The sequence below is a fragment of the Natronobeatus ordinarius genome, from assembly GCF_024362485.1.
Taxonomy (GTDB): Archaea; Halobacteriota; Halobacteria; order Halobacteriales; family Natrialbaceae; genus Natronobeatus; species Natronobeatus ordinarius.
The window spans coordinates 999,198-1,051,821 of the sequence record NZ_CP101456.1 but is presented as its reverse complement, the minus strand read 5'-3'; the positions used below and the strand labels follow the sequence as shown (position 1 = coordinate 1,051,821).

63 protein-coding genes and 1 tRNA gene (2 of these 64 only partly in view) are annotated in these 52,624 nt (G+C 66.5%); 29 read left to right on the top strand and 35 right to left on the bottom strand.

Annotation, left to right across the window (positions count from 1 at the left end; all coding sequences use genetic code 11):
- Positions 1-701, top strand: partial view of a diphthine--ammonia ligase gene (locus tag NMQ09_RS05425; protein WP_255193427.1) — the 3' portion only. The gene continues 25 nt to the left of window position 1, outside the view; only the last 701 of its 726 coding nucleotides appear in the window; the start codon falls outside the window, past its left edge; it ends in the stop codon at positions 699-701.
- Positions 702-730: 29 nt separating this feature from the next.
- Here the strand turns inward: NMQ09_RS05425 and NMQ09_RS05420 are convergent, their stop codons facing one another.
- Positions 731-1,384: a hypothetical protein gene (locus NMQ09_RS05420; protein WP_255194557.1), complete on the bottom strand. Its 654-nt coding sequence runs from the start codon at positions 1,382-1,384 to the stop codon at positions 731-733.
- Positions 1,385-1,659: 275 nt separating this feature from the next.
- On the opposite strand from NMQ09_RS05420, the gene NMQ09_RS05415 reads away from it, so the two are divergent.
- A complete protein-coding gene (locus NMQ09_RS05415) occupies positions 1,660-2,454 on the top strand; it encodes a class I SAM-dependent methyltransferase (protein ID WP_255193426.1) in 795 nt (264 codons plus the stop codon).
- Positions 2,455-2,564: 110 nt separating this feature from the next.
- On the top strand, positions 2,565-3,395 hold the full coding sequence (locus NMQ09_RS05410; protein WP_255193425.1) for a phosphatase PAP2 family protein: 831 nt from the start codon (positions 2,565-2,567) through the stop codon (positions 3,393-3,395).
- 35 nt (positions 3,396-3,430) lie between these two features.
- Here the strand turns inward: NMQ09_RS05410 and NMQ09_RS05405 are convergent, their stop codons facing one another.
- The 3 genes from NMQ09_RS05405 to NMQ09_RS05395 form a co-directional block, all read right to left on the bottom strand.
- Positions 3,431-3,871 (bottom strand): SHOCT domain-containing protein, encoded by a 441-nt coding sequence (locus tag NMQ09_RS05405; protein WP_255193424.1) that lies wholly within the window; start codon positions 3,869-3,871, stop codon positions 3,431-3,433.
- Positions 3,872-4,078: 207 nt separating this feature from the next.
- Complete coding sequence (locus NMQ09_RS05400) at positions 4,079-4,537, bottom strand: SHOCT domain-containing protein (RefSeq protein ID WP_255193423.1); 459 nt, start codon at positions 4,535-4,537, stop codon at positions 4,079-4,081.
- Positions 4,538-4,599: 62 nt separating this feature from the next.
- Positions 4,600-5,145: a CDP-2,3-bis-(O-geranylgeranyl)-sn-glycerol synthase gene (locus NMQ09_RS05395; protein ID WP_255193422.1), complete on the bottom strand. Its 546-nt coding sequence runs from the start codon at positions 5,143-5,145 to the stop codon at positions 4,600-4,602.
- A 109-nt stretch (positions 5,146-5,254) separates the two neighbouring features.
- Between NMQ09_RS05395 and NMQ09_RS05390 the strand changes: the two genes are divergently transcribed.
- The 4 genes from NMQ09_RS05390 (at position 5,255) to NMQ09_RS05375 (ending at position 7,643) form a co-directional block, all read left to right on the top strand.
- A complete protein-coding gene (locus NMQ09_RS05390) occupies positions 5,255-6,091 on the top strand; it encodes a proline dehydrogenase family protein (protein WP_255193421.1) in 837 nt (278 codons plus the stop codon).
- 39 nt (positions 6,092-6,130) lie between these two features.
- Positions 6,131-6,826, top strand: coding sequence for a DUF502 domain-containing protein (locus tag NMQ09_RS05385; RefSeq protein ID WP_255193420.1), 696 nt, complete (start codon positions 6,131-6,133; stop codon positions 6,824-6,826).
- Between the two features lie 67 nt (positions 6,827-6,893).
- Positions 6,894-7,409, top strand: a complete 516-nt coding sequence (locus NMQ09_RS05380; RefSeq protein ID WP_255193419.1) for a DUF367 family protein — start codon at positions 6,894-6,896, stop codon at positions 7,407-7,409.
- A gap of 84 nt (positions 7,410-7,493) precedes the next feature.
- Positions 7,494-7,643: a 50S ribosomal protein L40e gene (locus NMQ09_RS05375; RefSeq protein ID WP_255193418.1), complete on the top strand. Its 150-nt coding sequence runs from the start codon at positions 7,494-7,496 to the stop codon at positions 7,641-7,643.
- A 120-nt stretch (positions 7,644-7,763) separates the two neighbouring features.
- On the opposite strand, the gene NMQ09_RS05370 is transcribed toward NMQ09_RS05375, so the two are convergent.
- From NMQ09_RS05370 to NMQ09_RS05355, 4 genes are all read right to left on the bottom strand, one after another.
- The gene (locus NMQ09_RS05370) at positions 7,764-8,375 is read right to left on the bottom strand and encodes an MBL fold metallo-hydrolase (protein WP_255193417.1); all 612 of its coding nucleotides are present in this window, start codon (positions 8,373-8,375) and stop codon (positions 7,764-7,766) included.
- A gap of 113 nt (positions 8,376-8,488) precedes the next feature.
- The gene (locus tag NMQ09_RS05365) at positions 8,489-9,727 is read right to left on the bottom strand and encodes a mandelate racemase/muconate lactonizing enzyme family protein (RefSeq protein ID WP_255193416.1); all 1,239 of its coding nucleotides are present in this window, start codon (positions 9,725-9,727) and stop codon (positions 8,489-8,491) included.
- A 59-nt stretch (positions 9,728-9,786) separates the two neighbouring features.
- The gene (locus NMQ09_RS05360) at positions 9,787-11,007 is read right to left on the bottom strand and encodes an alanyl-tRNA editing protein (protein ID WP_255193415.1); all 1,221 of its coding nucleotides are present in this window, start codon (positions 11,005-11,007) and stop codon (positions 9,787-9,789) included.
- A gap of 40 nt (positions 11,008-11,047) precedes the next feature.
- Positions 11,048-11,563 (bottom strand): helix-turn-helix domain-containing protein, encoded by a 516-nt coding sequence (locus tag NMQ09_RS05355; protein WP_255193414.1) that lies wholly within the window; start codon positions 11,561-11,563, stop codon positions 11,048-11,050.
- Positions 11,564-11,699: 136 nt separating this feature from the next.
- Between NMQ09_RS05355 and NMQ09_RS05350 the strand changes: the two genes are divergently transcribed.
- The 3 genes from NMQ09_RS05350 to NMQ09_RS05340 all read left to right on the top strand — a co-directional run bounded on the left by NMQ09_RS05350 (position 11,700) and on the right by NMQ09_RS05340 (position 13,191).
- A tRNA-Leu gene (locus tag NMQ09_RS05350) sits at positions 11,700-11,784 on the top strand.
- A gap of 415 nt (positions 11,785-12,199) precedes the next feature.
- Positions 12,200-12,334, top strand: coding sequence for a hypothetical protein (locus tag NMQ09_RS05345; RefSeq protein ID WP_255193413.1), 135 nt, complete (start codon positions 12,200-12,202; stop codon positions 12,332-12,334).
- An 86-nt stretch (positions 12,335-12,420) separates the two neighbouring features.
- Positions 12,421-13,191, top strand: a complete 771-nt coding sequence (locus NMQ09_RS05340; RefSeq protein WP_255193412.1) for an SDR family NAD(P)-dependent oxidoreductase — start codon at positions 12,421-12,423, stop codon at positions 13,189-13,191.
- Between the two features lie 6 nt (positions 13,192-13,197).
- Here the strand turns inward: NMQ09_RS05340 and NMQ09_RS05335 are convergent, their stop codons facing one another.
- Together NMQ09_RS05335 and NMQ09_RS05330 are read right to left on the bottom strand one after the other, a co-directional pair.
- A complete protein-coding gene (locus NMQ09_RS05335; protein ID WP_255193411.1) occupies positions 13,198-13,497 on the bottom strand; it encodes an ArsR family transcriptional regulator in 300 nt (99 codons plus the stop codon).
- Positions 13,498-13,500: 3 nt separating this feature from the next.
- Positions 13,501-13,926, bottom strand: coding sequence for a histidinol dehydrogenase (locus NMQ09_RS05330; RefSeq protein WP_255193410.1), 426 nt, complete (start codon positions 13,924-13,926; stop codon positions 13,501-13,503).
- A 110-nt stretch (positions 13,927-14,036) separates the two neighbouring features.
- Between NMQ09_RS05330 and NMQ09_RS05325 the strand changes: the two genes are divergently transcribed.
- Complete coding sequence (locus NMQ09_RS05325) at positions 14,037-14,600, top strand: DUF420 domain-containing protein (RefSeq protein ID WP_255193409.1); 564 nt, start codon at positions 14,037-14,039, stop codon at positions 14,598-14,600.
- 13 nt (positions 14,601-14,613) lie between these two features.
- On the opposite strand, the gene NMQ09_RS05320 is transcribed toward NMQ09_RS05325, so the two are convergent.
- The 6 genes from NMQ09_RS05320 to NMQ09_RS05295 form a co-directional block, all read right to left on the bottom strand.
- Positions 14,614-15,195: a DUF6498-containing protein gene (locus tag NMQ09_RS05320; RefSeq protein WP_255193408.1), complete on the bottom strand. Its 582-nt coding sequence runs from the start codon at positions 15,193-15,195 to the stop codon at positions 14,614-14,616.
- Positions 15,196-15,780: 585 nt separating this feature from the next.
- The gene (purF, locus tag NMQ09_RS05315) at positions 15,781-17,253 is read right to left on the bottom strand and encodes an amidophosphoribosyltransferase (protein WP_255194556.1); all 1,473 of its coding nucleotides are present in this window, start codon (positions 17,251-17,253) and stop codon (positions 15,781-15,783) included.
- A 212-nt stretch (positions 17,254-17,465) separates the two neighbouring features.
- Entirely contained in the window at positions 17,466-17,693 is a 228-nt protein-coding gene (locus tag NMQ09_RS05310) for a DUF8149 family protein (RefSeq protein WP_255193407.1), read from the bottom strand.
- 115 nt (positions 17,694-17,808) lie between these two features.
- A complete protein-coding gene (locus tag NMQ09_RS05305; protein WP_255193406.1) occupies positions 17,809-17,985 on the bottom strand; it encodes a 50S ribosomal protein L37e in 177 nt (58 codons plus the stop codon).
- Positions 17,982-18,203: an LSM domain-containing protein gene (locus NMQ09_RS05300; RefSeq protein WP_255193405.1), complete on the bottom strand. Its 222-nt coding sequence runs from the start codon at positions 18,201-18,203 to the stop codon at positions 17,982-17,984. Before NMQ09_RS05300 ends, NMQ09_RS05305 begins: the two co-directional genes overlap by 4 nt.
- Positions 18,204-18,451: 248 nt before the next feature.
- On the bottom strand, positions 18,452-19,510 hold the full coding sequence (locus NMQ09_RS05295; RefSeq protein WP_255193404.1) for a zinc-binding metallopeptidase family protein: 1,059 nt from the start codon (positions 19,508-19,510) through the stop codon (positions 18,452-18,454).
- A gap of 117 nt (positions 19,511-19,627) precedes the next feature.
- Here NMQ09_RS05295 and NMQ09_RS05290 point away from each other — a divergent pair, with 117 nt between their 5' ends.
- Positions 19,628-19,927 carry a hypothetical protein gene (locus NMQ09_RS05290; protein ID WP_255193403.1) on the top strand — a complete coding sequence of 100 codons (300 nt, stop codon included), beginning with the start codon at positions 19,628-19,630 and terminating at the stop codon, positions 19,925-19,927.
- A gap of 117 nt (positions 19,928-20,044) precedes the next feature.
- A complete protein-coding gene (locus tag NMQ09_RS05285; protein ID WP_255193402.1) occupies positions 20,045-21,001 on the top strand; it encodes a zinc-dependent metalloprotease in 957 nt (318 codons plus the stop codon).
- Here the strand turns inward: NMQ09_RS05285 and NMQ09_RS05280 are convergent, their stop codons facing one another.
- Genes NMQ09_RS05280 through NMQ09_RS05260 form a run of 5 tightly spaced genes read right to left on the bottom strand, consistent with a single transcriptional unit; the run spans position 21,002 to position 23,338 of the window.
- Positions 21,002-21,571, bottom strand: a complete 570-nt coding sequence (locus NMQ09_RS05280; RefSeq protein ID WP_255193401.1) for a MaoC family dehydratase — start codon at positions 21,569-21,571, stop codon at positions 21,002-21,004.
- A gap of 54 nt (positions 21,572-21,625) precedes the next feature.
- Positions 21,626-21,817, bottom strand: coding sequence for a hypothetical protein (locus NMQ09_RS05275; protein ID WP_255193400.1), 192 nt, complete (start codon positions 21,815-21,817; stop codon positions 21,626-21,628).
- Complete coding sequence (locus NMQ09_RS05270; protein ID WP_255193399.1) at positions 21,814-22,191, bottom strand: nuclear transport factor 2 family protein; 378 nt, start codon at positions 22,189-22,191, stop codon at positions 21,814-21,816. The genes NMQ09_RS05275 and NMQ09_RS05270 overlap by 4 nt, the downstream gene beginning before the upstream one ends.
- Positions 22,192-22,237: 46 nt before the next feature.
- Positions 22,238-22,741 (bottom strand): methyltransferase family protein, encoded by a 504-nt coding sequence (locus NMQ09_RS05265; RefSeq protein ID WP_255193398.1) that lies wholly within the window; start codon positions 22,739-22,741, stop codon positions 22,238-22,240.
- A 45-nt stretch (positions 22,742-22,786) separates the two neighbouring features.
- Positions 22,787-23,338 carry a hypothetical protein gene (locus NMQ09_RS05260; RefSeq protein ID WP_255193397.1) on the bottom strand — a complete coding sequence of 184 codons (552 nt, stop codon included), beginning with the start codon at positions 23,336-23,338 and terminating at the stop codon, positions 22,787-22,789.
- A gap of 112 nt (positions 23,339-23,450) precedes the next feature.
- Between NMQ09_RS05260 and NMQ09_RS05255 the strand changes: the two genes are divergently transcribed.
- Positions 23,451-23,702, top strand: a complete 252-nt coding sequence (locus tag NMQ09_RS05255; RefSeq protein ID WP_255193396.1) for a hypothetical protein — start codon at positions 23,451-23,453, stop codon at positions 23,700-23,702.
- Positions 23,703-23,711: 9 nt separating this feature from the next.
- Here NMQ09_RS05255 and NMQ09_RS05250 read toward each other — a convergent pair whose 3' ends face one another.
- The gene (locus tag NMQ09_RS05250; protein WP_255193395.1) at positions 23,712-24,218 is read right to left on the bottom strand and encodes an SPW repeat domain-containing protein; all 507 of its coding nucleotides are present in this window, start codon (positions 24,216-24,218) and stop codon (positions 23,712-23,714) included.
- A gap of 188 nt (positions 24,219-24,406) precedes the next feature.
- Here NMQ09_RS05250 and NMQ09_RS05245 point away from each other — a divergent pair, with 188 nt between their 5' ends.
- The 3 genes from NMQ09_RS05245 to NMQ09_RS05235 all read left to right on the top strand — a co-directional run bounded on the left by NMQ09_RS05245 (position 24,407) and on the right by NMQ09_RS05235 (position 28,935).
- Positions 24,407-27,097 (top strand): AAA domain-containing protein, encoded by a 2,691-nt coding sequence (locus NMQ09_RS05245; RefSeq protein WP_255193394.1) that lies wholly within the window; start codon positions 24,407-24,409, stop codon positions 27,095-27,097.
- Between the two features lie 102 nt (positions 27,098-27,199).
- On the top strand, positions 27,200-28,336 hold the full coding sequence (locus NMQ09_RS05240) for a DUF3179 domain-containing protein (RefSeq protein ID WP_255193393.1): 1,137 nt from the start codon (positions 27,200-27,202) through the stop codon (positions 28,334-28,336).
- On the top strand, positions 28,333-28,935 hold the full coding sequence (locus NMQ09_RS05235; protein WP_255193392.1) for a hypothetical protein: 603 nt from the start codon (positions 28,333-28,335) through the stop codon (positions 28,933-28,935). Before NMQ09_RS05240 ends, NMQ09_RS05235 begins: the two co-directional genes overlap by 4 nt.
- Before the next feature lies 1 nt (position 28,936).
- On the opposite strand, the gene NMQ09_RS05230 is transcribed toward NMQ09_RS05235, so the two are convergent.
- Positions 28,937-29,425 (bottom strand): hypothetical protein, encoded by a 489-nt coding sequence (locus NMQ09_RS05230; protein ID WP_255193391.1) that lies wholly within the window; start codon positions 29,423-29,425, stop codon positions 28,937-28,939.
- 87 nt (positions 29,426-29,512) lie between these two features.
- On the bottom strand, positions 29,513-30,022 hold the full coding sequence (locus NMQ09_RS05225; RefSeq protein WP_255193390.1) for a YkgJ family cysteine cluster protein: 510 nt from the start codon (positions 30,020-30,022) through the stop codon (positions 29,513-29,515).
- A gap of 226 nt (positions 30,023-30,248) precedes the next feature.
- Here NMQ09_RS05225 and NMQ09_RS05220 point away from each other — a divergent pair, with 226 nt between their 5' ends.
- Complete coding sequence (locus tag NMQ09_RS05220) at positions 30,249-30,914, top strand: hypothetical protein (RefSeq protein ID WP_255193389.1); 666 nt, start codon at positions 30,249-30,251, stop codon at positions 30,912-30,914.
- A 42-nt stretch (positions 30,915-30,956) separates the two neighbouring features.
- Here the strand turns inward: NMQ09_RS05220 and NMQ09_RS05215 are convergent, their stop codons facing one another.
- Positions 30,957-31,676, bottom strand: coding sequence for a fumarylacetoacetate hydrolase family protein (locus tag NMQ09_RS05215; protein ID WP_255193388.1), 720 nt, complete (start codon positions 31,674-31,676; stop codon positions 30,957-30,959).
- Between the two features lie 264 nt (positions 31,677-31,940).
- Between NMQ09_RS05215 and NMQ09_RS05210 the strand changes: the two genes are divergently transcribed.
- Positions 31,941-32,825 (top strand): sulfurtransferase, encoded by an 885-nt coding sequence (locus NMQ09_RS05210; protein ID WP_255193387.1) that lies wholly within the window; start codon positions 31,941-31,943, stop codon positions 32,823-32,825.
- 21 nt (positions 32,826-32,846) lie between these two features.
- On the opposite strand, the gene NMQ09_RS05205 is transcribed toward NMQ09_RS05210, so the two are convergent.
- Positions 32,847-33,188, bottom strand: a complete 342-nt coding sequence (locus NMQ09_RS05205) for a cupin domain-containing protein (RefSeq protein WP_255193386.1) — start codon at positions 33,186-33,188, stop codon at positions 32,847-32,849.
- 89 nt (positions 33,189-33,277) lie between these two features.
- Positions 33,278-35,203, bottom strand: a complete 1,926-nt coding sequence (locus NMQ09_RS05200; protein WP_255193385.1) for a S9 family peptidase — start codon at positions 35,201-35,203, stop codon at positions 33,278-33,280.
- Between the two features lie 155 nt (positions 35,204-35,358).
- Between NMQ09_RS05200 and NMQ09_RS05195 the strand changes: the two genes are divergently transcribed.
- The 3 genes from NMQ09_RS05195 (at position 35,359) to NMQ09_RS05185 (ending at position 36,814) form a co-directional block, all read left to right on the top strand.
- On the top strand, positions 35,359-35,811 hold the full coding sequence (locus NMQ09_RS05195; protein ID WP_255193384.1) for a VOC family protein: 453 nt from the start codon (positions 35,359-35,361) through the stop codon (positions 35,809-35,811).
- Between the two features lie 53 nt (positions 35,812-35,864).
- Positions 35,865-36,389: a DUF5817 domain-containing protein gene (locus tag NMQ09_RS05190; RefSeq protein WP_255193383.1), complete on the top strand. Its 525-nt coding sequence runs from the start codon at positions 35,865-35,867 to the stop codon at positions 36,387-36,389.
- Between the two features lie 74 nt (positions 36,390-36,463).
- Complete coding sequence (locus NMQ09_RS05185) at positions 36,464-36,814, top strand: hypothetical protein (RefSeq protein WP_255193382.1); 351 nt, start codon at positions 36,464-36,466, stop codon at positions 36,812-36,814.
- Positions 36,815-36,833: 19 nt separating this feature from the next.
- Here the strand turns inward: NMQ09_RS05185 and NMQ09_RS05180 are convergent, their stop codons facing one another.
- Complete coding sequence (locus tag NMQ09_RS05180) at positions 36,834-36,959, bottom strand: hypothetical protein (protein WP_255193381.1); 126 nt, start codon at positions 36,957-36,959, stop codon at positions 36,834-36,836.
- Between the two features lie 436 nt (positions 36,960-37,395).
- On the opposite strand from NMQ09_RS05180, the gene NMQ09_RS05175 reads away from it, so the two are divergent.
- Together NMQ09_RS05175 and thsB are read left to right on the top strand one after the other, a co-directional pair.
- Complete coding sequence (locus tag NMQ09_RS05175; RefSeq protein WP_255193380.1) at positions 37,396-38,130, top strand: SOS response-associated peptidase; 735 nt, start codon at positions 37,396-37,398, stop codon at positions 38,128-38,130.
- Between the two features lie 180 nt (positions 38,131-38,310).
- Complete coding sequence (gene thsB / locus NMQ09_RS05170) at positions 38,311-39,978, top strand: thermosome subunit beta (protein WP_255193379.1); 1,668 nt, start codon at positions 38,311-38,313, stop codon at positions 39,976-39,978.
- A gap of 512 nt (positions 39,979-40,490) precedes the next feature.
- Here thsB and lrp read toward each other — a convergent pair.
- Positions 40,491-40,952, bottom strand: coding sequence for an HTH-type transcriptional regulator Lrp (gene lrp / locus NMQ09_RS05165; RefSeq protein ID WP_255193378.1), 462 nt, complete (start codon positions 40,950-40,952; stop codon positions 40,491-40,493).
- Positions 40,953-41,077: 125 nt separating this feature from the next.
- On the opposite strand from lrp, the gene glnA reads away from it, so the two are divergent.
- Positions 41,078-42,433 carry a type I glutamate--ammonia ligase gene (gene glnA / locus NMQ09_RS05160; protein ID WP_255193377.1) on the top strand — a complete coding sequence of 452 codons (1,356 nt, stop codon included), beginning with the start codon at positions 41,078-41,080 and terminating at the stop codon, positions 42,431-42,433.
- Here the strand turns inward: glnA and NMQ09_RS05155 are convergent.
- The 3 genes from NMQ09_RS05155 to NMQ09_RS05145 form a co-directional block, all read right to left on the bottom strand.
- Positions 42,430-43,344 carry a phosphatase PAP2 family protein gene (locus NMQ09_RS05155; RefSeq protein WP_255193376.1) on the bottom strand — a complete coding sequence of 305 codons (915 nt, stop codon included), beginning with the start codon at positions 43,342-43,344 and terminating at the stop codon, positions 42,430-42,432. The two genes, glnA and NMQ09_RS05155, sit on opposite strands and share 4 nt — an antisense overlap.
- A gap of 68 nt (positions 43,345-43,412) precedes the next feature.
- Complete coding sequence (locus NMQ09_RS05150; protein ID WP_255193375.1) at positions 43,413-44,717, bottom strand: YihY/virulence factor BrkB family protein; 1,305 nt, start codon at positions 44,715-44,717, stop codon at positions 43,413-43,415.
- A 104-nt stretch (positions 44,718-44,821) separates the two neighbouring features.
- Positions 44,822-45,940, bottom strand: a complete 1,119-nt coding sequence (locus NMQ09_RS05145; RefSeq protein ID WP_255193374.1) for a tRNA (guanine(26)-N(2))-dimethyltransferase — start codon at positions 45,938-45,940, stop codon at positions 44,822-44,824.
- A 142-nt stretch (positions 45,941-46,082) separates the two neighbouring features.
- On the opposite strand from NMQ09_RS05145, the gene NMQ09_RS05140 reads away from it, so the two are divergent.
- Together NMQ09_RS05140 and NMQ09_RS05135 are read left to right on the top strand one after the other, a co-directional pair.
- Positions 46,083-46,463, top strand: coding sequence for a MarR family transcriptional regulator (locus tag NMQ09_RS05140; RefSeq protein WP_255193373.1), 381 nt, complete (start codon positions 46,083-46,085; stop codon positions 46,461-46,463).
- A complete protein-coding gene (locus NMQ09_RS05135) occupies positions 46,463-46,777 on the top strand; it encodes a hypothetical protein (RefSeq protein ID WP_255193372.1) in 315 nt (104 codons plus the stop codon). Before NMQ09_RS05140 ends, NMQ09_RS05135 begins: the two co-directional genes overlap by 1 nt.
- Positions 46,778-46,789: 12 nt before the next feature.
- Here the strand turns inward: NMQ09_RS05135 and prf1 are convergent, their stop codons facing one another.
- From prf1 to NMQ09_RS05120, 3 genes are all read right to left on the bottom strand, one after another.
- Positions 46,790-48,049, bottom strand: a complete 1,260-nt coding sequence (gene prf1, locus NMQ09_RS05130; RefSeq protein WP_255193371.1) for a peptide chain release factor aRF-1 — start codon at positions 48,047-48,049, stop codon at positions 46,790-46,792.
- Positions 48,050-48,120: 71 nt separating this feature from the next.
- Complete coding sequence (locus NMQ09_RS05125) at positions 48,121-50,313, bottom strand: LUD domain-containing protein (RefSeq protein ID WP_255193370.1); 2,193 nt, start codon at positions 50,311-50,313, stop codon at positions 48,121-48,123.
- Positions 50,310-50,819 (bottom strand): LutC/YkgG family protein, encoded by a 510-nt coding sequence (locus NMQ09_RS05120; protein ID WP_255193369.1) that lies wholly within the window; start codon positions 50,817-50,819, stop codon positions 50,310-50,312. Before NMQ09_RS05120 ends, NMQ09_RS05125 begins: the two co-directional genes overlap by 4 nt.
- Positions 50,820-51,158: 339 nt before the next feature.
- On the opposite strand from NMQ09_RS05120, the gene NMQ09_RS05115 reads away from it, so the two are divergent.
- Both NMQ09_RS05115 and minD read left to right on the top strand, forming a co-directional pair.
- Positions 51,159-52,499, top strand: coding sequence for an Nramp family divalent metal transporter (locus tag NMQ09_RS05115; RefSeq protein WP_255193368.1), 1,341 nt, complete (start codon positions 51,159-51,161; stop codon positions 52,497-52,499).
- 93 nt (positions 52,500-52,592) lie between these two features.
- Positions 52,593-52,624, top strand: the 5' end (the start) of a protein-coding gene (gene minD, locus NMQ09_RS05110) for a cell division ATPase MinD (protein ID WP_255193367.1). The gene runs 796 nt beyond the window's last position; only the first 32 of its 828 coding nucleotides appear in the window; the start codon lies at positions 52,593-52,595; its stop codon lies off the right edge, out of view.

Sequence of the window (52,624 nt, the reverse complement as noted above, 5' to 3'; positions counted from 1 at the left end):
TGAGCCTCTTTTCGGGCGGCAAGGACTCTTCCTGGGCGCTCTACCGGGCGCTCGAGCGCGGCCTCGACGTGCGACGGCTCGTCACCGTCCACCCGGCGGGTGACTCCTACATGTACCACGTACCGGCGACCGATCTGGCGACGCTGGCCGCCGAGAGCGTCGGCATCCCACTCGTCGACGTCGAACCCGACGACTTCGAGGCCGAGGCGGCTGCCGATTCCGGAACCCAGGGCGACGCCGAGCTCGAGCCGCTCGAGGCCGCACTGCGCGACCTCGATGCCGAACTCGAGGGCGGCCTCGCGGGCGTCACCGCGGGCGCCGTCGAGAGTGAGTACCAGACGAGTCGCATCGAAGCGATGTGCGACCGGCTCGACTGTGACCTCTTCGCGCCGCTGTGGCGGGAGGACCCACGGACGCTGGCCGACCAGATGCTCGACGCGGGTTTCGAGATCGTGATCGTCCAGGTGGCGGCGGGCGGCCTCGACGAGTCCTGGCTCGGTCGGACGATCGACGAAGCGGCGCTCGAAGAGCTCGAGGCGCTCAACGAGCGCTACGGCGTCCACATCCTGGGCGAGGGCGGCGAGTTCGAGACGCTGGTGGTCGACGGCCCGCACATGGACCGACGGATCGCCCTCGAGTACGAGCCCAAGTGGGAGGGGACGCGCGGACGGATTCAGATCACGGACGCACGGCTCGAGTGACTGGCGCCGACGTGTCGCCCCTGCTTAGCTCACAGAATTCCCGCGGCGGCGGCCGCCTCGAGTTCGCGCTCGTCGGCGAACGTCACCCAGGCCAGCTGGTCGAGTTCGATCCGTCGGTAGCTCGTCTCGATCGCCAGCCACTCACAGGAGGCGACCGTCCGCAGCGGCTCCGAGGCGTCGAGCGGCGAGGACTCGAGCTCGTCGGCGACGGCCTCGACGAGGGCGATTGCTTGCGGATCGGGCTTCACGGTGTCGACGCCGGCGAGCAGCCGAAGATACTGGAACGTCGCCGGGCCGACGCCCGAGATCGCGCCGATCGGGTCCTCGTCGTACCGGTAGACGTCCGCCGCGGCCGCCCACGAGCGAAGCGCCTCGAGGTCGTCCCCCGCCGATCGATCGGCCAGGACCGTCGCGGCCGCACACAGCACGTGACGCTTTCGCTGCGCGCCGACGGCCTCGACGAGGGTGTCGTCCTGAGGATCGAGCGCGGCGAGGGCTGCGAAGGTCCGCACCCGACCGGGATCGACGAACGCGTCGCGAAATCGCTCGACGGTCGCTCGGACGCCCGTGAAGTAGCCCTGGCCGGTCGTCGACGCAGCCGCCTCGACGAGCAACAGCACGGGGTCGTCGCCAGCGACGCGATCGAACTCGAGGAACGCTCTCGCGAGTCGTTCGTACGGCATCCCGTCCGCGTAGCCGTCGAGGACGGCCTGGGCGGCGCTCGTGTGCACGTCGAGACCAGTCACGCGGCAAACCTATAGGTGTACCGACCGGTTGGGGAGCGACGCCGGCGAGGGTTGCTCGAGGGCCGGCGATCCGATCTGTTTCGTGCGAGCCGTGTCTGCCTGTTTGTCGTCCGGATCGAGCCGTCGGACCTCGTCACCGCTACACCATGTGCTCGTCGTGTTCGCTCGAGCGAATCGACCCGCTTTTACCCACACCGGCCAAAGCGGCCCCCGTGCGCCGGTTTTCCGCCGACTACCTGCGTCGGACCCGCGAGGGCATGTGGGCTGACTCCCGCGACGCGCTCGTCCCGCTCGAGCTCGACGACCGCGAGCGAATCCTCGACGTCGGCTGTGGCACGGGCGAGCTGAGCCGCGTGCTCGCCGCCGAGTCACCGGGCAAGGTAATCGGCTGTGACGCCGACCCCGGCTTGCTCGAGGTTGCCCGCGAACACGTGCCAGTCGTCGCAGGCGACGCCACGCGACTGCCGTTCCCCGACGACGCGGTCGACCTCGTCGTCTGCCAGGCGCTGCTGATCAACCTCCCCGACCCCGTCGCGGCCGTCTCGGAGTTCGCCCGCGTCTCGAGCGACCTCGTCGCGGCGATCGAACCCGACAACGCCGCGGTGGCGATCGACTCGAGCGTGGCGAGCGAAGCCCGGCTCGCCCGCCGCGCCCGACGGGCCTACCTCGAGGGGATCGAGACGGACGTTTCCCTCGGGGCGGACGCGAGCGAGACGTTCGAGGCGGCCGACCTCGAGGTACTCGAGACCAGGCGGTACGACCACACGCGGACGATCGAACCGCCGTACGACGACCCGGCGCTGGCCGCCGCCCGGCGGAAGGCGACGGGATCGGGGCTGGCCGACGACCGGGAGACGATGCTCGCGGGCGACCTCTCGCCGGCGGGCTACGACGACCTCCGCAGTGAGTGGCGCGCGATGGGTCGGGACGTCGTCGAGCAGATGCGCGACGGGGAGTACTGCCGACGCGAGACCGTTCCGTTCTACGTGACCGTCGGCCGGGCGTGACGTCCGCGGTGGACTGTCACCTCGCCCATCCGTCTCCCATCGCCTCTCTTTCACCCACCGAACCGGAACCGTTTATTGGCGAGGCCCACGCTCGAGTACGTGAAGACGAGATGCGACTCGAGGGAGAGAGCGAAGTGATCAGGGAGGCGTTTCCCGAGGCGTACGTCGACGTCGCGGTGTTCGTGACCGAACTCGGCGCGTCGACGACGCTGATGTTCGTGCTCGCGATGAACTACTGGCTCACGCGCCGACACGAGACGGCGCTCGTCGTGAGCTACACGCTCGCCGGGGCGGCGTTCCTGATCGGCCTGAAGGCGATTCTCGGGATGCCACGACCACCCGAGGAACTCTTCTTGATCCCGCTCGACGGCGACGAGTACGGCTTCCCGAGCGGACACGCCTTCGCCGCCGCCCTCGTCTACGGTGGGCTCGTCTCGGCGTTCGACCGCACGCGCGATTTCAGGGTGGTCGCCGGGGCCGCGACGCTGATCGGGCTCATCGCCCTCTCGCGCGTCGTTCTCGGCGTCCACTACCTCGGAGACGTGCTCGTCGGTGGCGCCCTCGGCGTCGCCTTTCTGCTCGTCCTGGAACGACTCGTCGCTGGCGACCCACGCCGTGGCTTCGCCATCGCTGCCGTCCTCGCGATTCCGTCGATCGTCGTCACCGGGGGCGCCGACCAGGCGCTGATCGCCCTCGGCGGCGGCCTCGGCGGACTGGCCGTCTCGAGTCGACTCGAGGAGCTCCCCGCGCTTCGGTCGCGACTCGAGGGTGCGATACTCGCCCTCGGCGGCCTGGCGTTCGTCGCCGTCGCCGTCGTCGTCGAGTCGATCGTCGGCTGGTTCGAGCCGGCGTTCGTCGTCGTCTACGCGGCCATCGTCGTGGGCATCTTACTCGCCCCCGCAGCCGTCGGTCGGCTCGAGTGGTCGCGACTCGAGTCGTAGCCGGCGGCCGACCAGTCGTCCGCGACAGCCGTGAGTCAGCTCTCGTACTCGAGGTTCCGATCCCGCTCGTCACGGGCGTCCTGCGCCCACTTCTCGACGTCCTCGAGCGTCTCGGTCTCGAGTAAGCGCTCGAGTTTGTGTTCGAACTGCTCGTCGGTGAGTTCGCCACGGGCGTAGCGATCGCGCAGCGTCTCGAGGGAGTTCTCGTCGGCCGTCTCGTTGCCGTTGCGTCCTCGTTCCTTCGCCCGTTCGGCGACGTCCATCCATCGCTCGACCTCATCGGGGTCCGTGCCGACGGCCATCGTCTCACCCGAGAGGATCGCGAAGGTCGGCACCAGCAGGAGCCACCCCACGACGAAGACGGCGAGGGCGGCGGTGAGACCGACGAACAGCCCCGCGAGGATTCCCAGCGGGAGCGTCGCGACCGCGGCAATCGCCGTCAGCGACTGGAAGAACCAGTTCGTCCGTCGTGCCATGGCGGGTAATCACAACCCACCGACAAAAACGGTGTCCATTTCGATCCTCGCCGGACACCGTTCCGGACGACTCGTCGGTCGAGTTACCTGCTTCTGACTCATCGTCGTCCAGCCACTCCCTTCGGTCCTCTTCGTCGCCAAACAGCAGGGCAACGAGTGGGGTGATCACGAACGCACCAACAACGAACGATCCGCGACAGCCGCGAGTCAGCTCTCGTACTCGAGGTTCCGATCCCGCTCGTCACGGGCGTCCTGCGCCCACTTCTCGACGTCCTCGAGCGTCTCGGTCTCGAGTAAGCGCCCGAGTTTGTGTTCGAACTGCTCGTCGGTGAGTTCGCCGCGGGCGTAGCGATCGCGCAGGGTCTCGAGGGCATTCCGGTTGTTCGACTGGCTCGGCGACGAAGGGACAGTGGTGGACGCCTCGTCGCTCGAGTCGACGGCTTCTGACTCCTCGTCTTCCCACTCCCACCACTCGCGTCGATCCGCCTCGTCGCCGAACAGCAGGGCAACGATCGGGACGACGACGATGTAGCCGACGAGCAAGACGGGGAGCCACAGCTGTCCGGTTCCCGGCGTGAACAGCAACAGGAGCCAGAGTCCCGTGACGAGCGTCGCCGTGATCTCCGTGAGGTTCTCACGGACGCGGGTCGCCGGGTCGTCGTCCATGTTTGGTACTGCAGGCGCCGATGGCAAAGAGCTTTCTACAGGACGACACGAGCGAGCGCCCCTCACCAGGGTTCGTTCTTCAGCCCGAGTTTGTAGGCGATGACGTTGGTCGTCACGTGGAGAACCGGCGTGATGATCACGATGACTGCGAGCACGGGAAGGGTGAACGTCTCGAGGAACCAGCCGGGTTCGACGAGGAACGCGAGTGCGAGCGAGACGACGACGAAGTCTAGCTGGTCGACGCCCGGGAACGCCGCACCCCGTTCGCGTCCGGTCCGTCGTTTGAGAAACGATGCGAGGATGTCGCCGAGCATCGCCCCGAACGGAAGCGCGATGACGACCGCGGGCGGGAACGTCGGTAACGAAACGCCGAGCGCCGAGCCGACGTCACTCCCGATGGCGTTGAGCAAGAGCGCCAGCGCGGCGCCGACGGCCGTTCCGACGGCCGTGCCACGCCAGGTCTTTCCGTCGCCGAGAATCCGTCTCCCACCCCAGGTCCGACCGCCGTCGATCGGTCGGCCGCCGCCGGCGAGCACCGCGGCGTTGTTCGGCACGTAGGCGGGCAACATCGCCCAGAACGCGACGACGATCGTCTCGAGTACTGCCATGTCGGGTCCGACGGGCTGTCCTGTCTTAACGGCCGGTGGTTCGTCCCGGCGCGGTTCTTCCGGGAACTCGTCACGAACAAACTAGTATTTGGCGCGCGAACTGTTCCGTATGATCCCGCCCATCGCGAACCGCTTCGTCGCGGGAGAGTCTCCGGCGGTCGCGCTCGAGCGCGTTCGACGCGTGAACGACCGCGACGTGAAGGCGATCGTCAACCTGCTCGGCGAGCACTACGACGACCGCGAGACCGCCGAGGCGGACGCGGCGGCGTACCGCCAGCTGATCGACGACGTCGCCGACGCGGGGCTCGAGGCCTGCGTCTCGGTCAAGCCGTCTCAGCTCGGCCTCGACCTCGGCGAGGACGTCTTTCGCGACCTGCTGTCGGGAATCGTCGAGCGCGGGGCCGAACGCGACGTCTTCGTCTGGATCGATATGGAAGATCACACGACGACGGACGCGACCCTCGACGCCTACGAGGCGCTGGCGCGCGAACACGGCGGCGGGGTCGGCGTCTGCGTACAGGCGAACCTGCGACGCACCCGGGAAGACGTCGAGCGTCTCGCAGCCGTCCCCGGGAAGGTGCGGTTCACGAAGGGAGCCTACGACGAGCCGGCCGAGGTCGCCTACACGGACAAGGCGGTCGTCGATCGGGAGTACCGGGCGCTGCTCGCGTACGCCTTCGAACGGTACGACGACGGGATCGCAGTCGCGAGCCACGATCCCGAGATGATCGACCACGCGATCGGGTTGTACGAGACCCACGGAACGCCGTTCGAGATCCAGATGCTCATGGGCGTTCGCGAAGACGCACAGTACGAGCTCGCAGAGGAGTACGAGGTCTGGCAGTACCTCCCATACGGGAGCCGGTGGAAGTCGTACTTTTACCGACGGGTGATGGAACGAAAGGAGAATGTACGGTTCGCACTGCGAGCAGTGCTCGGCCGGTAAAAGGAAGGGCTCATAATCCTATGGTGTGAGTTTGGGTACATGACCTCGTGGAAGCGGGACTTCGCGAGCGGGCTCGTCGTCCTCGGCCCGATCCTCGTCACCCTCTACATCATCTACTGGCTTTACGGGCTCATCGCCGGCATTACGCCCGGGCTCATCCTCGATGCGGACGCGCTCATACCGCTTATCCCGGGTGATTCGGACCAGGCCGAACAGAGCCGCGAACAGATCGCACAGTTTCTTCGCGTCATCGTTGCGCTGACCGTCTTCGCGATCCTCACACTCTCGATGGGCTATCTCATGCGCACGACGGTTGGCGGCCTCGTCGAACGGATGGTCGACGACGTCGCCAACAGCGTTCCGGGGCTGCGCGTCGTCTACAACGCCTCGAAGATGGCCGCCGAGACCGCCTTCGGCGAACAGGAGTCCCTGCAGTCGCCCGTCAAACTCGAGACCTGGAACGGGCTTCGGATGACGGCGTTCAAGACGGGCAAGAAGACCAGCGACGGCCGTGAGGTACTGTTCATGCCGACCTCGCCGAACATCACGACGGGGTTCGTCATCGAGGTCGAACCCGACCGCATCACCGAACTCGACGAGGACGTCGAGGACGCGCTGACCCGCGTACTGAGCGCTGGCTTCGGCGACGCCGAAGGGAGCCGGGGAATGGACGCCGGGGTTCCGATCGACGTCGTCGACGATCGGGTCGCGAAAAAGAGCGACGACGACGACTGAGTACCGCTCCGAGAACGGTTCCACGCCGACCGCGGCGCTTTATACCACCGCACCCGACAGTCCACACGTGGAGTGTCACGTCTACTACGAGGGCGACGACGACCCGAAGAAGTGTACTGCACGTCGCCTCGAGCGATTCGATCGGGCGATCCTCCACCGGTCGATGCGCGCGGTGCCCTACGGCGTCGTGCTCAACCCGCACGCCGAGCGGGCGCTGTCGCCCGCCGACGCCGAGGAGGCGCTCGACACGATCGTCGCACTCGACTGCTCCTGGGAGTCGGCCGAGGAGGCGGCCTTTACCATGCGCGGTGTCCATCGCGCGCTCCCCTTCCTCGTCGCCGCGAACCCCGTCAACTACGGCCGGCCGTTCCGGCTCACTACCGCCGAAGCGCTCGCCGCCGCCCTCGCTATCTTCGGCGACCGCGAGCAGGCGGCCCACCTGCTCGAGCCGTTTCGCTGGGGTGAGACGTTCCTGACGCTCAACGAGGAGCCGCTTCGCCGATACGCCGACTGCACGGACTCGAGTGAGGTCGTCGCCGTCCAGGACGACTACCTCGCCGACGAGTCGGCCGACACCGACTGACCGTCGTGTGAGTGGTCGTCGACGGATCGACTCCGCTCGAACGAGATCAGTGCCATTAAATGCACGACCGGCCAATCCACCCGCATGGCCAGTTTCGACGCCGCCGAGCGACGGACTCTCGACAAACTGATCTGTATGCGCTGTAACGCCCGCAACCACCAGCGAGCCGAACGCTGCCGGAAGTGCGGCTACGACAAACTCCGCCCCAAGGCGAAAGAAGCGCGCAGCACCTGATCGGCCACTCGATCGGTGCTGCCGTCCGTTTCCTTGTCGACGGCGACCGTCGACATCGACTCACCGACCGCTCGAGCGACGCCGACGCACGCGGTGTGACGGAACGCGCTCGGAGGCCAGCTATCCGTCGGGATACTTCGGTTCGCGTTTTTCGGCCCGTTCGAGCGCTGTCTCGACGACGTCGCGGACGTCGCCGTGGAAGACACCGCCGTGGCCGGCGTACAGCTGCTCGACCGAGTCGGGCAGCCGCTCGAGCAGTCGGTCGATGCTCTCGATGAGTTCCTCGCGTGACTGGCCGGGCATGTCGGTGCGGCCGAAGCTGCCGTAGTCGAACGCGCCGTCGTCGTGGACGACCACGTCGCCCGAAAAGAGCGTCGTCTCGGAGACGAACGAGACGTGGTCGTCGGCGTGACCCGGCGTGAAGACGACCTCGAACTCCTCGTCGCCGATCGGCACGACGTCGCCGTCGGCGAGCTCGTAAGTTCGGTCGGGATGGTCGGCGTAGGCGTACACCTCGGGGTCGAACGCTTCGCAGACGGCCTCGAGCTGTTCGACGTGGTCGCCGTGCTGGTGGGTGAGAACGACGGCGTCGAGCTCGTCGGTGTGCTCGCGAATCGCCTCGACGATGCCGTCCATCGCGCCCGCATCGACGAGCGTCGTCCGCTCGCCGAGCACGAGAAAGACGTTACACGTGAACGTCTCTGCGTCCTCGGTGACGTGGTGAACTGCCATACGCGGGGGGTCGACTGCCGGCGACAAAATACTGGCGTTCGGGCGGGTCGGCCCGCGAACTCGCCGACACGGCGGATTCCCGGGCACGGTTTCGCCGTTCGGTCCGACCCGTGTCACTCCTCGTCGAAGACGTCCTCGCCCTCGATCGCGTGCTCCGCGACGACGTCCAGGTCGAGGGTCACGCCGAGTCCCGGCTCCTCGGGAATCTCGATGTAACCGTCTTCGATCACGTCCTCCTCGACGAGGGCTTCCCACCAGTCGAGCTGGTAGGAGTGGTACTCGACCGCGAGCGCGTTCGGGATCGCTGCACCGACGTGGGCGCTCGCGACCGTCGCCACCGGCGAGGAGACGTTGTGCATCGCCACGGGGACGTAGTAGAGGTCCGCGAGGTCGGCGATCTTCCGCGTCTCGCGCATGCCGCCGACTTTTGGCATGTCCGGCGCGATGATGTCCACGGCCTGCCCCTCGAGCAACCGCCGCTGACCGTGTTTCCGATACACGTTCTCCCCGACCGTGATCGGCGTCGTCGTCGACTGGGTGACCTCGCGCTGGACGTCGTGGTTCTCCGGGGGGACGGGATCTTCGAGCCACCAGACGTCGTACTCCTCGAGGCGCTTTGCAAGTCGTTTCGCGCTGTCGGCCGAAAAGCTCCAGTGGCAGTCGAAGGCGACGTCCGCGCGGGAGCCGACGCGTTCGGTAACGGCCTCGACGATGCTCGCTTTGTGTTCGATCTCGACGTTTCGCAGGTGGCGGTTCGCCCGATCCCGCTCGTGGCCCGAGGGGACGTCGAGGTCGAACTTCAGGGCGTCGAATCCGAGTTCCTCGACGACGCGCTCGGCCTCGTCGGCGCAGGCGATCGGGTCCGCCTCCTCTGCGGTGTGACAGTCGCAGTAGACGCGCACCTCGTCGCGGTACTTCCCGCCGAGGAGCTGGTAGGCCGGCACCTCGAGGATCTTTCCGGCCAGATCGTGCAGCGCCACCTCGATCCCCGAGATGGCGGTGACGGTGACGCCGCCGATCGAGCCCTCGCCGGACATCTTCTGGACGAGGTGCTCGGTGAGCCGGTCGATATCGAGGGGATTCTCGCCGACGACGAACGGCTTCATTCGCTCGATCAGCTCGGGTGCGCCCGCGCCCCAGTAGGCCTCGCCGGTGCCGACGATCCCGGCGTCGGTGTAGACGCGCACGAGCGTCCAGGGGAAGTTGCCATCGACCATCGTCGTCTGGACGTCCGTGATCTCGACGTCGCGGCCGCCGCCGCGCTCGCGCGTGACGTTCATCGTCTCCGCGGAGAGCTCCCGCATCGTGTACTCGAGATTTGGATCACGGAGCGTCGAGTAATCGATTCCCATACCCGCCCGTCGACGCCGACGGCCGTAAAACGGTGCGGTGGTGTGACCCCGTCGGGTGGCTACTCGAGTGCGTCGACGAGCTCCTCGGGCTCGGCGTCGAAGCCACCGGCCTGGGCGACCCGGTCGGAGCCGCCGCCCCCGCCGCCGAACGCGTCGGTGAGGTCGTCGACGACCGCCGCGGCCGATCGGTCCCCGGCCGAGCCGACGACGACGAACGGCGGGGAGTCTCGCCCGACGACGGCGACGACGTCGGCACGGTCGCCAGCGCGCTCCTGGGCGATCTCGCTCAGCTCGTTCGCCGACGCTCCTTCGACCGTCGTCACGAGCCAGCGCTCGCCGTCGCGCTCGGTCGGCTCGACGGCCTCGAGCTGGCTCTCGATCAGTTGCCCGTTCAGCGTCCTGACCTCTTCCTCGAGTTCCTCGCGTGTTGTGACGACTCGCTCGAGTTCCTCTGGCACGGCGTCGATGCTGGCGCCGAGGGCCTCTTTGGCGGCCAGCGTCGCGCGCTTCTCGGCCGTCCGGCGCTCGATGGCTCGCGGGCCGACCGCGAACTCGACGCGCGTCATTCCTTCGCCGGGATTCGACCGTTCCAGGACGGTCACGGGGCCGACTTCGCGGGTGTTCCGGACGTGGGTGCCGCCGCAGGCGGCGACGTCCCACGGATCGGTAGCATTGGTGGCGTCGTTGTCGCCGGACTCTCCGACCGTAACGATTCGAACCTGTCCCTTCGTGAACGCCCCCTCCTCGGTTGCCTCGTTGAACGCGATCTCCTCGCGCTCGCGTGCCTCTGCGACCGGGATCGCTTCCCAGGAGACCGGCCGGGACTCCCAGACCGCCCGGTTGACCAGCCGGTCGAGTTCGACCAGGACCTCGTCGTCGATCGGCGTGCTCGTCTCTAAGTCGACGCGGACTTTCTCTTCGCCGATGTCGAACCCGCCGTAGCCGAGCTCCTCGAGGAGCCTGCGACCTGCACCGTAGAGCAGGTGGCTCGCCGTGTGTGCTCGCATACAGTACAGCCGGAACGACCGATCGAGCGATCCGATGACGCGCTGTCCCGGCCGGAACGACGGCTCCTCGGCGAGGACGTGCATCGGCTCACCGTCGACGAGCCTGACGTCCTCGACGGGAACGTCGCCGATCGTGCCCCGATCGGCCGGCTGGCCCCCGCTCTCGGCGTAAAAGTAGCTCTCCTCGAGCCAGACCTTCCGCCCGTCGACTGACTGCACCTCGCTCTCGAACCGCGTGGTGTACGGCTCGGCTGCCGCCCGTTGCCCACTCATCGGTCTCACTCCGTGGCCCTCCGGTAAAAGTGTGCCCGCCTCACTCGGCGAGGTCGACGTCGAGTCGCTCCTCTAGGGCGTCGATCAGTCCACCGCCGACGCCCGCCTGGGTCGCCCGACCCTGCTCGATCGCCAGCAGGTCGGCCTCGCGCGCGCCGAGTTCCTCGGCCAGTTCCTCGCGCGTCAGGCCCGCCGTCTGGCGCGTCTCCTCGAGCAGCTCGCCGTAGCCCGAGACGAGGTACGGGAGCGGGTCGTCGTCGTAGTTCGTCCCCTCTCGCTCCCAGTGTTCGGAGTCGCCGTCCCAGATCGGGTTCGCTTTCGCGACGTTCTGGGCGGCGCGTTGCTTCCGGTTCGGTTCGTCGTCTCTGCCGCCGCTCGAACCGCTCGAGCCGCGACGCTTCGACCGCGTTTCGTCCCCGTGGGGTGCACAGTCGGGACAGACCTCGAGCGTGGCGCCAGCGATCGTCGCCGTTCGCAGCGAGTCGCTCTCGGCGCCACAGAGCTCACAGGCCGTCCCGCCGCCACCCGACGACGTGCCCGTCGAGTACTTTGCCATGGGGGTGTTTCGCACTTGCAACATTTGAATACACCGCTCGTCCGGCAGGAATGGGACCACGGAACAGCCTCGGGGACAAAGGAAAGGGCTTTTATAATCACACTGGATACGAGTGAGTGCGGAGAAAGACACGCGAGCGTGGGTAGCCAAGCCAGGCCAACGGCGCAGCGTTGAGGGCGCTGTCCCGTAGGGGTCCGCCGGTTCAAATCCGGTCCCACGCATCGCACGACGGATAATCCGTCTAAGATGCAGGTGATCTCCCTTCGTGGACATCACCCACGCATAATCCTTCGAAGAACTACACCGAACAGCCACGGCGCTATCCGTGGGGGTCCGCCGGTGAGCAGTCGGCGACGCCGACTGCGAACGTCGTCGTGGAGCGGAGCGGAACGACGGAAGTTCAAATCCGGTCCCACGCATCGCACGACGGATAATCCGTCTAAGATGCAGGTGATCTCCCTTCGTGGACATCACCCACGCATAATCCTTCGAAGAACTACACCGAACAGCCACGGCGCTGTCCGTGGCAGGAGTTCGTCGATTTGGACGTTCCAGCTACCGGACTGCGTCGGTCGTCTGAACGCTCGGGAAAGAGTTGTGTCCATCGACACCATAGTACACGACGGGGTGACGAGGATGGCCGATACGTACTACATCTGTACGGAACCGGACTGCACCTTCTCGACCAGGTACCGAAGCCACCGGCGGGCGCACGAGTATCAGACCGGTCACGTCGTCGGCGTGAGACGGCTGGACCGGGATCCCGTCTGATCCCCCGGTCGCGACCCCACGGACGCCGTGGTCACTGATCGACGATCGAGCGTACGTTTTTGTGACCGCCCTCGAGAGTGAGTGGCATGGACGGCACGACCGCCTTCGTCACCGGCGCCAGCCAGGGCATCGGCCGCGAGATCGTCCTCGAGTTCGCCAACCGCGGGGCGAACGTCGCGCTCGCGGCCCGGGGCGACGGGATCGAGGAGACCGCGGAACTGATCAGCGCACCCGAGCGGACACTTTCCGTTCGAACGGACGTGACCGACGAGGACTCGGTCCGCGAGGCCATCGAGCGGACCGTCGAGACGTTCGGCGGCCTCGACGTCCTCGTCAACAACGCGGGGATCGCCGGCCCGACGGCGCCGATCGAGGATGTCGACCGCGAGGCGTGGGATCGAACGATGGGGGTCAACGTGACGGGGATGTTTTTGACCACGAAACACGCTGTCTCCCACCTCAGAGAGAGCGACCGCGCGAGCGTGATCAACGTCTCCTCGATCAGCGGCAAGCGGCCACTCGAGAACCGGACTCCCTACACGGCCTCGAAGATGGCGGTGATCGGTCTCACCCGGACGCTGGCGTTCGAGCTCGGCGACGACGAGATTACGGTGAACGCGATCTGTCCGGGGGCGACCAGCGGCCCACGGATCGACGCGGTGATCGAGGCCCAGGCCGAGGCGCTGAGGGTCGATTACGAGGAAGCCAAACGGCGGGTGTTCACCGACGACGCGGCGCTCGGTTCGCTCGTCGAACCGGAGGACGTGGCGAAGGCGGCGGCGTTTCTCGCGAGCGAGGACGCTCGACACGTCACGGCCCAGGACGTCAACGTCGACGGCGGGACGGTCTGGTACTGATCCGAGTCACAACCAGCCATCGGGGAGGTCAGCTCGATGGTCGTGCAGCAGTCGAAGCAGCGGCTCGACCGCCTCGAATTCGGGGCCTCGCTCCACGCACCCGTTTCCCGGCACCCAATCGATGAACCCGCCGTCCGCCAACTTCGGAAGGTGGGCGTGTTTCACTTCGACGAGGAGCATCTCCTTCTGTTCTTCGCTCATGTTCAGATCATCGAGCTGTATTTGCGGCTCACGGAGCAAGGTGAGTAGCAGGCGACGGCGTTGAACGTGACCGATCGCCCAGAGATGCCGATCAAATTCGGCCATAATTCATCCAACGGTGGGGCGGTCAAAAGGATGTGCCAGGCAGTAGCAGGCGATCCGATCGTTCGCGTTCTCCGCCCTGCTCGGCCCGCAGCTGGGCGCACGCACGAACTTCACCCCGGAGCGGTGAGTCTCCATCCCCTCGAGGTGCTCGAGCTGTTCCTCGTGAAACGCCCGGACGTTCGCGATCGTCTCGTCGATCGCCTTGCGGTCTTCTTCCTCGAGGACGCTGTGGGCCGCCGCGATCTCCTCCTGGGAGACGCGGATCGACTCGCGCTCGACGCCGTCGAACTCCCGCGTGAACTCACGAATCGCCTCGTCGCCATTCCGACGAACGTCGGCGAGGATCTCTGAGACCGACTCGGTTACCTCCGGCGGGAACTCGAGGGACGGTCGATCTGCCTCCTTGATGTGCCTGCGTGTGTCAACCATGCCATGACAACGATCGGCGGCCCCCATAAACGGCCGCGTTAACAGTACAAGGGTGGCGTCGGCAAACCAGGAGAGTAATCGCTTTGGCAGGCGGGTCCTATCCTTCCGACATGGAGTACGTCGCTCGAGAACGCGTTCCGGTGCTCACCGGCCTGTTGACAGTCGTCTCGCTCGCGCTGGTGTTCGGTGCGGCCGGCGGGGCGATCCCACAGGACGTCGTTCCCGCCCCGCCCCAGTGGCTCCTCGACGCCATCCCGCACGTCAACGCGGCCATCAGCCTGGTGGCGATCGGGACGATCGCGGTCGGTTGGCGGGCGATCCGTCGGGGGGAGGTCGATCGCCACCGGTACGCGATGACCGCCTCGCTCGCGCTGTTCGTCACGTTCCTCGTCCTCTACCTCTATCGGCTCGTGGTCGTCGGTGGCGCGGCCGAGTTCCCGGGACCCGAGACGATCTACCTGTACGTCTACCTCCCGGTGCTGGGGATCCACATGCTGCTGGCGATGGTCTGTATTCCGCTGCTCTACTACGTCCTGTTGCTCGCACTCTCGCGGCCGATCGCCGACCTCTACGAGTCACGTCACGCCGCTGTCGGCCGAATCGCCGCCTCGCTGTGGCTCGTCTCGTTCGCGCTCGGCGTCGTCGTCTACGTGCTGCTGTATCACCTCTACTGAGCGCTGGCCGCCGCTATCCCGGCGAGGAGGACGGGAGCGACCGTCGCTGCGCGCGCTCGTGTTCCCGCCGGTGGGCCTCGAGGTCGAAGTACGTCTTCGCGAGCACCATCACGACGAGCGCGCCGACGGGGGCGCCGAACAGCTGGATGGGGATCGCGCCGAGGACGATCGTCACGTGGAGGACGAACACCCGCGAGTACGGCTCGACCATGAGCGTCACCGGCCCGTTGCGTTCGTACTCCCGTTGCCCGAGGTAGTTCAGCCAGTAGGAGACGACGTGGTAGCTGGCGAGGCTAACGGTGGCGACGGCGACGACGCGCAGGCTCGCAGACTCCAGTTCGGGAAACTCGGAGGGAAAGCCGTAGAGGACGAACAACCCGTGGAAGGCCCAGAACACGCCGTAGTGGCCGAGAAAGAACGTGGCGATTCGGCCGTTCGAGGTCCCCACGAACGAGTCGGCGGACCTGCCGTTCAGTTCCCACGAGGGAATCTCCTCGGGGTCGTCCTCGCCCTCGGCGCGGTGGATCTTCGCCACGTACGCCGCCCCGACGACGCCGCTTTCCAGCCAGTAGACGACGAGCAACGAGTTTGACATCCTCCCCGCGCTGAAGCGCGAGGATTCCTCCGTGGGACAGCACGCCGTTCGCGCGTCTCCGAAGGCACCCTGACCAAGACCATAGAGTCTCGGCTGTGGTTTGTGAGTAGTGCGTCGGGCCTCCAGAAGAGGCGTGGTGTGCTTGGGTATCCGCTTGCACCTCACAGGCCGTGCCATCGACCCGGCTCGCCCCACACGGGGTGAGTAGCCATCCGACGCAGGGTTGCGTTTTGTTGACGGAGACCCCAACCCAACTCCAATTTTCGCCCGATGTGCTTACGCTGCGATATGATGTCACGCATAATAAGATTCGTGGTTAGCGCCCCTCTGTTGTCGGGTTCATTCCCGCGCTAAAGCACGGGGCTTTCTCCTCGAACTTCCGTAAGGTCCACCCAAAGGCGACGACCCCGAACAACGGGACGAGGTTGGCGAGGACCAGTCCGGCGGCGGCCACCCGTGGTCCCAACCACGACGAGTGCACGCGAGGGCGTACCGTTTTCTGAACCGTCAACGTACCGATTCCGACGATCGTCTCCCTCGGCGACACTCGAGGAAGACGCCGAGACGAGCGCCCGCGACAGCGGATCAGTCGTCCGCGCTCGGCACAGGCCCGTCGATCTCCGGGCGGGTGACGTCGCGGTCGCTCGCCTCCCCCTCGATGTCGTAGGGGTACTCGCCGGTGACACAGCCAAGACAGAGGTCGAGCCGTTCTGCCTCGAGGGCGTCGGCGACGGCGTCGATCGAGAGGTACGCGAGGCTGTCGGCGTCGACGACCTCGCGGATCTCTTCGACCGTTTTTCCGGCGGCGATCAGTTCCTCGCGGGTGGCCATGTCGATGCCCATGTAGCAGGGGGCGACGATCGGCGGCGCGCCGATGCGCAGGTGGACCTCCTCGGCGCCACAGTCTTTGAGCAGGTCCACGAGCTGGATCGAGGTCGTTCCGCGAACGATCGAGTCGTCGATGATCGTGACGGTCTTGCCCTCCACCGTCGACTTGATCGGGTTGAGCTTCAGCCGAACCGCGCGTTCGCGTTCGTCCTGAGTCGGCATGATGAACGTGCGGCCGACGTAGCGGTTTTTCATCAGGCCCTCGGCGAACTCGACGCCCTGGTCTCCCTCCGGACGCGGCTCGCCGTCGGCGGTCGTCTCGTCCGCCGCCTCGGCGTAGCCGGAGGCGAACGAACGCCCGGAGTCGGGAACGGGCATCACGACGTCGGTCTCGACGCCGCTTTCCTCCCAGAGCTTGCGGCCGAGTTCTCGGCGAACCTCGTAGACCAGGCTGCCGTCGATCACCGAGTCCGGCCGGGCGAAGTAGACGTGCTCGAAGAAACAGTGAGCCGTTCCCTTGGGCTCGATCAGCTGGTAGGACTCGAAGCCCTGGCCGTCTTTCTCGAGGAGAACGAGTTCGCCGGGGCGGACGTCTCTGACGAGTTCGCCGTCGAGCGTGTCGATCGCGGCCGACTCAGAGGCGAGGATGTAGCCGTCCTCGACTTTCCCAATACAGAGCGGACGGTTCCCCTGTGGGTCACGGACGCCGAGAACGGTGTCGTCGTGGGCGATCGTCAGCGAGTACGAGCCGTGGATCCGCTGCATCGTCCGCTTGACCGCACGGATCAGATCCTCCTCGAGTAAGTTGCGCGCGAGCTCGTGGGCGATGACCTCGGTGTCGCCGTCGCTCGTGAACGCGTGCCCGTAGGCGGCGAGCTCGTCGCGGATCTCGTCGGCGTTGACGAGATTGCCGTTGTGGCTCAGCCCGAGCGAACCGCTCTTGAACGACACCGAGAACGGCTGGGCACACGAGGTGTCGAGACTCCCTGCGGTGGGGTACCGGACGTGGCCAATCCCCGCCGAGCCGTTGAGCGTCTCGAGGTCAGTCTCGTCGAAGACGTCGCCGACCAGCCCCATGTCGACGTGGCTGTGCTGCTGAAACCCGTCGTGGGTGACGATTCCCGCGGACTCCTGGCCGCGGTGCTGGAGCGCATAGAGCGCGTAGTACAACGGTCGTGCCGCGTCGCGACCGGCCAGTGAGACGCCGACGACGCCACACTTTTCGGTCATGCCGGTTCGCTGAGGATGTGCTCCCCGCCCGTTGGTCATGTGAGTCCGTAGAGGGACCGACCGATAAAAACCTCCTTGTTTGTGCGCTCATCGACGCTCTCGAGCGAGAGAATGTGCACGTTCGTGAACAGCAATGTCGCCAGCGGGCACGGGACACGCACCAGCCGTCGATTTGACGGCGCTCACGGCACCCGATCCGTCCACCGGGCTGTTCAGCTGGAATCGTCGAGCAACCCCATCTCGGTGGCGACCAGGTCGGCCAGGTGATCCACGACGTCCGGGTCGACCTGGGCAATCTCGGCACCGTCGTGGAGGCGTTCGTTGTGTCGCTCGAGTGTGTCGGCGACCTCCTCGAGTGGAATCCGTGCCGTGGTATCACACGCAGTGCAAACGATCGGAACTCGTGGCCCGTGCTCGTCGGTCTCACTCGGTGCCGTCATTGTTCGACACTCTCGTGGCAACCGGTAAAACGTAGTTGGTTCCGTCGGTACGCGTAATCCGGCGCGTTAACAGCGGTCGCTCGAACGTCGAACGGCAGAAGAACGCGACCGAAACTCAGTTGTCGCCGGCTTTCGACTGCCAGGCGTACTCACGCCGCTTGGCGGATTTGCCGAAGCCACACGACGCACAGACTTTCTTCTTCACGTGGTAAGACTTCTCACCGCAGCGACGGCACTTGACGTGAACCGTCTTGTTCTTCTTTCCTTGGCTTGGGGTTCCTGCGCCAGTCATGGAGTGATCGAAACGACGTTATCGCCGCGTATAATCGTTGTGTCTTCGATCGGCTCGTCGTCTCCCCCTTCCGTTGGGAGCCCGACGTCTTCGAGCACGAGGTTCATGTGCTGGTCGTAGCCCGCCAGCTCGCCGACGTACTCCTCGCCGCTTTTCAGTCGCACGGTGACGCGTTCTTCGAGTGACGCCTCGAGGACGTCCAGCGGTCGTCCGCTCATACGAAACACCGCTTGTGACGGACACTTAACCGTACCGGTCGATCCCGGTTTCGTGTCCGTTCGACGTCACCCGGCCGACCAGCGTGGACGAACCCGGCTGCGCTACAGGTTTATAACCAAAACCGCGGCCAGACCGACCATGCGCTGATCGATCGCCCGGTCGCGGCCCGAACGCGTGCGGCCGACCGCACCGGGATTCGAAGGTGGCCGCCTGTTTGCCCCCACGCTCGTCAGACCCACGACTCCCGTTACACGTCGACTGCGAACGGGGCGTACTCGTGAGCCGTCGCGCCAAACGCCCCGAGGAGCGCGGCGACGTTCTCGAGGTCGCCGACGTCGATCGCCTCTACGGGCGTGTGCATGTACCGGTTCGGGACGCTGACCACCTGCGAGGGGATGCCACCGCGGGCAGTGAAAAACCGATCGGCGTCGGTCCCCGTGGCGACGCCCAGCGCCTCGAGCTGGATCTCGATCTCCGCGTCGCGCGCCGCCTCGCGGACGGCTCGACAGAGCACGGGGTGGTTGGTGCTCCCGCGAGCGACGACGGGACCGCCGCCGAGTTCGACGTCGCTGCCCTTCTCGCTCGGTGCGCTCGGATAGTCGAGGGCGTGGCCGACGTCGACGGCGACGACGGCGTCCGGCTCGAGGTCGAAGCCGATCATCCGCGCGCCCTGGCCGCCGAGTTCCTCCTGGATCGTGCTGACGGCGTACACCGTCGCGTCGGTCTCTGCCTCGACCGCGCGGCGCAGTCCCTCGGCCGCGGCCCACGTCCCCACCCGGTTGTCGAGCCCGCGGCCCGCGAGTCGGTCCTCGGTGAGCCAGGTGTACGTCGAGGAGAACGTGATCGGGTCGCCGACCTCGAGTCGTTCGTGGGCGTCCTCGCCGTCCGCGGCACCGATATCGATCCAGAGGTCCGTGACCTCGGGCTCGCCGTTTTCCTCCCGGAGGTGGATCGCCGTCTGGCCGACGACGCCCTCGACGGGTCCGTCGTCGGCGTGAATCGTCACGTGCTGACCCCGCGAAACAGTTGCGTCCGAGCCGCCGATCCGTCCCGGCCGAACGAAGCCGTCGTCGTCGATCGACTGCACGACAAATCCGATCTCGTCGGCGTGCCCCGTCAGGACGACCTCCGGTGCGTCGGGCTCGCCTCTCGAGACGGCGACGGCGTTGCCGTAGTCGTCGGTCCACGTCTCGTCGGCGAACGCCGAGACGTACTCGAGCCAGACGCGCTGGCCCCGCGTCTCGAACCCCGCGGGGGAAGGCGTCTCGAGCAGCTCCGTCAGGAACGATCGTGCGTCGCGATCCATATCGGTCGGTGTCGGGCCGTCGTGTTCAACGTACTGGTCGTCGATCGCGTCGACGGCCGGTTGCAAGCGACGGGAGGCAGCACAACCGCTAAGTGTGCCGTCGACGACTGTCGTTCCATGGGCGACAAGAAGTTCACGTTCATCGAGTTGCACTTAGACGGCGACACCCAGTTCGGCCCCCGGAGCCTGCCCGACCTCGTAACCGGCATCGGCGAGTCCGACGAGGAGCACGAGGAGCTCGAGACGGACGAAGAGGACGTCGTCGCCGCGACCGACGACTCCGGCGCCAACGGGGCGATCGCCGTCGTCCTCGGGCTCGCCGCCCTCGTGGCGATCGGCGTCGCGGTGAAGAAGTTCCGCGGCGGAAACGACGACGAGCGCGAGGAGTACGACGAGCCGGACGTCATCGTCAACTGATTGTTGTAATTCGTTACCGGTGATCGCTGCGCCGTTCGAGCAATCACTGGTAACACGTTACAACGATCCGGACGCGGCAGCCGAACCCTTTTGCGTCCGCTCCTCGTACGTCGTTCTGTGAGTCTCTATCGCAGTGCCCGGGCCGTCGCCGGGGCGTCCGGCGACCACGTCGTCGACTGGCACGCCGCCGCCGACGCCGCCAAGTCGGTGACGGATCCGGGTCCGATCTCGCTCGAGCCCGACGAGCGCGCGGGGTACGCCCGCGACGTCCGTGACGCCCGGACCGAAGTCCGGAAAGCCGCGGGACTCTCTTTCGACGTTCCAGAGGTCGTCGAGATCCAGAACCGCCATCACTGGATCGACGCCAACATCGAGACCTTCGCCCGAGTGATGGCTCCGCTCGAGTCCCACGCGGGGCCGTTCCCGGGAATCGCACGAACGATCAACACCGGGACGATGACCGTCCTGCTTGCCTTTCTCGGACGGAACGTCTTGGGGCAGTACGACCCGCTCTTGCTCGCCGAAGCGCCCGACGACGACCACGCGCTCTACTTCGTTCGCCCGAATATCGTGAACGTCGCGGACGCCCTCGACGTCGACTACGAGCGGTTCAGGCGGTGGATCGCCTTCCACGAGGTGACCCACGCCGCCGAGTTCGGCGCGGCGCCGTGGCTGTCGACCCACCTCGAGGAACGGATGCGCGAGGGGATCGACGCCCTGGCGGAGGGCTCGTTCGACAAAGAGGCGTTCCGCGAGCTCGACGCGACGATGACCGTCGTCGAGGGCTACGCCGAGCTCCTGATGGATCACGCCTTCGACGACGAGTACGCGGACCTCCGCCGGAAGCTCGACGCCCGCCGGCAGAGTCGGAACCCCCTCCAGCAGCTGTTCCGGCGGCTGCTCGGACTCGGGCTCAAACAGCGTCAGTACGAGCGCGGCAAGGCGTTCTTCGAGGGCGTCGCCGACGCTCGCGGTCTCGAGGCTGCGGGCGCCGTCTGGGAGCGTCCCGAGAACCTGCCGACGAACGAGGAGATCGACGCGCCCGAGCGTTGGCTCCGCCGCGTCGACGCCTGATCACTCGAGGTCTTCGGGCTGGGTACCGATCTCCTCGGGCCAGCCCGGGGGCTGTGCCGCCGAGGGCGCCGCGTACTCGCGTTTGAGCACCATCGGCGTCCGTTTCAGCGAGAGGACGAGTTCGTCGTCCTGGTTGTACGCCCGGAGTTCGGTGGTGACGATGCCGACGTGCTCGCGGGAGCCGCTCTCGCGTTTCTCGAGCACCTCGCTCTCGACGAAGATGGTGTCGCCGTGGTAGACCGGCGCGTGGTGGCGAACCTTGTCGTAACCGAGGTTGGCGGTGGCGTTCACCGAGACGTCGACGACGCTCATCCCGACGGCGAGGGCGATGACGAACGTCCCGTCGACGAGCCGTTCGCCGAACTCCGTCTCCGCGGCGTAGGGCTCGTTGAAGTGCATCGGGTTGGCGTTCATCGTCACGTTGGTGAACCAGACGTTGTCGGTCTCGGTGACCGTCCGGCCGTACGGATGCTTGTAGACGTCGCCGACGGCGAAGTCCTCGTAGTAGCGGCCGTGCCAGCCCGCGACGAGCCGTCGGTCGGCCCCATCGGTGGATGCGTCGTCGCTCATGCGTAGCCCTGTTCGCTGGCGCTATTAAGCTCTCCCGGGGCGCCGGTCGATCGATCAGCGGGCGATCCACAGCAGGTACCACAGCAGCGCGCCGCCGGCGAGCAGTCCGCCGAGCGTCGCGAGCCCGACGGCCGCGATCGACGCGCCCGCCTGAACCGCCATCAGCCCACCCGAACAGCCCACCAGCACGACGAAGCCGGCTTTGAGTCGGCCGAGCCCACCGGCTGGCTTCGGCTGGCCCCTCATCGCAACTCGTGTGGCGCGCTGACGTGCATCGTGGCGAACCGCCACTCCCCGTTCTGGCGGACGAGCGTCCCCGTCCAGCGCGTCTCGAAGCGATGGCGCGTCTCGGCCTCGAGGTCGGTCCACGCGAGGGTGACCTCGTCGGCGAAGCGTGCGTGGTCGTCGGCTTCCTCGACGGTGAGTCGGTGGCTCTCGACGGTCCAGTCCTCGGTCGTTCGGCTCTGTTCGCGCAGCGAGTCGGCGACGTTTTCGTAGCCGTAGCTCGCCCCCCGAACGCCGATTTTGACGGTCGAGTCGTCCTCGAGGAAGTACGGGTGGATGGGGTCGCCTCGGCGCAGCGCGTCGTAGTACGCGGTGATGACGGCCTCGGCATTCATGGAAGCGTCGTCGACCGCGAGGGGCAAAGGCCCACCGCATGCGCTGTCATCGCTGCGGCGGGCGCAGCCGTGGCACCCACCGGGGAACGCGTTCGCAGTACCGTTCGTAGGACTCGCCGTGTTTCTCGGCCAGGTGTGGCTCCTCGAACTCGACGACCCGGTTGTGAAAGCCGATCCAGCAGCCGACGGCCCACCAGCAGACGGCGACCGACCGGTGGAGCAGCGCCTGTCCGAGCACGATCAACAGCACGCCGACGTACATCGGGTTTCGCACGTGGGCGTAGAGCCCGCCGGTCACGAGTTCTTCGGGTTCGTCGGTCGGCGAGGGCGTCCCGTCCCCTTCCGTCGCGAACTGCACCGTGGTGTGAAAGTAGAGCAGGGTTCCCGAGAGGAGGGACGCACCGCCGAGGAGCCGGGCCACCCTCGAGTCGACCGGGAGCCGTGGATGGGGCCGCCAGGCTCTCAGCAGCTGGGGGATCGCGACCGCGACCGTTCCCGGCACGAGCGCGGTGAACAGCGCCGACTTCGCGAGCGTGGACGGCGAGGCCATGGCCTGACCTCTCGAGCATCGGTAATAGGTGTTCTCCCGTCTCAACTACATGAAGCCGCGGTCGACCTCGTCGGCCTCGATGAGGTCGTCGAGTTCGGCGTTCAGCAGCTGTTCGGCTTCCTCGAACCGGTCGGAGAGCTCCTCGAGTTCGTCCGGTCGACCGTAGCCGTCGTAGGCCATCGGCCCGAACGCCGGGCTCTCGAGGGCGTCCATTACGTCCTCGAAGAGCGCTCCCGGCGTCGTCGGCGCGTCGGCGTGGGTCTTGATCACTTCCTCGAGTCGGCTCGCCTGACTCTCTGCGTGGTCCTCGTTCTCCGGCGGCGATCGGACGGCGAATCGCCCGGCTGCGTCCTCCCCGGGCATGAACGAACCGATCTCGTCGTCGAGCTTTCGGGCGACGTGTGTGCCGACGCCACGGACCTGGAACGGGTTCTTCGCGTACGTCTTCAGGACGTAGACGCCGGCTCGAGGGTGGGAGAGGTAGAGGTCTTCGCCGACGCCGCGCGAGCGGTCGCCGGCGACGGCTCGCCAGTCGTCCGGATCGACGTTCGCTTCGGTGACGTCCTCGAGGACGTCCTGCCACTCGCGAATCCGCATGGCCTTCGGTTTCGCGTCGGGCGGAAAGAACGTATCGGTCGCGACGGGAGCCAAACCGAAAGGGCTACAGGAGGATGCTCGACAGAATGCGTCAAGAACTGCCCGCTGACCCATGCACTCCCGTCGAATTACCTCCTTCGTCGACCTCTTTCTCGCTGCGCCGATGAAGAGCCTCCTGCTGTCGGTCGGACCGATCGCCCTGGCAGTCGGACAGCTCGCGAACAGCTACGTCAACGGCCTCTCGCCGACGATCGCGATCGGGTTCACCGTCGTGATGGTCGCCTTCGCTATCGTCGCGACCGGCCACCACGCCGCCGAGTACCGACTTCGCCAGCTCGAGCGCGAGTTCCGGGCGTCGAAGTGACGGTCCGTATCAGGACGTCTCGGGTTCGCCCTCGGCCGTGACCGTTCGCGCTTCCCGGGCCTCGTAAGCGTTGTAGCCCGCGAGAGCTGCGATGAGCAGCCCAGAGACGGCCGTACTCCAGAAGAGCATGCCGATCATCTCGAACAGCGCGGCGGCGAGGATCAGCCAGATGCCGAGCAATGCTACCAGCGTCGCGACGCCGACGCTCAGCGGGATGTCGTTGTTCAGCCGGTAGAAGTTGTAGCCGGCCGCGAGGAAGACGACGGCGCCGACGAGGACGTTGTTCCAGAGGCTGGCCTGCGTGACCTCGTAGAGCAACACCGAAAGGGCGACCCACGCACCGATGATCGCCGTGACGCCACTGACGAGTGCCGTGTTCCGTCGTCGCTCCTCGTCCGCCACCTGCGTCGACCCGGGTCGAGGGTCAGGCCCCTCGTCGACCCTGGTCCCCGTCCCGGTTCGCGTGTCCGTCCCGGCCGTCGCGTCGGTGTCGTCGGACCCGTTCGCGTCGCTCATAACGGTGGTCGTTCGGCGCCTCACGATAAAAGGCGCAGCGACCGTTTCGGCGTTCCAGTCGGGATCTATCCTCGAGTAAGAGCCTATTACTGCCAGTGTCGGTCGACGCGGAACGTCGGCGAGCTGCCCCCGAGCCGGGACGGCCGCGACCGATAGCGTTTTTCCGAGGCCGATCGATGATAGCATCCGTGAACGTACGCGGAACCGTCGCGGGTGACGTCGCGGTGAAAACGGTCACGACGAGCTACGGCGAGAGCGAGCTCGCCGAGGTGCCGGTCCGACTCGAGCGCGACCCCGAGACGGGCGAGCCGATCGCGGGCGACGACGCCACCGCGCCGACGACGGTGACCTGCTGGGGAAAGTGGGTCGAGTCCGCACAGCTCCTCGAGCCGGGGATGGAGCTTTCGGTCACCGAGGCCGAGACCGACGAGTATCGCGGCGAGGTGCGGTACTCGACGACGAGTGACTCATACGTCGTCGTCGAACCCGGATTTTTAGTGAACGTCACCGCGATCCGGAGCTGGGTGGAGTGTCCCCGCCTCTACTACCTGAACAAGCTCTCCGGGGTCCCACTGAACTACCCCGTCGTGAAAGGGACGCTCGTCCACGAGGTCTTCGGCGACCTGCTCCGGGGCCGCGCGCTCGAGGAGGCGATCGAGGAACGGATCGACGAGCGCGGGCTCGAGCTCGGGCTGCTCGGGGAGTCCCCCGACTCGGTCGCAGAAGAGGTCCGGCAGAACGCGGCGGCGATCGAGGGCTGGCTCGAGCAGGGTCGACTGACCGACGAGGACGACTGGCGCTCCGAGCAGCTGTTGATCAGCGAGACGTTCGGCATCCGTGGACGAGCCGACGCCATCCGGCGAGGGGCGCCGGTGGAGCTGAAGACGGGGAAGAACCTGCGGAAAGAGCCTCGCTTCAAGGACAAGATCCAGGCCGCCTGTTACGCGCTGTTGCTCGAGGAGAACGGCGACCCCGTCGACACCGGGACGTTGCTCTATACGAAGAACTCCGCACTCGACCGCAACGAGGAGACGGGTGATCTGACGCCCGCGAAGGACTTCTCGATGGGCAACGGGCTGTTGAAGTACGTCGTCCGGGTGCGAAACGAGCTCGCCGCGATGGAAGCTCGCGGCGCGGTGCCGACGGGCAACGAGGGGAACGCCAAGTGCGAGTACTGCTTCGAGCGGGACACCTGCATGGTGGTCTCGGGGCGGCTCGACCAGGAGTCGAAAGCCGGCCAGATCGGCCAGCCCCTGCCCGAGGAGGAACTCGAACACTTCGAGCGCTTTTACCGGGCCATCGAGGAAGAGCGCGCGGAGGTCCACCGGGAGTACGCCAAGCTGTGGGAGCAGACGGCCGAGGAACGGGCCGACGACGACCGGGCGCTGATCGACCTCGAGTTCCTCGAGAAGCGCCCCCTCGAGGGCGGGCGCTGGGAGCTGCGAGCCCGGAAGGAGGGGGCCGCGACCTCGAAGCTCCGGGAGGGCGACCTGGTGCTGGCGAGTGATGGCCACCCGGTTCGCGGGAACTCGGAGCTGGCGCGGATCGAGGTACTGGACGAGGAAGTCGTGCTGACGGCCGACGAGCCGGTGGAGGTGACGCGACTCGACGTCTACCCCTCCGAGCTCACGACCGACCGCCTGCTCGTGGCGCTCCACGACGCGCTGCTCAAGGGCGAGGGGCGCCGCAAGGACGTCCTGTTCGGTCGCGTCGAACCCGAGTTCGAGGACCTCGACGAGACGTTCATCGACAACAACGACGCCCAGAACGAGGCCGTGCGGATGGCCGTCGGGGCGCGAGACCTCGCGCTGATCCACGGACCGCCCGGCACCGGAAAGACGTACACCATCGCCCGGGCCGTCCGTGCGATGGTCGAGCGCGGCGAACGCGTCCTCCTCTCGGCGTTCACGAACCGGGCCGTCGACAACCTCCTCGAGGCGCTGCTCGAGCAGGGCTTTTCAGACTTCGTCCGGGTCGGCACCGAGAGCGGCGTTCGCCGGGACATCCAGCCGTACCGCCTCGAGCGATCGGGCGACCCCGAAGAACGCCTCGAGGAGCTGCAGGATGCGCAGGTCGTCGCGGCGACGACGGCCACCTGCGGCTCACGCGTGATGAAAGAACAGGTATTCGACGTCGCGCTCGTCGACGAGGCGGCCCAGCTCACCGAGCCCGGCACGTACGCGGCGATCAACCTCGCCTCCCGGTTCGTCCTCGTCGGCGACCACCAGCAGCTTCCGCCGGTCGTCCGGGCCGAAAACGAGCTTTCGACCTCCCTGTTCGAGCGACTCGTCGACGTACACCCCGAGGCGGGCGTGATGCTCGACCGCCAGTACCGGATGAACCAGCGCATCCAGGCCTTCGCCTCGAGTGCGTTCTACGACGGCGAGCTCCGGCCGGCGACGCCTGCGGTGGCGAGCCGGACGCTCGACGACCTCGAGGGCGTCTCCCGCGACGCCCTGCCCGAGCACCTTCGAGACCCCGTCTCGTTCGTCGACGTGCCGGGCGACGACGAACGCTACACTGACACCGAGGAGGCGAAGACGATCGCCGAACTGATCGAGACCTACGAAGCAGCCGGGCTCGATCCCTCGAACGTCGGCGTCATCGCCCCGTTCCGCGCCCAGGTCTCGGAGATCTCACGGCACGTCCCCAATTCGGTAGCCGTCGACACGGTCGACCGGTTCCAGGGCTCGAGCGAGGAGGTGATCGTCGTCTCGTTCGTCGCCAGCGGCGAACTCGAGGGCCCCATCTTCGAGGATCACCGGCGGATCAACGTCGCGCTCACGCGACCGAAGCGGGCGCTCGTGCTCGTCGGCGACGCGGCGGCGCTCGAGGGCGATTCCGTCTATCGGGAGCTGCTCGAGTGGGCGCAGGCCTGAGGGGACGGTGGCTGTTCGGGATTCCGTGCGTCGTCGACCGGTTTCGTGTGAGTGGTGCACATCCGGCACAGCTACGTCACTCCTCCGCCCCGAGTGGCTCACATGTACAGCCCCTCGAGACGCGAGCTTCTCGCAACCGTCGCCCTCGCCGGTGGCACGGCGATCGCTGGCTGTCTCGACGCGGCGTCGAGCGGCTCGCCGACGTCGGCGGAGTCTGCGGTGGGGGAGTCAGACCACCCGAGCTGTGAACCGGCACGGCCCGAAGCCGACGGGGGCGACCCGGTGCCGATCGTGGATCGGTCGCTCCCCCAGGAGTACGAGTTCGACGAGTTACTCGAGGCCTCGCTCGATGGGGGTCCGGGACCGGACGGCATCCCGTCGATCGACGATCCCGTCTTCGCGCCGGCCGGCGAGCCGCCCGAGAATCTCGCCGACGGCGACCCCGTCTTCGGCGTCGTTCTCGACGGGGTGGCGAAGGCGTACCCGCAGTACGTGTTCGTCTGGCACGAGATCGTCAACGACGTTGTGGGCGATGAGTCGGTCGCGGTCACCTACTGCCCGCTGACCGGGACGGCCCAGGGCTTCTACCGCGGCGACGCCACCTTCGGCGTCTCGGGGGAGCTGATCAACAGCAACCTCGTCATGTTCGACCGCGAGACCGAAAGCTGGTGGCCACAGATGCTCGCCCAGGGGATCACCGACGAGCACGAGGGTGCGTTTCTGGGAGAGTTTCAGGTCACCTGGAGCACCTGGGGACAGTGGCGCGATCGCCACCCCGGGACGGTCGTGCTCACCGAAGAGACGAGGTACGTACGCGACTACGGGAGCGACCCCTACGGCGGCTACAATCCGACGAGCGGCTACTACAGCCCCGACGACGAGAACACGCTGTTCCCGCCGCTCGCGACCGACGATCGGTTCGCGCCGAAGGAGGCCGTCATTGGCGCCCGGACCGCGGACGGAGCGGCGGCCGTCCCGAAGGATCGGCTCCGGGAGGCGGGACTCCTCGAGTGGTCGATGGAGGACGAACCGTACCTCGCGGTCTTCGATCCGGCGCTCGAGACGGGCCACGTCTACCGAAATCCCGACGGGCTGGAACTCGAGTTCGACGACGGGGCCGTCGTGGTCGACGGCGACGGGTTCCCCCCGGACGACCTCCCGCTCGACTGTGAACTCGGGGTCGACGCGATGTGGTTCGCCTGGTACGGCTACTACCCCTCGACGGAGGTCGTCGAATGAGCGTCGCGGGCCGGATCGGTCGGCGCCTCGGCGCTCGCCTGGATCGCACCGCGTCGGCGATCGGGCTCGTGTTCGGCCGGTACGACTCGCTTTCGGTCGTCGTCGCGGTGACCGTCGGCTATCTCGCCGTCTTCCTCTGGCTGCTGGGGGACCTCTCGTACCGTCCGGACGTCTCGACGGGGCTACTGATCGTCGACGACCCGCTCGGCCGGGCGCTCGAGCGGACGGGGCCAGCGACGTTCGAAGCGGTGGCGATGGTCGACACCGGCGTCGTCCGGCTGCTGGTCTCGCCGGTGAACCTCCTGGTGGGGCTGGCCCTGTCGACGCTGGTCGGGCTCAACCTCGCGCTCTCGTATCTCGCCGTGGTCCAGCCCGCGGCCTGCGGCCTGGGCGCCGGTTCGGGGTTGCTCGCGTCGCTCCCTGCGCTCCTCTCGGGGACGGTCTGCTGTGGCCCCGTCGTCCTGCTCGTCCTCGGCATCCAGGCCACCGGTGCCCTGTTGACTCTCTTCGCGTGGCTGCTCCCGGTCGGCGTCGCGGCGTTGCTCGGGAGCCTCGTTTACGTCGCCGGGAACATTGAGCCGGCTGCGGCGTCGACCTGAGTCACCGCACGTCGGCGATGCGTTCGTCGGACCTGACCGTGCTGCCGATCACGAGCGCGGCGCCGATGATCACGAGATTTTTGACGATGTACTGGCCCTCGACGGTCAGGGCGTACGGAAAGACGTGGAACACCACGTCTGGCAGGAGTACGATCGGCAGGAAGGTGCCCGGGAGCTGGAGGAACAGGAGCAGGATGCCGAGGCGGATGAGCGACCGGTACAGGAGACTCAGCCCGATGAGCACCTCCCACACGCCGAGCACGGGAACGAACAGGTCGGGCGGGACCACGTAGACGGTCGCCGCGACGAGTTCGGCCGCCGGCGAGTCGCCGACGATCTTGAGTGCACCGAACCAGATGAACACGATAGCGACGGCGACTCGCAGCACCGGGATGCCCCACCGGTCCATCCACGCCGCGATCGCTGCGTCGAGTTCGTCGACTCGATTTCGGTACTGCTGCAGTCGATCGGCGGCGAGTTGCTGACTCATCCTGGATCGTCAGCCCATTCGAGACAGGCGAAGAAAACCCTCCTGCAGGAAGGGTCGACTGTCGGTGTCGTCTCGTGAACGAACCGATCACAGCGCCCGGTCCGAGTCGGGGTTCTCGAGTTCCCACAACACCTCGGGCAGAAAGGCCTCGAGGTTATCGATCACGCGTCTGTCGCTGACGCCCAGCCCCTCGCAGTGCTCGTGGGCAGAGTCGCGGATATCGACGTGGAGTTCGTCGTCTTCGAGCCAGACGCCCAGCGGGAACACCGAACAGCGCGTCGGCTTCCAGTCTTCCTCGAGGTGCAGCGTACAGAGACCGTCCTCGCGCAGGAACGCGCAGGCGTGGCCGTCCGCAGCGACGTGTTCCTCGCGCGCCTTCGGCTCGCGGGCCACGAACTTCTCGCCGCGAAAGTCAGTGGTCGTCTCGGCGAGATTCGCCCGCTGAGCCAGCTCGAGCAAGTCCCGGTCGTACAGTAAGACGCCGTGGTGACAGCACCAGGTGCAGTCGTCGACGCACTCGAAGGTGAGTGCAGGGTCGAACTCGACGACGACCTCGCAGCCGGGATAGACCTCGACGCGGCGGGAGTCGCTGTGCACGCTCGAGGGAAACGGTCGCGCGAACAAGTGCCTTTCTGCTCCAGGCGTTGCGGTCTCGGGGCCCGACTCGAGGTGCACACCCGCTGTCGAACCGTGTGTATCGAAAACGCACGGAGGAGCGATTCACGGGGAGGGTCATGCCATCGCCGACTACTGCGGACGGACGGCGAGACCTGGCGTACTCCAGCCCGACTATTAACTATCGTTCTGGAGGAGTAGAGGAACTATGTATCGCAGAACGACGCTGGCTGCTGCTGGCACAGGTCTCGTTTTGGCCATCGGTGGATCGGCGGTGGCCGCTCAGGAGGCCGACGACGAAGCTGGAGAAGACGACGATGAAAACGGAGACGAGCTCCCGGACGAGATGGCGGTGAACGAATTCTCGGGGGAAGGGACCCAGATTGTGGACGATCTCGAGATCGCTGGCGGGCTGACCGTCGTCGAGGGGCAACACGAGGGCTGGATCTTCGTGCAGGCGATTCCGTCTGAGAACGACCAGGAGCACACACTCGTCACCGATGCGGACGAATTCGTCACCGGAACGATCCTGGAATCGGGAACGTACGACCTGTACGTCAACGCCGAAGAGGAGTGGGAACTGACGGTGATTCAGCCACAGACGGCCGACGAGGAGCCAGCGGCGTTACCGCTCGAGTTAACGGGAACTGGACCGGACTGGACTGGTCCGATCGAATTCGAGGAAGGGACGAACGTGACCGGGCGACACAATGGTCAGTCGGATTTCGAGGTGTACGTGTACACCGAGGACAACGCGACCGAACTCGTCTTTCACGTCCTCGGTGAGTTCGCCGGTGAAACGACGCTCCAGGGCGATAGCGATGGCTACCTGGTGGTCGATGCAGACGGCGAGTGGGAACTCGAGTTCGAGTGAATGGGGCGGATACAGGGTGCCCACGCGTTCGTTGCCCCGGACTCACTCGTGGTCGGCAACCGTGTTCCGGAGCGTCCCGACGCCCTCGTAGGTGATCTCGACCGTGTCACCGGGCTCGAGCAGCCCCGGGTTTGCGGGGCTGCCGAAGGCGACGACGTCGCCCGGTCGGAACGTGAACCGCCGGGAGAGAAACGAGACCACCTCGGAGGGATCGAACAGCATCAGCTCGGTGTTCGCCTCCTGGCGACGCTCGCCCGCCACGTCGGTCCACATCTCGAGCCCCGTCGGATCGAGGTCCGTCTCGAGCCAGGGGCCAAGCGGTGCCGAGCCGTCGAACGCCTTTCGTGCGGTTCGTCCCTGCTGGTCGAGCGCGTCGACGTCGTTCATGATGGTGTAGCCACGCACGACGTCGGGGACGTCCGCGGGCTCGAGGTTCCGACAGCGAACGTCGATCACCGCCGCGAGCTCGCCGGCGTAGGTCAGCTCGTCGGTGAACGCGGGGTACGGGATCGGCTCATCGTGGGCGAGCAGTGACGCCGGCGGCTTGATGAAGAAGTCCGGCTCCTCGGGACGCTCGTAGTCCATCTGCTCGAGGGTCGCCGCGTAGTTCCGGCCGACGCAGTACAGCGACGTCGGTTCGCAGGGCGCCAGAAGGTGGCCGTCCACGCCGACCTCGTAGCGACCGTCGTTCGCGAAGACGATACCGTCCTCGTAGCGGCCGAAAACGGGTCCGTCGGGGGTCGAGAGTCGTGCGAGTCGCATACGGGCCGTCGTGACTCCGGCGGGGTATGGGTGCCGGTTTGCTCCGACCGGAGTTTTCGGACCGAATCGGCACTGATTGCCGCCGTTCCGAACGCGCGAACTCGAGCGATGGGTGCCGATTTTGTCCCGGGCGGTCGAAAGCCGGGTGCTCGTGGGGGCGAACCGCGCTCGAGCCGGTGGGTGGACGGACGCGTCGTCGTAGAAACCCGCCAATTGTACCCTCGGTGTTAGCTTTAACCCGGTGGTCGGTGGACGAGTTCCCGTATGACCGATTACGACACCGACGTCCTCGTCTCGGCCGACTGGGTGGAAGCGCATCTGGACGAGTTCCAGTTCGACGACCCCGACTACCGTCTCGTCGAGATCGAGAGCCCGAGTCCGCCGGAGGGCGACTTCCCGTCGCTGTACGACGAGGGGCACATTCCGGGAGCGATCGGCCTCAACTGGGCCGAGGACCTCTCGGACGAAACCCAGCGCGACATCCTGAAGAAAGACGACTTCGAGGACCTCGTCGGCGAGGTCGGAATCAGCGAGGACTCGACGGTCGTCTTCTACGGGGACGGCCACATCCCGAACTGGTTCGCCGTCTTCGCCTACTGGGAGTTCAAGTACTACGGTCACGAGGACGCCCGCGTGCTCGACGGCGGGAAAGACTACTGGGTCGAAAACGACCACCCGCTGACCGAAGACGAGCCCGACTTCCCGGCCCAGGAGTACACCGCCAGGGGCCCCTTCGAGAGCATCCGTGCCTACAAGGACGACGTCGACAAGGCCCGCGAGGCCGGCCTCCCGATGGTCGACGTGCGCTCGCCCGAGGAGTTCTCCGGCGAACTGATCGCCCCGCCGGAGCTCGACGAGACCGCCCAGCGCGGCGGCCACATCCCCGGCGCGTCGAACGTTCCCGTCCCGACGAACCTGCGCGAGGACGGCCGCTTTCTCCCGCCCGAGGAACTCGAGGAGCTGTACGCCGACGCCGGCATCGAGGGTGAGGAGTCGGTCGTCACCTACTGCCGCGTCGGCGAGCGGTCGGCGATCGCCTGGTTCGCCCTCAGCGAGCTGCTCGAGTACGAAGACGTCCACAACTACGACGGCTCCTGGACCGAGTGGGGGAACCTCATCCGGGCCCCGATCGCGACTGGCGAAGAGTAAGCACAGGTCAGTTCGGGATCGTCACTCCTCCTGCCAGCTCGGATTCGCCCGCGGCGGGCTGAAGATGTCGACGCCGCGAACCGTCTCCTCGCCGCGGTTTACCGCGCCGTGGGGCTGGTCGCCGGGGATCGCGTAGGAGTCTCCGGGTCCGCAGACGATCTCTTCATCGTCGGTGAGAAACGTCAGCTCGCCCTCGTAGATGAACCCCGTCTGCTCGTGTGGGTGGCTGTGCTCGTCGACGCTCGCGCCGGGGTCGATCTCGAAGTGCTGGACGTTCATCTCCTCGTGACCGGCCATGAGCGCGAGGTGGACGCCATCGGTGGCTTCCGAGGCGTCGACGTCCTCGAGTGAGACGCGTTCCATACGACGGGGGTCGCGCCGTGGCTACCTAATAGTTCGCCAGCCGGCAGCTCGCCGGCGTCCGCGACGGTACCTGGCGTGTGTCTTCCCAACTACGTCTCGAGCGGTTCCGTCCCGAGTCGTCGCTCGAGGAAGTCGTCGAGCACGCGGAACAACCGGATCTTCTGGTCGATGTCCGAGGAGGCGTGGCCCTCCTCACCGAGTTCGACGTACTCGAAGTCGCCGTTTTCGCCCCCCTCGGAGCCGAGTTCCTCGAGTCGGTCACGAAAGAGCCGGGCCTGTGAGACCGGGACGCGACTGTCGGTGACGCCGTGGACCATCAACAGGGGTGCGTCGAGGTTCTCGGCGTGGGTGATTGGACTGCGCTCCTCGTACAGGTCGGGGTTCTCCTCGGGCGTGCCGAGGTTCTTCTCCATCAGTTCGGTCCGGAAGTGGGGCATCGTCGTCTCGAACATCTCCACGAGGTCGGTGAGGCCGATCCAGGCGATGCCGGCGTCGTAGTAGTCGGGATACTGCACCAGCTGCCAGTACGCCGAGTAGCCGCCGTAGGAGCCGCCGAAGACGACGACGCGATCCTCGTCGATCCAGTCGTGCGTCTCGAGAACGTGCTCGAGTCCGCGGGCGATATCGGCCTGTTCGGCCCCGCCCCAGTCGTCGTACAGCTCCCGGACGAACGAGCGTCCGCGGCCGGTCGAGCCGCGGTAGTTCACCTCGAGCACGCTGTAGCCTTGGCTGAGCAGAAACTGCGTGTAGAGGCTGAACGACCGCTGGTCGGCCGCCCGCGGCCCGCCGTGGGGTTTGACGAGCAGCGGCGAGGGACGCTCGCCGGAGTCGTACAGCAGCGCCTCGATCTCGAGGTCGGTCGCGGGCTCGAGCTCGACTGCGGCCTCGGTGCCAGCGACGCCGTTGGATTCGAACCGGAAGTACTCGGCGTCGACGAACCGGTCGGGGTCGAGGTCGCCGTACTCGGCTGCGAGCAGGACCTCGACCTCGTCGCTCTCGCGGGTCGCCGTGCTCCCCGCTCGACGGTTCGAGGCCTGGTCGGCCTCGCGCTCGAGGTCGTACGCGAGCAGTTCGGGTCGCCGGTCGGGCGTCGTGTGGGTGATGAGGACGCGGCCGTCGGCGAGCACTGCCTCGCCGTGTTCGGCGATCGTCGAGACGCCCTCGGGGAGGTCGAACTCCCGCGACTCGCCGGTCTCGACGTCGTAGACGACCGGCACCACCGCCGCCCGGCGCGTGCGCTGGGCGAGGAAGCGATCGCCGTCGGGGAGCCATTGGACGGCTTGCTCCTCGTACTCGAGGTCGCCGAACCAGGTCACCTCGTCGGCTGCCAGGTCGTAACTCCCGGCCCGGCCGAGGTCCTCGCTGTTGTCCGTCACGAGCAGCCGATCGCCGTCCGGGTGCCAGTCGGCGACGACGACCTCGGCGCCGGTCTCGCCGATCTCGAGCCGTCGGGGATTCGAACCGTCCGCGTCGGCGACGTACGCATCGAGGTTCTCGTAGTCATCCGTTTCGTTCGTCACGTAGGCGATCCGCTCGCCGTCGGGCGAGAGCGAGCCGCCCCACACCGCGCGCTCGTAGTCGGTGACTTTCACCGTTTCGTCAGTTTCGAGGTCGTGACGATAGAGGTTCATCTGGCCGCCCGCGCTCGAGGCGACCAGCAGGGCTGTCTCGTCGGCGTCAGAGAGGATGGTCTGACCCTCGAGTTCGACGACCGCCTCGGCCGCGCCGTCGCGGTCGATCGCGTGAACGTCGTTCTGCTCGTTCCCATCGTCGTCGAGGTGGAAGTAGAGCCGATCGCCGTCGACTCCCCACCTGATCCACCAGCGGGCGTTTCGGGGAACTTCGCCGTCGCTGACTCGCTCGAGTTCGCCGGTTTCGACGTCGAGGACGTGGAGTTCGTTCCGGCCGGGGCCGTCGTAGTAGAGCGCGACCTCGGTGCCGTCCGGCGAGACCGTCGGGTGGTGAAACGTCGGCAGGCTCGCGAGTTCGGTGAGGACGTCGTTCGATTCCGACATGTCCGCCGGTTCTTGTACGATCATCATAGGTCTTTTACATGCGGAATCGATTACCGGGGCTGCGATCGGCGTCCGGCCCGCTCGATGGCCGTTCCACCAGCCGGGAGTATCACGATCGAAAGTAGTTTCGCCGTCTAACTCGACGATCGGTCGAGATGTCACCGAACGCGCGAGACGGGCGAACAGGCGAACCTCGAGCCGATCGAACGGGGCTGCTCCACCACGTCGAACTGTACGCCTCAGACCTCGAGGCGTCCGCCGAATTCTGGGGGTGGTTGCTCGGCGAACTCGGCTACGAGGAGTATCAGTGCTGGGAAGACGGGCAGTCCTGGAAACGTGGGCCGACGTATCTCGTCCTCGTACGCGCCGACGAACGGTTCCGCGACGCGGAGTACCACCGCCGTCGGCCGGGACTAAACCACCTCGCATTTCACGCATCATCGCGCGATCACGTCGACGAGCTGACTGACGGGTTGCGAGCGCGTGGCGCACCGATCCTCTACGAAGACGACCACCCGTACGCCGGCGGTACGGACCACTACGCGGTCTACGCCGAGGATCCGGAACGGATCAAAGTCGAGGTGGTCGCCCCGTCGACGGACGACTGATCGCAGCTCCCGTTCCCCGAAGGTTGAACTACGAACCCGACCGAGTCCGTACCATGTACGCTGTCGTCGGCTGTAGCGAGTGTTCGTACCTCTGGATCATCGAGGGGCGCTCGGAGACGACCCAGTGTCCGCGCTGTGGCTCGCGCAAAAAGTACGAAAAGCGAAAGAAGTTCCTCGAGACCGAGGACGCCGACCACGCCCGGGAGGTCCGGGCGTCGATGCTCGCGAACCGACAGGGCCACGGCGAGGCCTTCGCCGAAGTCGACAGCTTTGCCGACCTCGAGTCGCAGGTCGCCGACGGCGTCGTCGACGACGAGGCGTACCTCGAGGGGTCGGGGCTCGACGTCGCGGAGCTCGAGGCCGCAGGCGAGCGCGACCCGCGCGGGTCGTCCCGAAGCGGGAGTCGAAAGGAGATCGTCGAGGAGGCCCTCTCGACGCTCGATCGGCCCACGGAGGCCGAGGTGATCGAGTACGCGGGCGAGCGTGGGGTCCCCCGAGAGTACGTCGAGTCTGCGCTGGAAAAGCTCACTCGCCGCGGTGCGGTGAGCGAGAGCCGCGGGCGGTATCGGCTCCTCTGATACCGACTCACGACGGCCACGATGAGACCTGGTGATCGCCACGGCTTTACCCGCCCGGTCGGTACTCGAGGTGAATGACGGAGACGGTCGACGTGCAGGGAACGGCGATCGGGATCGGCATCCTCGCCGCCGCCGCCGTGATGGTGTACGGGACGGTCGTGAGCGAGACGGTCGTCGGGGTCGACACGACGACGATCGCGACGTGGGTCTTCGCCGTGACACTCGCCGTCGTCTCGCTCGCCCACGCGTTCGTGGGACACTACGCCCTCGCCGGTGGCCACGGCGGGGCAGCCGTCGGCTTGCTGTTCGTTCTGCTCGGCACGGGCGCCCAGGTCGCCATCGGGCTGCTCGTGCTCGTGCTCTCTGGCGCCTACATCGCCGTGGTGACGCTGCGGCTCAAGCGTGAGGCGACCGCAGTGGAGTGACCGCAAGCGAACGGATCGCTCACAGCACCCCCAGAGCGCGCGCGACCGTCAGCGAGAGGACGATCACCGTCAGGACGGCCTCGAGCACCAGCAGGTACCGGTACGCGCGCTGCGACTCGAGCGGCGGTGGTGAATCGTGGCTCATGAGTGGCGCGCCCGTCGGTACTCACCAAACGGACGCGCCACCGACTACCGTCCGGTGGTAAAAATACCATCGCCAACAGCGGACGGTGAAAGTGAAAGTGAACGCGAAGTCAGCGCTCGAGTTCGGCCGGCGAGTCGGTCGCGATCCAGCAGTCGGGGTCGTCGCGGTCGCGAAGCTCGAGGAAGCCGTCCTGGCTCACCACCATCTCGTATCTGTCGTCCATGCTGTTCTCGACCCGACCGGAGCTGCGACCAAGGTAATCGGCGTCGTACCCGGTTCGAACGGATCGGTAGGAACACCGTACCGTCAGTTTCGGGGCGTGCGAAATACGCTATTACGGGCCGGCCGCTGGAGCCGCCGACGTTCCGCCCGGACCGTCGGGGACCGGCGTCGGTGAGGGGGCAGTGGTTTGCTCCTCGACGCCGTAGGAGGTCGTATGTGTGGCCGGTACACGTTGTTCGTCGAGCAGGCGGACCTCGAGGAGCGGTTCGACGCCGCGTTCGAAGCATCGTTCTCGCCCCGGTACAACCTGGCGCCGGGCCAACGGCTGCCGGTGATCACGGACGCCGCACCGGAGACGGTCCGCCAGCTCGAGTGGGGGCTGGTTCCCTCGTGGGCCGACGACGATGCGAACGGGCTGATCAACGCGCGTGCGGAGACGATCGACGAGAAGCCGAGCTTTCGCGACGCCTACCGCCGTCAGGATCGTGACCCGGCGGCGCCGACGGCTGGTCGCGCGCTCGTGCTCGCGAACGGGTTCTACGAGTGGGTCGAAGCGGAGGGAGAAAAACGGCCGTATCGGGTCGCGTTCGAGGACGACCGGCCGTTCGCGATGGCGGGGCTGTGGGCCCGATGGGAGCCCGAGACGACACAGGTCGGACTCGACGCCTTCGGCGGCGGTGTCGACGCGGACGACGAGGACGGCGTCCTCGAGACGTTCACGATCGTGACGGCGGCGCCGAACGACCTCGTCGCCGACCTCCATCACCGGATGGCTGCCATCCTCGAGCCGGCCGTCGAACGCCAGTGGCTGACCGAGGAGGACCCACGAGCCCTGCTCGAGCCCGTTTCCGCCGCTGAAATGCGTGCGTACCCGGTCTCGACGGCCGTCAACAGCCCGGCGAACGACGATCCATCGCTGGTGGAACCGCTCGAGTCCAGCACTACTTAAATGCCGGGAGAATCTCGGCCATTCGCGCGGTCACGGCCTGTGATACCGAGACACATTCGAACCGAGGGTGGCCGCCTCAGTACGGCGGTTTTCGTCGGTTTCTTCCGACCTTCGACGATACTCGTCTGCTGGAGATAGCGGCACCTTTATGTAGAAGGACAATCATAGATTCGGCTGACTATGAGTCAGCGAATGCAGCAGGGACAGCCGATGATCGTCATGAGCGAGGACTCCCAGCGCGTCAAAGATCGCGACGCGCAGGACTACAACATCCAGGCGGCGCGTGCGGTCGCCGAGGCCGTACGTTCGACACTCGGCCCGAAGGGGATGGACAAGATGCTCGTCGACTCGATGGGGTCGGTCACCATCACGAACGACGGCGTCACCATCCTCAAGGAGATGGACATCGACAACCCGACGGCCGAGATGATTATCGAGGTCGCCGAGACCCAGGAGGACGAGGCCGGCGACGGCACGACGACCGCCGTCGCGGTCACGGGTGAACTCCTCAAGAACGCTGAGGACCTCTTAGAGCAGGACATCCACCCGACGGCCATCATCAAGGGCTTCCACATGGCCGCCGAGAAGGCTCGCGAGGAGATCGACGACGTCGCGACCGAGATCGACACCGACGACGAGGAACTGCTCAAGAAGACCGCCGAAACCTCGATGACGGGCAAGGGTGCGGAGGTCAACAAAGAGCACCTCGCCCAGCTCATCGTCGACGCCGTCCGCCAGGTGACCGTCGAGACCGAGGAGGGCGAGCGCGTCGTCGACCTCGAGTTCCTTAACATCGAGACCCAGACCGGCCGCGGCGCCGGCGAGTCCGACCTGCTCGTGGGTGGCATCGTGGACAAAGATCCCGTCCACGACAACATGCCCACGGAGGCGACGGACGCGAACATCCTGCTGCTCAACGACCCCATCGAGGTCGAAGAGACCGACATCGATACCGAGGTTTCGGTCACGGACCCCGACCAGCTCCAGCAGTTCCTCGACCGCGAGGAGCAGCAGCTGCGCGAGAAGGTCGACCACATCGTCGACGTCGGCGCCGACGTCGTCTTCTGCCAGAAGGGCATCGACGACCTCGCCCAGCACTACCTCGCCAAGGAGGGCATCCTGGCCGTTCGCCGCGCGAAGAAGTCCGACCTCGAGTTCCTCTCGGAGGTCGTCGACGCGGCAGTCGTCTCCGACTTAGAGAGCGCGACCGAAGACGATCTCGGATTCGGTGACGTCACCCGCGACGAGGAGGACGAGCTGTTCTACGTCGAGGGCGAGGACGCCCACGGCGTCACGCTCCTGCTGGCCGGCTCCACCGAGCACGTCGTCGACGAACTCGAGCGCGGCGTCCAGGACGCCCTCGACGTCGTCGCCCAGACCGTCACCGACGGCCGCGTGCTCGCCGGTGGCGGCGCGATCGAGGTCGAGCTCGCCTCGCGCCTGCGCGACTACGCTGACTCCGTGTCGGGCCGCGAGCAGCTCGCCGTCGAGGCGTTCGCCGACTCGCTCGAGCTCGTCCCGCGCGTGCTCGCCGAGAACGCGGGCCTCGACTCGATCGACCTGCTGGTCGACCTCCGTGCGGCCCACGACGACGGCGACGTCCGCGCCGGCCTGAACGCCTGGACGGGCGACGTCGAGGACACCTTCGAGGCCGGAATCGTCGAACCCGCTCACGCCAAAGAGCAGGCCGTCACCTCCGCTTCCGAGGCCGCAAACCTCGTCCTGAAGATCGACGACATCATCGCTGCCGGTGACCTGAGCACCGACGGCGACGACGAGGAGATGCCCGACGCCGGCGGCATGGGCGGCATGGGCGGCATGGGCGGCGGCATGGGCGGCATGATGTAACTGCCGGCCAGCAAGTCGCTTCACTCCACGTCGAGCGGTTCACGGTACGCATCGAAACCGATCCGTTTTTTCGCCGCGACCAACGCGTCGAGCGCAGCGTCCAGCGTACGTCGGCGGTCACGTCCACGACGCTATTGCGGTGACCGAACGGGGCCGTTCGGGAGGCGGCGAATGCGGCGCAGGCCCACGAGTTCGTCGTCGGGCTAACACGCGCGCATGGGCGTAAGACGTCAACACTCCCGGAGGTCAGCGCCAGCGAATCGCACTCTCTCGGCCCATCCTCGCCGATGCGGCGGTCGACGTGCTCGCCGACGGGGGCGTAACCGATGACGGAGATTCGGATGGCAATCTCCAGTACGGCACTCGAAAGGCGGCTGACGCCGCGTCGAGAAGCAGCGGTTCATACTGCCGGACAAAACGGTTCACACATCGATCGCACGCGACCGGCCGTCAGCGAGTCCGACGGCCGGTCACAGCGCGATCGAGTGTTCACTGACTGTTGTCCAGTAGTATCAGTCCTCGTCGATCTCGAGTTCGAACTGTTCGTTCTCGGTGACCGTGTTGAGCACGACGCTCGTGTTCGACTCCTTGATGTCGGGGTCGGTGATGAGCGCCTTGATCTGATCGTTCATGCCATCCGTATCCGTGAACTTCCCGACGGCGATCACGTCGTAGTCGCCGGTGACCTCGTAGACGCTGATCATCTGCCGGTGCTCTGCGAGGCTGTCGGTGATCTCGGGGAGGGCGTGGCCCTCGACTTTGAGCTGGATGATCGCCGTGACGTCGTACTCGAGTTCGTCGTAGTCGACGATTGGCGTGTAGCCCTCGATCACTCCCTGTTCCTCGAGGTCGGAGAGGTGATTCGAGACGGTCGTCACCGAGACGTCGAGTTCCTCGGCCAGACTGCGAAGGCTGGCCCGCCCGTCGCCGAGAAGGGCATTCACTAACTTCGAGTCCAGATTTTCGTACGTCATCACGTTCACTCTCTCACCCCACCCATTAGAACTTTACGAATATCCAGTTTCAGTCCGCTTAGAGAAGATTTGCTCGGAACAGCAGGGTTTTAGTGGCTCGGATAGTTGAATGAGACGAGCATAAAATGACAAGCGGAAACCTAACTACGGCAGAACAGGACGTGCTGGACCAGATCGAGGAGGAGGGCGTTGACTTTCTTCGGCTACAGTTTACGGACATTCTCGGCGTGGTAAAAAACGTTGCCGTTCCCGCCCGGCAGGCCGAGAAGGCGTTCACCGAGGGAATCTACTTCGATGGCTCCTCGATCGAGGGGTTCGTCCGTATCCAGGAGTCGGACATGCGCTTAAAGCCCGACCCGGAGACGTTCGCGATCCTCCCCTGGAGGGCCAACGAGGAGAGCGCCGCCGCCCGGATGATCTGTGACGTCATCGACACCTCGACCGGCGAACCGTTCGAGGGCGACCCGCGCTACGTCCTCAAACAGGCGATCGAGCGCGCAGAGGAGATGGGCTACACGATCAACGCCGCGCCCGAACCCGAGTTCTTCCTGTTCGAGGAGGACGAAGAGGGCCGGGCGACGACGAACACCGCCGACCACGGCGGCTACTTCGACCTCGCACCCAAGGACTTAGCGAGCGACGTCCGTCGGGACATCATCTACGGCCTCGAGTCGATGGGCTTCGAGATCGAAGCCAGCCACCACGAGGTCGCCGAGGGTCAACACGAGATCAACTTCGAGTACGACGACGCGCTGACGACCGCGGACAACGTCGGCACCTTCCGGACGGTCGTCCGCGCCATCGCGGCCCAGCACGACCTGCACGCGACGTTCATGCCCAAACCCATCCCCCGGATCAACGGCTCGGGGATGCACACCCACATCTCGCTGTTCGACGAGGCCGGCGAGAACGCCTTCCACGACGACGACGACGAGTTCAATCTGAGCGACACCGCGAAATCGTTCCTCGCGGGCGTCTTAGAGCACGCTCCCGCGATCACGGCAATCGCGAACCCGACAGTCAACAGCTACAAGCGCCTCGTGCCCGGTTACGAAGCGCCGGTCTACGTCGCGTGGTCCGACCGCAACCGCTCGGCGCTGATCCGCAAGCCGGCCGCCCGCGTCCCGGCGGCCTCCCGGATCGAACTGCGCTCGCCCGACCCCTCGTGTAACCCCTACCTCGCGCTCGCCGTCATGATCCAGGCCGGCCTCGAGGGAATCGAGAAAGGCCTCGAGGCGCCCGACCCGGTCCGTGAGAACATCTACGAGTTCGACGAAGCCAAACGCGAGGAGTACGGCATCGACACGCTGCCCGAGAACCTCGGCGAAGCCGTCTCCGCACTTGAAGAGGACGAGGCGATGCTCGACGCGCTCGGCGAACACGTCGGACCGAAGTTCATCGAGGCGAAAAAACACGAGTTCGGCGAGTACCTGGTCGACGTCTCCCAGTGGGAACTCGACCGCTACCTCGAGACGTTCTAATCGCTCGCCGTTTCGGCCGACCCTCGCTGTCTTTTACTGCTGGCGAACGAGGGAAGCGAGACGACGACTACGGCAGCGACGGCGCCCACGGCGAATCTGACGACGATCCCATCGGTGAGCACGAGCACGAGCGCGACGAGCGCGAGCAACCCGATCCCCGAGAGCGCCAGGGTGGCACCGTGCAGGTTTCGCGGCCACGGCTGCCGTGGTGGCGCGGCGAACTGCCAGGCGAAGAGGCCACCGAGCGCCCCACCGAAGAGGGTGGCTGCGTCGGCGTTGCCACTCACGACGAACGAGATCGCTGCGATGCCAGCGGCGAGGGCGAACGCGACGGTCCCCGATCGGCGATCGTCCCGATCACTCACGCGGCCGATCACGAACAGGACAGTTGCCAGGTAGCACACGCCGATCGCGGCGCCAGCGACGACGTCGGCGGGGAAGTGGACGCCGAGGACGATCCGTGAGAGCGATACGAGGATCACCATCACCCCGGCGACGACGGTCCGCTGTCCTCGAGTCCCGACGTCGACCTCGAGGGCGAGCAATCCCCAGACGATGACGGCGGCGAGCGCGTGACCGCTCGGAAAGGCCGACGTGTCGACTTCGACCAACAGCCCGTAGATCGGGGCGACGAGCGTCGGGAGGCTCTCGGGCGTGACGGCCGGGTCGACGGCGGGTCGCGGGACGTCGAAGTAGGCTTTCGTGGCGGTCATGACGGCGTATCCGCCGATGACGACGCCGAGCCACGGCGCGGACCGATGTCGGTCACAGTACCAGTAGGCCAGGACGACGACGGGGGCGACGAACCAGACGCTCCCGAAGGACGAGAGGATGGCGAATACGAGGGCGGTCCACTCCGGGAACGCGTCCCTGACCGATTCGACGACTGCCGGATCGGTCCACGTTCGCATGGCCGTCGGCTATTCGTAAGATTTCCGCCTGTAAAATTCCCGTGGCGGCTGATGCAGCGTGGCGTCTCTCAGGACCGCCGCTCGCCGATTCGGTCCCGGAGCCGACCCGGAACGCCGAGCAACGACAGGCCCGTCCCGAACAGCACCATCAGGAGGTAGACGCCGAGCACCGACGTCCAGACGACGAACATCGCGACGATCGCTGCCCAGCCCTCGAGGAAGTAAAACGCGCCGAGAGCCAGCACCGTCCCGTACAGCAAGACGAGGTACGGCCCCCAGCCGCGGGCGTGTCCGCGGCGGGCCCGACGGCGGACGTACCGCTTGAGTTCTGACTCGAGAGACTCCTTCTGGACGGTGCGGCGTTCGACGTCCGCCTCGAACGACTCGAGTTCGTCGCGCAGGCGTTCGATCTCTTCCAGCAGGACTTCGGGGTCGTCCGCCCGATCACGCGTGCGAGCGCTCGCCCGAGCGTCCGCCGCGGTGCGGTCGTCCACGGCGGAGTCGTCGGCTGACGTCTCGTCGGGCCCCGTGTCGTCGTCGGTCATCGCTTCCGTTCGGACCTGTCGCGCGCCGGGACTTTGTAGCTGCCGGTCCTGATCCCGGCCAGCGAGGACGGCGTTGAGCACGGCCCCGAGCACGACGACGATCGACCCGAAGTACAGCCACGTGAGCACGAGGAAGACGCCACCCAGCGCGCCGTAAAACGCGTAGGTCCCTGCAAACGCCGTGTAGAGGCTGAACGTCCGGCTGAGGATCGTCCAGCCTAGCGCCGCCAGCGCCGCACCGGGGAGCGCCTCTGCGGCCTCGACGCCGGCGTCGGGAAAGACGACGTACAGCGGGAGAAACACCACGAGCAGCGTCACGAACAGAAACACCGGCCCGAGCAGCCCTAGCACGCCGGTCGTCGTCGCGCCGACGATCGCCTCGACGCCGCCGATCGCGGCCAGTCCGAGAATGATGGCCCCGAGGACGATCGCCCCGTCGCGAAACTGTCCGACGATCGACTTCGTCGCCGCCGTTCCGTACACCACCGAAAACGCCCGATCGAGCCCGCGAAGAACCCGCGAGCCGGCCCAGACGAGACCGATCGCGCCGACGACCGTCGCTCCGCCGCGGCCGGCGTCCTCCGTCAACGTCTGCTCGAGGACGGCCTGGGCGCTGGGGGTGAGAACGTCGTCGGCCGCGTCGGTCACGAACCTGGCGAGTTCGGCCCCACCGACGAACGTCACGATCGCGAACCCGAGCAACGCCAGCGGGATGAGCGAGACGAACGCGTAGAACGCGACGCCGGCCGCGAGCAGCGTCACCTGCTCCTCACGGGAGATTCTGGCCACGCGACGGACGAACTCGAGTTCGGTCGAACGATCGATCACGGACGCTCCTTCGACGGGAAGGGGGAAATAGTCGAAGTGACGTCACGGTCGCTGAGACCAGACCGCGCTCGAACCCGTTTCCGTGGTGGCGCGTGGGCTGACCGCTAGTCGGTCAGGTTCGCTTCGGTCGCGTCGCGAATCTCGCCCACGCTCGCGTCGGTCTTGAACGTCGTCCCGCCGTAGTGAGTTCGCGAGGCGTCGTAGCCCGCCTCCCGGAGATCCGCCAGGAACGCGTCCATCGCGTTCGCCGGCAGGCCCCACCGCTTGCAGAGTTTGTGCTGGTCGTAGTGGGTCGGCTCGTCGAGTTCGGCCGCGAGCGTCTCGAGGAGCTCCCGCGCTTTCTCGGCGGTTCCGAACTCCTCGGTCACCTGTTCGCGAACCGCGTCGACGAACGCCCGGTCGCGGACGGCTCCGAGCCAGACCGGCCCGGCGACGAGGAGCCGGTCGCTCCCACAGTCGGGGCAGGTCTCGAGCGGCTCGGCGATCAAGCCCGACTGGGCCTCGCGATAGAGGCAGTCCTCACAGTGTGAGAGGTAGCCCAGCTCCTCGAGCGCCGCGTCGGCCGCGGTGGCCCGCTCCTCGAGCTCGAGGTAGGTCCGCACGTAGTGGCTGCTCGCGTGGGTCAGGAGGGGGGTGACGCCGACGTCGTATCGGGCGGCGGTGCGTGCGAGCGCCGAGAGCAAGATTCTGACGCCCATCTCGGCGTGGTAGTCGGTGTTTCGCGGGACGGCGCTGTAGGACCTGATGCCGCTCTGGAAGTGCGCGCCACACAGCGGCGCCGTGTCGGTCGCGGTGACGCAGACGAGGTGGCGACAGTTGGCGAACGCCGCGTCGGCGAACGGCATCGGCGTCCCGTACGGGTCGAGGTCGATCACGTCGAAGCGCGACTCGTGCATGACGGCGTTCGCGTCCCGACGGACGACGGTCGCCGCACAGTCGTTGCGCTCGAGGTTCTCTTGGGCCAGCTCGACCGCCTTCGGATTCCGATCACAGCAACTCACCTCCCAGCCGTCGGCGGCCGCCCGGACCCCCCGAGCGCCGCTCGCGGTCATCGCGTCGAGGTACGACTCCGCCCGTGGCTCGCGTTCGCGGTAGGCTCGCAACGTCGCGATCGTCAGGTCCCGGTTCAGCTCCTGGCGCGGGTTGTAGAAGACCGACGCCTCGACGCCCTCGGTCTGTTCGGCCGGCACCTCGAGGTCGACGCCTCCTTCCGTGACGCGCATGGTGGTGACTCGAGCGGCGAGTGCGAAAAGCGACGTGGTCCGATTCGGACGTCGTTTGCCCGTGATTCTGCGTTCGCTCTCTGATTTCAGAGGGGAGCTGAACGGCAGTACGGTTATTACGCCACGTTACGTGCTGTTACGTATGCCTGTCGACTTCGAGAGCTATCGACCGACGGACGTACCCGATGAGAACACCAACGGTCGACGAATCCTCGAGTTTCTCGCCAGCAATCCCACGAAGGGATACCGGGCCAGTGAGCTCGCGAAGGAGCTCGAAATCCCCCGTGGGAGCGTCGGGACAACCCTGAGTCGACTCGAGGATCGAGGGTTCGTCCGGCACAAGGGGGCGTACTGGGCGATCAACCCGGACGCCTACGATGCACATACGGCGAGCATAATCGGACTGAAAACCGTCGCTGAACAGTTCGAGGGAGACTACTACGACGAAACGCCCGAGTGGGACGCTGACCTCCCCGACCTCAGCGAACAGGAGACTGAGGACGATTCGACGGAGGATAGGTGATGCACGAGCGCGGCGTCGTCGTGGTCGCCGCGGATCCGTTTGGCCACACGCCGCGACGGCCGTACCTGGTCGTCAGCAGCGAAGATCACCCGTTTGCTGGTGACCAGTATATCGCGCTCGGAATTACGACACAATCGTACGCCGAGAGCATTTCGCTCGCCGGTGCGTTCGAAATCGGTGCGCTCGAGCGCGACTCGTTCGTCTCACCGTGGGCTGTCGTCTCGCTCCGAGACGCCGACGTGGACCGAGCGATCGCTCGTGTGACTGACGAACTGACTGCCACTGCCGTCGAGAAACTGATGCAGTACGTCTAGAACGAAACGGCGTTAGACGCCCGTGCTGTACCGAAGGATCCCCGCGACGCCGCCGAAGGCGTTGTAGAGCTGTTCGCCCTTCTCGAAGTCCGTCGAGATGAACTTCGTCTCGGTGCCGCGCTGTTCGGCGAGCGACATGAGGTGTTCGATAGCGTCCTCGCGGTCCTCGTCGTCGGCCTCGACGTCGGCGCCGCAGGCGCTGCAGGTGTGGCCGGGCGTCGCCTTCCGCCGGTCGATCATCTCCCGGTCGGTGTTGTCACACTCGCCACACTCGTAGGTGACGACGTCCTTGCGGAGGTCCTCGCTGATCAGCAGCCGATCGACCGACCCCATCATCAGGTTCTCGCGGGTCTCTGCGAAGCCGTAGGTCGCGAGGTTGCCGGCGTGGAGTTCCTTGAAGAACTCTTCCATCTGCTGTTTGTCCTTGATGACCTCGGCGTCTGCCAGCGCGTCCTCGGCGTTGTCGACGAGTTCCCGGAGGCCGGACTCGTCGGTGTAGGAGACGTCGAACTTGCCGAGTACCTTGTCCTGGATCTCGTGGTGGAGGTAGTCGCCGTCGAGGAACTCGTCTTTGGTGGGCGAGGGACCGCCGACGAGGATACCCTCGAGGTCGTGGCGCTTGGGGACGAACAGGTCGTTTGCCATCCCGGCGACCTCCTGGTAGAAGTTGTCGATCGCCTCGAGGCGCAGACGGGCGAATCGCTGGGCGGACTGACCACCTTTTCGCTGCTTGCCAGGAACGAGCGAGGAGGCGGACTTGACGGGCTCGATGCGTTTACCCTTGAGCCAGCCGACGTTCGCCTCGCGACGGTCGAGGACCACGAGGCCGTAGAGGCCCTTGTCGGTGAGCATCTCCTCGAGCGGACCGGTGAGGAAGTTCGAGTCGCAGTGATACCGGAAGGACTCGACGGGCTGGGGCGGTTCCTCTAGGACTTTCGTCACCATCTCCGTCTGCCCGCCGCCGGAGTTCACGGCGCCCGAGAAGAGTACCATCCCGTTTTCCGGTGGGTAGGTGTCGTAGTAGCGCAGCCGGTCTTTGATGCTCGTCAGCGCGTCCTGGACGTTCGTCCGGGTCTGCTTCGACTTGATGTTGGCCGCCTCGCTGTGTTCCTGGGTGACGTGGGCGACCACGTCGCTGACCTGGCGGTCGTCGGGCACGTAGATCGTGACCAGTTGCGTCCCCGAGCCCTCGTAGTTCTTGAGATCCTCGATGACCTTCCGGAACTCGTATTTCTTCCGGTCGGACTGTTCCTGCTCGCCCTCCTGGCTCATTAGCTAATACGAACGGTGCCGCGGGTAAGTATCCTTTGACACGGACGTTGACTCGGGGTAGGGTCTCTGGGCTACGGCGGTGCGATCTCCTCGATCGGATGGCGGCTCCCGCGTCCGAGCAGCGACTCGAGCTGATCGCCACAGGAGGTGCCGCTCGCGAGGATCGTCGCCTCACCCTCGAACGACTCCGCCAGCGGCTGGCCCACGTCCATACTCAGCTCGTAGTACGCCCGCTTGTAGCCGAAGCTGCCGGCCATGCCACAGCACTCGACGTCGCTCTCGCGCACGTCGTAGCCCAGTCGCTCGAGGACGGCCACGGCGTACTGGTCCGTGCCGAGGGTCCGCGCCTGGCAGTGGCCGTGGTAGGCGATCTCGCGGCCGTCACCCGCAGTGAGAGCGTGGGAGTCGGCCCCGTTCTCGAGCAGGCCGTAGACGTACTCCATGACGTCGTAGGTCGACTCCCGGAGTCGGCGGGCGGATTCCTCGACGAGCAGCCGGTCGTACTCCCGGCAGAACAGCGCGTGGTCGGAGGGTTCGATCACGACGACGTCGCGGCCGGCGTCGACGTGTTCGGCCAGTCCCGCGTAGACCGCTCGCGCCCGTTCCCGGGCCGTCTCGACCATGCCCTGGGAGAGCGGTGCGCGCCCGCTTTCACCGAGGGGCGGGACCCGGACGTGGACGCCGAGTCGCTCGAGCGTTCGCACCGTCGCCTTCCCCCGCTCCGGAGAGAGGTAGTTCGTGTACGTGTCGGGGTAGACGATCGCTTCCCGGGTGGCATCTCCCGGATCGATCCGGGAGCCACCGCGCCGCTCGAACCACGAGCCGAACGACTCGCGCGCGAACGTCGGTAGCTCCCGCCGCCGGTCGATGCCGACGACGCGCTCGAGCAGGGTCCGGACCGGGCCCGCCGAGGCAAGCCAGTTGGAGACGGGAGCGGTCGTCGAGCCGAGTCTGGCGGCCGTCTCGAAGTTGCCGAAAAAACGCTTCTCGAGCGGGAGCCCCGGCTCCTCGGCGTCCGGACTCAGGCCGTCGACGAGGTGGTCGAAGGCGTCGGGGTCGGCACCTCGATTGAGCCGATCGCGCACGACCGTGTTGATCCAGGGGATGTCGATCTCGACCGGGCAGGCGTTGACACACCGGGTGCAGCCGGTACAGAGGTCGTTGAACGCGGCCGCGCTGTCGTAGCCGTGGACGCCGGCCTCCCAGCCCGTGGCGATCCCGCCCGAGTACGTCTCGCCGCCGAAGGCGTGGCCGCCGACCGACTGGAAGTTCGCACACGCGTTCGAACAGGCGCCACAGCGGATACAGTACAGCGTCTCGCGGAGCTCTTCGTCCTCGCGCATGTCGAACCGGCCGTTGTCGAGCAGGACGAGGTGGAACTCGCGCTCGCCAGCCCCCAGCTCGTCCGCCTCGAAGTCGAGCGTCGGCGACTCCGTCGGCGGGCTGAGCATCGTCACGTACTGGGCGATCGACTGCCCGGTCGCCGCCCGCGCGATCAGCTGGACGAACGGCTCGAGTTCCGCAACCGTCGGAAGGAGCTTCTCGACGCCGGCGACCGCGACGTGGACGTCGGGCGTGACGGCGCTCTTTCGGGCGTTGCCCTCGTTGGTTACGAGGACGATCGTCCCCGACTCCGCCAGCACGAAGTTCGCGCCGGTGACGCCTACGTCGGCCTCGCGGATCCGCTCGCCGAGGAAGTCTCGGGCGAAGCGGGTCAGCTCCTGGGCCGTCTCGAGGGGTTCCTCGAGGTCGAAGTGTGCGTTGAACAGCCGGGCAATTTCGGCCTCGGATTTGTGCATCGCGGGGCCGACGATGTGCGACGGTGTCTCCTCGGCGACCTGCAGGACGAACTCGCCGAGGTCGGTCTCCCAGACCTCGAGCCCGGCTGCCTCGAGGTGGTCGTTGAGTTCGAGTTCCTCGGTCGTCATCGACTTGCTCTTGACGACCGACTCGGCGTCGCGGTCGGCCGCGACGGACTCGACGTACGCGTTGGCGTCCGCGGCGTCCTCGGCGAGATAGACCGAGCCGCCGTTTTCCTCGACTGCCTCGGTCACCCGCTCGAGCAGGTCGGGGAGGTCGGCGATCGCCGCTTCCTTGATCTCCCGGGCCCGGCTCCGATACTCGTCGTAGGCGGGGAACTCGTCGATCGCGTCGTAGCGCTGGCGGTTGAGCAGCGTCGCGTTCTCGCGAACGGCGTCGCCCTCGCTGGCCAGGAGTCGATTGATCTCCTGTGCCCGTTCGTCGTCGGTGTGCGTGTGACTCATGTGTTGGCGACCACGATAACGTGAACTTCACGGGGGCCGTGGACGCCCTCGACCAGTTCCCCCATGTCCGCGGTCGCGCTCACGCCCGTCGCGAACACGACGCTGTTGGTTCCTTCCTCGAACTCGGTCGCGAGCCGCTCGAACGCCCCGGCGACGTCGGGGTAGACGTCGCGCTCGGCGACGACGGCGACGTGTCGCGGCGGGTAGAGACTCACGGGCTCCTCGCCCGCCGGCGTCGAGGGGATCGCGAGCGTCCCGGTCTCCGCGATCGCGAACCGGGCGGGCGTGACGCCTGTCGCCGCTGCCTCGAGTTCGCTCGGCGACGGATCGGAAGCGACGCCGGCGTCCTCGAGCGCGTCCGGCGCGAAGGGAAGCGGAACGCCGACGGCGGGTGGTTCGACCGCGTCGGTGAGCGCTGCCGAGAGCGTCGACGGCGTGGCGCGTTCGGTGGTGACGCCGAGGCCCTCGAGGGACTCGGCCAGCCCCGCCACTTGCTGGGTCTCCATACTGGCTGTGGGTTGTGACTCCCGGATAATACCTCCATCGCCGACGGTCGGTCGATGGAGACAGCGTGTACGCAGGAGGAACGGCGGTCACTCGGCTGGAATGGCGCTCACATAGCAGCGATGTACACTCGGCGGGAACGATGTTTCCTACAGGAGCTGTTTGTACATTGATGGCTGGAGATTCATTATTGTTAAATAATGACCTCGGCTCGGGTCGAGTACTGCTATGAGATTCGTGGATCGTCGCAGAACGTGGGCCGTCGAACCGGATCGCAATCCGGACGGGAGCGCACCGACAGCCCGTGAGAAACCGAATGGGACAGACCGGGGTGAACCGAAATGGCACAGCCGGTAAGCGAGGACCTCGAGTATCCGGCCGAATCCTGGGCGGGATTCTTCAAGAACCACTTCGGGCCGTCGATGCTCTGGGCGCTGATCAGCATCGGCGGGAGCCACATCGTGCTCGCGCCGACGCTCGGGGGCTTTTTCGGTATCTTCGCCGTCTGGATCTTCCTGTTGATCTACGTCGCGAAGTACGGCGGCTGGGAACTGGGAATCAGATACACCTACGGCGTCGGCGGCAACCCCGTCGAGGCCTACGGCGATCTGCCGGGGCCGAAAAACTGGGCGATGTGGGTGTCGGTGTTCATCTTCACCATCCTCTACACCGGGATCACGGCGGCCGTCGGCGTCTCGACGGCGGCGCTCGCGGCGGCGCTGACGCCGCTCGAGTTGCTGCCGGCGTACGGCCTCCTGCTCGCGATTGCGATGGGGCTCGTGCTCGTCTCGCGGTACGGGATCTTAGAGAACGTCCTCAAGGTGTTCACCGCGATCCTCGGCGTGCTGATCGTCCTCGGCGTGTTGTTCGGCCCGCCGTCGACCGACGTGGTCGCCGAGACGGCCACGGGGCTGCCCGAAGGGACCTCGCTCGCGCTGTTCGTCGGCCTGTTCGCCGCCGCCGCCGGCTTCGCGCCGACCGGCCACAGCACGAGCATCCTCATCGGCAGCTGGTCGATGGCCAAAGACGAAGGGGCCCAGGCGCTCCGAAAGCGGGGCGTCGATCCGAACGACGAACGCTACCACGACTACGTCGCTGCCTGGATCAAGACCGGCCGACGGGATTTCAACATCGGCTACGGGTTCAGTCTCGTCATCATCCTCAGCATGGTCGTCCTGGCGGCGAACGTCCTCTACCCGAACCCGCCGACCGACGAAAACCTCGCGATCGTCCTCGGCGACATCCTGAGCGACTCGTTCGGTCCGTGGTCGTTCTGGGCGATGTTGCTCTGTGCGTTCGCCGCGCTGTACTCGACGGTGATCACCCTGCTCGACGGCGCCTCGCGGGCGACAGCTGACATCCTCCCGCTGGCGCTCGAGAACGACGGCCTCGACAGTGAGCGGATCCGAAAGCTCGTCGTCCTCGGGATGGGAATCGGCAGCCTGGTTCCGATCGCCGTCATCGGCGACTTGCCGGTGACACTGATCCTCTGGATCTCCGTTATTCTCGTCATCTTCGAGGTGTTCTTCTATCCGGCGAACTGGTACGTCGTTGAGAAGCGACTTCCGGAGGCGTTCCGCCCGTCGACGACGTGGAAGCTCTACTACGCGATCACCATCGCCCTGGTGGTCATCTTCGCGATCCTGGGTGCCGCAGCCGAACTCGGCCTGATCGGCGTCTAGACGAGAATCGAGGGTGTACTCGAGTTGATGGGTCTCCCGACCCGTGTACTCACCTTTTATGGTGTTTCCGTCACACGGTTCAGATATCCGAATATGTCCCACGAGACGGTGTACGCCATTGCGAG

Bases quoted from the DNA above. Each gene is read 5' to 3' on its own strand.
- NMQ09_RS05230 (WP_255193391.1), bottom strand. From the start codon at position 29,425: ATGAGTCAGCAACTCGCCGCCGATCGACTGCAGCAGTACCGAAATCGA.
- prf1 (WP_255193371.1), bottom strand. From the start codon at position 48,049: ATGAGCCAGGAGGGCGAGCAGGAACAGTCCGACCGGAAGAAATACGAG.
- NMQ09_RS05375 (WP_255193418.1), top strand. From the start codon at position 7,494: ATGGCCAGTTTCGACGCCGCCGAGCGACGGACTCTCGACAAACTGATC.
- NMQ09_RS05395 (WP_255193422.1), bottom strand. From the start codon at position 5,145: ATGGCAGTACTCGAGACGATCGTCGTCGCGTTCTGGGCGATGTTGCCC.
- NMQ09_RS05340 (WP_255193412.1), top strand. From the start codon at position 12,421: ATGGACGGCACGACCGCCTTCGTCACCGGCGCCAGCCAGGGCATCGGC.
- NMQ09_RS05335 (WP_255193411.1), bottom strand. From the start codon at position 13,497: ATGGCCGAATTTGATCGGCATCTCTGGGCGATCGGTCACGTTCAACGC.
- NMQ09_RS05420 (WP_255194557.1), bottom strand. From the start codon at position 1,384: ATGCCGTACGAACGACTCGCGAGAGCGTTCCTCGAGTTCGATCGCGTC.
- NMQ09_RS05255 (WP_255193396.1), top strand. From the start codon at position 23,451: ATGCACTCCCGTCGAATTACCTCCTTCGTCGACCTCTTTCTCGCTGCG.
- NMQ09_RS05190 (WP_255193383.1), top strand. From the start codon at position 35,865: ATGTACGCTGTCGTCGGCTGTAGCGAGTGTTCGTACCTCTGGATCATC.
- NMQ09_RS05305 (WP_255193406.1), bottom strand. From the start codon at position 17,985: ATGACTGGCGCAGGAACCCCAAGCCAAGGAAAGAAGAACAAGACGGTT.
- NMQ09_RS05235 (WP_255193392.1), top strand. From the start codon at position 28,333: ATGAGCGTCGCGGGCCGGATCGGTCGGCGCCTCGGCGCTCGCCTGGAT.
- NMQ09_RS05370 (WP_255193417.1), bottom strand. From the start codon at position 8,375: ATGGCAGTTCACCACGTCACCGAGGACGCAGAGACGTTCACGTGTAAC.
- glnA (WP_255193377.1), top strand. From the start codon at position 41,078: ATGACAAGCGGAAACCTAACTACGGCAGAACAGGACGTGCTGGACCAG.
- NMQ09_RS05320 (WP_255193408.1), bottom strand. From the start codon at position 15,195: ATGTCAAACTCGTTGCTCGTCGTCTACTGGCTGGAAAGCGGCGTCGTC.
- NMQ09_RS05140 (WP_255193373.1), top strand. From the start codon at position 46,083: ATGCCTGTCGACTTCGAGAGCTATCGACCGACGGACGTACCCGATGAG.
- NMQ09_RS05250 (WP_255193395.1), bottom strand. From the start codon at position 24,218: ATGAGCGACGCGAACGGGTCCGACGACACCGACGCGACGGCCGGGACG.
- NMQ09_RS05310 (WP_255193407.1), bottom strand. From the start codon at position 17,693: ATGACGGCACCGAGTGAGACCGACGAGCACGGGCCACGAGTTCCGATC.
- NMQ09_RS05185 (WP_255193382.1), top strand. From the start codon at position 36,464: ATGACGGAGACGGTCGACGTGCAGGGAACGGCGATCGGGATCGGCATC.
- NMQ09_RS05290 (WP_255193403.1), top strand. From the start codon at position 19,628: ATGGGCGACAAGAAGTTCACGTTCATCGAGTTGCACTTAGACGGCGAC.
- NMQ09_RS05265 (WP_255193398.1), bottom strand. From the start codon at position 22,741: ATGGCCTCGCCGTCCACGCTCGCGAAGTCGGCGCTGTTCACCGCGCTC.
- NMQ09_RS05360 (WP_255193415.1), bottom strand. From the start codon at position 11,007: ATGAGTGGGCAACGGGCGGCAGCCGAGCCGTACACCACGCGGTTCGAG.
- NMQ09_RS05275 (WP_255193400.1), bottom strand. From the start codon at position 21,817: ATGAGGGGCCAGCCGAAGCCAGCCGGTGGGCTCGGCCGACTCAAAGCC.
- NMQ09_RS05115 (WP_255193368.1), top strand. From the start codon at position 51,159: ATGGCACAGCCGGTAAGCGAGGACCTCGAGTATCCGGCCGAATCCTGG.
- NMQ09_RS05215 (WP_255193388.1), bottom strand. From the start codon at position 31,676: ATGCGACTCGCACGACTCTCGACCCCCGACGGACCCGTTTTCGGCCGC.
- NMQ09_RS05390 (WP_255193421.1), top strand. From the start codon at position 5,255: ATGATCCCGCCCATCGCGAACCGCTTCGTCGCGGGAGAGTCTCCGGCG.
- NMQ09_RS05300 (WP_255193405.1), bottom strand. From the start codon at position 18,203: ATGAGCGGACGACCGCTGGACGTCCTCGAGGCGTCACTCGAAGAACGC.
- NMQ09_RS05410 (WP_255193425.1), top strand. From the start codon at position 2,565: ATGCGACTCGAGGGAGAGAGCGAAGTGATCAGGGAGGCGTTTCCCGAG.
- NMQ09_RS05155 (WP_255193376.1), bottom strand. From the start codon at position 43,344: ATGCGAACGTGGACCGATCCGGCAGTCGTCGAATCGGTCAGGGACGCG.
- NMQ09_RS05195 (WP_255193384.1), top strand. From the start codon at position 35,359: ATGTCACCGAACGCGCGAGACGGGCGAACAGGCGAACCTCGAGCCGAT.
- NMQ09_RS05210 (WP_255193387.1), top strand. From the start codon at position 31,941: ATGACCGATTACGACACCGACGTCCTCGTCTCGGCCGACTGGGTGGAA.
- NMQ09_RS05405 (WP_255193424.1), bottom strand. From the start codon at position 3,871: ATGGCACGACGGACGAACTGGTTCTTCCAGTCGCTGACGGCGATTGCC.
- lrp (WP_255193378.1), bottom strand. From the start codon at position 40,952: ATGACGTACGAAAATCTGGACTCGAAGTTAGTGAATGCCCTTCTCGGC.
- NMQ09_RS05280 (WP_255193401.1), bottom strand. From the start codon at position 21,571: ATGAGCGACGACGCATCCACCGATGGGGCCGACCGACGGCTCGTCGCG.
- NMQ09_RS05200 (WP_255193385.1), bottom strand. From the start codon at position 35,203: ATGTCGGAATCGAACGACGTCCTCACCGAACTCGCGAGCCTGCCGACG.
- NMQ09_RS05220 (WP_255193389.1), top strand. From the start codon at position 30,249: ATGTATCGCAGAACGACGCTGGCTGCTGCTGGCACAGGTCTCGTTTTG.
- NMQ09_RS05270 (WP_255193399.1), bottom strand. From the start codon at position 22,191: ATGAATGCCGAGGCCGTCATCACCGCGTACTACGACGCGCTGCGCCGA.
- NMQ09_RS05205 (WP_255193386.1), bottom strand. From the start codon at position 33,188: ATGGAACGCGTCTCACTCGAGGACGTCGACGCCTCGGAAGCCACCGAT.
- NMQ09_RS05180 (WP_255193381.1), bottom strand. From the start codon at position 36,959: ATGAGCCACGATTCACCACCGCCGCTCGAGTCGCAGCGCGCGTACCGG.
- NMQ09_RS05355 (WP_255193414.1), bottom strand. From the start codon at position 11,563: ATGGCAAAGTACTCGACGGGCACGTCGTCGGGTGGCGGCGGGACGGCC.
- NMQ09_RS05400 (WP_255193423.1), bottom strand. From the start codon at position 4,537: ATGGACGACGACCCGGCGACCCGCGTCCGTGAGAACCTCACGGAGATC.
- NMQ09_RS05365 (WP_255193416.1), bottom strand. From the start codon at position 9,727: ATGGGAATCGATTACTCGACGCTCCGTGATCCAAATCTCGAGTACACG.
- purF (WP_255194556.1), bottom strand. From the start codon at position 17,253: ATGACCGAAAAGTGTGGCGTCGTCGGCGTCTCACTGGCCGGTCGCGAC.
- NMQ09_RS05385 (WP_255193420.1), top strand. From the start codon at position 6,131: ATGACCTCGTGGAAGCGGGACTTCGCGAGCGGGCTCGTCGTCCTCGGC.
- NMQ09_RS05240 (WP_255193393.1), top strand. From the start codon at position 27,200: ATGTACAGCCCCTCGAGACGCGAGCTTCTCGCAACCGTCGCCCTCGCC.
- NMQ09_RS05135 (WP_255193372.1), top strand. From the start codon at position 46,463: ATGCACGAGCGCGGCGTCGTCGTGGTCGCCGCGGATCCGTTTGGCCAC.
- NMQ09_RS05120 (WP_255193369.1), bottom strand. From the start codon at position 50,819: ATGGAGACCCAGCAAGTGGCGGGGCTGGCCGAGTCCCTCGAGGGCCTC.
- NMQ09_RS05260 (WP_255193397.1), bottom strand. From the start codon at position 23,338: ATGCGGATTCGCGAGTGGCAGGACGTCCTCGAGGACGTCACCGAAGCG.
- NMQ09_RS05325 (WP_255193409.1), top strand. From the start codon at position 14,037: ATGGAGTACGTCGCTCGAGAACGCGTTCCGGTGCTCACCGGCCTGTTG.
- NMQ09_RS05295 (WP_255193404.1), bottom strand. From the start codon at position 19,510: ATGGATCGCGACGCACGATCGTTCCTGACGGAGCTGCTCGAGACGCCT.
- NMQ09_RS05330 (WP_255193410.1), bottom strand. From the start codon at position 13,926: ATGGTTGACACACGCAGGCACATCAAGGAGGCAGATCGACCGTCCCTC.
- thsB (WP_255193379.1), top strand. From the start codon at position 38,311: ATGAGTCAGCGAATGCAGCAGGGACAGCCGATGATCGTCATGAGCGAG.
- NMQ09_RS05175 (WP_255193380.1), top strand. From the start codon at position 37,396: ATGTGTGGCCGGTACACGTTGTTCGTCGAGCAGGCGGACCTCGAGGAG.
- NMQ09_RS05145 (WP_255193374.1), bottom strand. From the start codon at position 45,940: ATGCGCGTCACGGAAGGAGGCGTCGACCTCGAGGTGCCGGCCGAACAG.
- NMQ09_RS05345 (WP_255193413.1), top strand. From the start codon at position 12,200: ATGGCCGATACGTACTACATCTGTACGGAACCGGACTGCACCTTCTCG.
- NMQ09_RS05125 (WP_255193370.1), bottom strand. From the start codon at position 50,313: ATGAGTCACACGCACACCGACGACGAACGGGCACAGGAGATCAATCGA.